47 protein-coding genes, 1 pseudogene and 1 riboswitch are annotated in these 54,066 nt (G+C 37.9%); of the genes and pseudogenes, 30 read left to right on the forward strand and 18 right to left on the reverse strand.

What is annotated here, in order from left to right; translation table 11 throughout:
- Window positions 1-4 precede the first annotated feature (4 nt).
- The 9 genes from FJR04_RS25325 to FJR04_RS25365 all read right to left on the reverse strand — a co-directional run bounded on the left by FJR04_RS25325 (window position 5) and on the right by FJR04_RS25365 (window position 5,622).
- Window positions 5-541 carry a DUF4126 domain-containing protein gene (locus FJR04_RS25325; protein WP_168500084.1) on the reverse strand — a complete coding sequence of 179 codons (537 nt, stop codon included), beginning with the start codon at window positions 539-541 and terminating at the stop codon, window positions 5-7.
- Between the two features lie 283 nt (window positions 542-824).
- Complete coding sequence (locus FJR04_RS25330) at window positions 825-1,169, reverse strand: type II toxin-antitoxin system PemK/MazF family toxin (protein WP_168500086.1); 345 nt, start codon at window positions 1,167-1,169, stop codon at window positions 825-827.
- On the reverse strand, window positions 1,166-1,441 hold the full coding sequence (locus tag FJR04_RS25335) for a ribbon-helix-helix domain-containing protein (protein WP_168500088.1): 276 nt from the start codon (window positions 1,439-1,441) through the stop codon (window positions 1,166-1,168). The genes FJR04_RS25330 and FJR04_RS25335 overlap by 4 nt, the downstream gene beginning before the upstream one ends.
- Before the next feature lie 128 nt (window positions 1,442-1,569).
- On the reverse strand, window positions 1,570-2,349 hold the full coding sequence (locus FJR04_RS25340) for a hypothetical protein (RefSeq protein ID WP_168500090.1): 780 nt from the start codon (window positions 2,347-2,349) through the stop codon (window positions 1,570-1,572).
- A 136-nt stretch (window positions 2,350-2,485) separates the two neighbouring features.
- Window positions 2,486-3,307 carry an energy-coupling factor ABC transporter ATP-binding protein gene (locus FJR04_RS25345; protein WP_168500092.1) on the reverse strand — a complete coding sequence of 274 codons (822 nt, stop codon included), beginning with the start codon at window positions 3,305-3,307 and terminating at the stop codon, window positions 2,486-2,488.
- Window positions 3,282-4,094 carry a cobalt ECF transporter T component CbiQ gene (cbiQ, locus tag FJR04_RS25350; protein WP_168500094.1) on the reverse strand — a complete coding sequence of 271 codons (813 nt, stop codon included), beginning with the start codon at window positions 4,092-4,094 and terminating at the stop codon, window positions 3,282-3,284. The genes FJR04_RS25345 and cbiQ overlap by 26 nt, the downstream gene beginning before the upstream one ends.
- Entirely contained in the window at window positions 4,091-4,393 is a 303-nt protein-coding gene (locus FJR04_RS25355) for an energy-coupling factor ABC transporter substrate-binding protein (RefSeq protein WP_168500096.1), read from the reverse strand. Before FJR04_RS25355 ends, cbiQ begins: the two co-directional genes overlap by 4 nt.
- Window positions 4,380-5,159, reverse strand: coding sequence for an energy-coupling factor ABC transporter permease (locus tag FJR04_RS25360; protein ID WP_168500098.1), 780 nt, complete (start codon window positions 5,157-5,159; stop codon window positions 4,380-4,382). The genes FJR04_RS25355 and FJR04_RS25360 overlap by 14 nt, the downstream gene beginning before the upstream one ends.
- Before the next feature lie 20 nt (window positions 5,160-5,179).
- A riboswitch (cobalamin riboswitch) is annotated at window positions 5,180-5,334 on the reverse strand.
- Between the two features lie 51 nt (window positions 5,335-5,385).
- Window positions 5,386-5,622, reverse strand: a complete 237-nt coding sequence (locus FJR04_RS25365; RefSeq protein WP_168500100.1) for a hypothetical protein — start codon at window positions 5,620-5,622, stop codon at window positions 5,386-5,388.
- Between the two features lie 382 nt (window positions 5,623-6,004).
- Between FJR04_RS25365 and FJR04_RS25370 the strand changes: the two genes are divergently transcribed.
- Window positions 6,005-9,016: a DUF1574 family protein gene (locus FJR04_RS25370; RefSeq protein WP_168500102.1), complete on the forward strand. Its 3,012-nt coding sequence runs from the start codon at window positions 6,005-6,007 to the stop codon at window positions 9,014-9,016.
- A 141-nt stretch (window positions 9,017-9,157) separates the two neighbouring features.
- Complete coding sequence (locus FJR04_RS25375) at window positions 9,158-10,657, forward strand: MBOAT family protein (protein ID WP_168500104.1); 1,500 nt, start codon at window positions 9,158-9,160, stop codon at window positions 10,655-10,657.
- 43 nt (window positions 10,658-10,700) lie between these two features.
- Here FJR04_RS25375 and FJR04_RS25380 read toward each other — a convergent pair whose 3' ends face one another.
- A complete protein-coding gene (locus FJR04_RS25380; RefSeq protein ID WP_168500105.1) occupies window positions 10,701-12,848 on the reverse strand; it encodes an amylo-alpha-1,6-glucosidase in 2,148 nt (715 codons plus the stop codon).
- Between the two features lie 131 nt (window positions 12,849-12,979).
- Complete coding sequence (locus FJR04_RS25385) at window positions 12,980-13,948, reverse strand: TIGR03885 family FMN-dependent LLM class oxidoreductase (RefSeq protein WP_168500107.1); 969 nt, start codon at window positions 13,946-13,948, stop codon at window positions 12,980-12,982.
- A gap of 420 nt (window positions 13,949-14,368) precedes the next feature.
- Between FJR04_RS25385 and FJR04_RS25390 the strand changes: the two are divergent.
- The 5 genes and pseudogenes from FJR04_RS25390 to FJR04_RS25410 all read left to right on the forward strand — a co-directional run bounded on the left by FJR04_RS25390 (window position 14,369) and on the right by FJR04_RS25410 (window position 23,767).
- Window positions 14,369-15,397, forward strand: a pseudogene (locus tag FJR04_RS25390) (AI-2E family transporter).
- 87 nt (window positions 15,398-15,484) lie between these two features.
- The gene (locus tag FJR04_RS25395) at window positions 15,485-18,211 is read left to right on the forward strand and encodes a cation-transporting P-type ATPase (protein WP_168500109.1); all 2,727 of its coding nucleotides are present in this window, start codon (window positions 15,485-15,487) and stop codon (window positions 18,209-18,211) included.
- 321 nt (window positions 18,212-18,532) lie between these two features.
- The gene (psbA, locus tag FJR04_RS25400) at window positions 18,533-19,615 is read left to right on the forward strand and encodes a photosystem II q(b) protein (protein ID WP_168500111.1); all 1,083 of its coding nucleotides are present in this window, start codon (window positions 18,533-18,535) and stop codon (window positions 19,613-19,615) included.
- A 344-nt stretch (window positions 19,616-19,959) separates the two neighbouring features.
- Window positions 19,960-22,161, forward strand: coding sequence for an HAD-IIB family hydrolase (locus FJR04_RS25405; protein ID WP_168500113.1), 2,202 nt, complete (start codon window positions 19,960-19,962; stop codon window positions 22,159-22,161).
- A 214-nt stretch (window positions 22,162-22,375) separates the two neighbouring features.
- A complete protein-coding gene (locus FJR04_RS25410) occupies window positions 22,376-23,767 on the forward strand; it encodes a malic enzyme-like NAD(P)-binding protein (protein ID WP_168500115.1) in 1,392 nt (463 codons plus the stop codon).
- Between the two features lie 217 nt (window positions 23,768-23,984).
- Here the strand turns inward: FJR04_RS25410 and FJR04_RS25415 are convergent, their stop codons facing one another.
- The gene (locus FJR04_RS25415) at window positions 23,985-25,016 is read right to left on the reverse strand and encodes a VOC family protein (protein WP_168500117.1); all 1,032 of its coding nucleotides are present in this window, start codon (window positions 25,014-25,016) and stop codon (window positions 23,985-23,987) included.
- Between the two features lie 23 nt (window positions 25,017-25,039).
- Here FJR04_RS25415 and xseB point away from each other — a divergent pair, with 23 nt between their 5' ends.
- The gene (xseB, locus tag FJR04_RS25420) at window positions 25,040-25,279 is read left to right on the forward strand and encodes an exodeoxyribonuclease VII small subunit (protein ID WP_168500119.1); all 240 of its coding nucleotides are present in this window, start codon (window positions 25,040-25,042) and stop codon (window positions 25,277-25,279) included.
- 184 nt (window positions 25,280-25,463) lie between these two features.
- Window positions 25,464-27,248, forward strand: a complete 1,785-nt coding sequence (locus tag FJR04_RS26425) for an MASE1 domain-containing protein (RefSeq protein ID WP_168500121.1) — start codon at window positions 25,464-25,466, stop codon at window positions 27,246-27,248.
- Between the two features lie 11 nt (window positions 27,249-27,259).
- Here FJR04_RS26425 and FJR04_RS25430 read toward each other — a convergent pair whose 3' ends face one another.
- Window positions 27,260-28,063: a sucrose-phosphate phosphatase gene (locus FJR04_RS25430; RefSeq protein ID WP_168500123.1), complete on the reverse strand. Its 804-nt coding sequence runs from the start codon at window positions 28,061-28,063 to the stop codon at window positions 27,260-27,262.
- Between the two features lie 59 nt (window positions 28,064-28,122).
- Here FJR04_RS25430 and FJR04_RS25435 point away from each other — a divergent pair, with 59 nt between their 5' ends.
- The 14 genes from FJR04_RS25435 (at window position 28,123) to hppD (ending at window position 41,388) form a co-directional block, all read left to right on the forward strand.
- Window positions 28,123-28,230, forward strand: coding sequence for an HAD family hydrolase (locus FJR04_RS25435; RefSeq protein ID WP_371418142.1), 108 nt, complete (start codon window positions 28,123-28,125; stop codon window positions 28,228-28,230).
- 1 nt (window position 28,231) lies between these two features.
- Complete coding sequence (gene ruvA / locus FJR04_RS25440; RefSeq protein ID WP_168500125.1) at window positions 28,232-28,873, forward strand: Holliday junction branch migration protein RuvA; 642 nt, start codon at window positions 28,232-28,234, stop codon at window positions 28,871-28,873.
- Between the two features lie 6 nt (window positions 28,874-28,879).
- Window positions 28,880-30,055, forward strand: coding sequence for an 8-amino-7-oxononanoate synthase (gene bioF / locus FJR04_RS25445; protein ID WP_168500127.1), 1,176 nt, complete (start codon window positions 28,880-28,882; stop codon window positions 30,053-30,055).
- Between the two features lie 25 nt (window positions 30,056-30,080).
- Window positions 30,081-30,356: a hypothetical protein gene (locus tag FJR04_RS25450; RefSeq protein ID WP_168500129.1), complete on the forward strand. Its 276-nt coding sequence runs from the start codon at window positions 30,081-30,083 to the stop codon at window positions 30,354-30,356.
- Window positions 30,357-30,484: 128 nt separating this feature from the next.
- The gene (gene xseA, locus FJR04_RS25455; protein ID WP_168500131.1) at window positions 30,485-31,699 is read left to right on the forward strand and encodes an exodeoxyribonuclease VII large subunit; all 1,215 of its coding nucleotides are present in this window, start codon (window positions 30,485-30,487) and stop codon (window positions 31,697-31,699) included.
- 74 nt (window positions 31,700-31,773) lie between these two features.
- A complete protein-coding gene (locus tag FJR04_RS25460; protein ID WP_168500133.1) occupies window positions 31,774-33,108 on the forward strand; it encodes an NYN domain-containing protein in 1,335 nt (444 codons plus the stop codon).
- Window positions 33,109-33,240: 132 nt separating this feature from the next.
- Window positions 33,241-33,435: a hypothetical protein gene (locus FJR04_RS25465; RefSeq protein ID WP_168500135.1), complete on the forward strand. Its 195-nt coding sequence runs from the start codon at window positions 33,241-33,243 to the stop codon at window positions 33,433-33,435.
- Between the two features lie 48 nt (window positions 33,436-33,483).
- Complete coding sequence (locus FJR04_RS25470) at window positions 33,484-34,092, forward strand: hypothetical protein (RefSeq protein ID WP_168500030.1); 609 nt, start codon at window positions 33,484-33,486, stop codon at window positions 34,090-34,092.
- A gap of 13 nt (window positions 34,093-34,105) precedes the next feature.
- Window positions 34,106-34,510 carry a hypothetical protein gene (locus tag FJR04_RS25475; RefSeq protein WP_168500137.1) on the forward strand — a complete coding sequence of 135 codons (405 nt, stop codon included), beginning with the start codon at window positions 34,106-34,108 and terminating at the stop codon, window positions 34,508-34,510.
- A 195-nt stretch (window positions 34,511-34,705) separates the two neighbouring features.
- Window positions 34,706-36,730: a hypothetical protein gene (locus FJR04_RS25480; RefSeq protein ID WP_168500139.1), complete on the forward strand. Its 2,025-nt coding sequence runs from the start codon at window positions 34,706-34,708 to the stop codon at window positions 36,728-36,730.
- Between the two features lie 323 nt (window positions 36,731-37,053).
- The gene (locus FJR04_RS25485; RefSeq protein ID WP_168500141.1) at window positions 37,054-37,575 is read left to right on the forward strand and encodes a HEAT repeat domain-containing protein; all 522 of its coding nucleotides are present in this window, start codon (window positions 37,054-37,056) and stop codon (window positions 37,573-37,575) included.
- Between the two features lie 111 nt (window positions 37,576-37,686).
- The gene (locus tag FJR04_RS25490; protein ID WP_168500143.1) at window positions 37,687-39,087 is read left to right on the forward strand and encodes a YbjN domain-containing protein; all 1,401 of its coding nucleotides are present in this window, start codon (window positions 37,687-37,689) and stop codon (window positions 39,085-39,087) included.
- Window positions 39,088-39,442: 355 nt separating this feature from the next.
- A complete protein-coding gene (locus FJR04_RS25495) occupies window positions 39,443-40,150 on the forward strand; it encodes an SDR family oxidoreductase (RefSeq protein ID WP_168500217.1) in 708 nt (235 codons plus the stop codon).
- A 188-nt stretch (window positions 40,151-40,338) separates the two neighbouring features.
- Complete coding sequence (hppD, locus tag FJR04_RS25500) at window positions 40,339-41,388, forward strand: 4-hydroxyphenylpyruvate dioxygenase (protein ID WP_174763589.1); 1,050 nt, start codon at window positions 40,339-40,341, stop codon at window positions 41,386-41,388.
- A 42-nt stretch (window positions 41,389-41,430) separates the two neighbouring features.
- Here the strand turns inward: hppD and FJR04_RS25505 are convergent, their stop codons facing one another.
- The gene (locus FJR04_RS25505; protein WP_168500145.1) at window positions 41,431-41,910 is read right to left on the reverse strand and encodes an SH3 domain-containing protein; all 480 of its coding nucleotides are present in this window, start codon (window positions 41,908-41,910) and stop codon (window positions 41,431-41,433) included.
- 188 nt (window positions 41,911-42,098) lie between these two features.
- On the opposite strand from FJR04_RS25505, the gene FJR04_RS25510 reads away from it, so the two are divergent.
- Window positions 42,099-43,658, forward strand: coding sequence for a Na+/H+ antiporter (locus FJR04_RS25510; RefSeq protein WP_168500147.1), 1,560 nt, complete (start codon window positions 42,099-42,101; stop codon window positions 43,656-43,658).
- Window positions 43,659-43,774: 116 nt separating this feature from the next.
- Here FJR04_RS25510 and FJR04_RS25515 read toward each other — a convergent pair whose 3' ends face one another.
- From FJR04_RS25515 to FJR04_RS25525, 3 genes are all read right to left on the reverse strand, one after another.
- Window positions 43,775-45,307: a YifB family Mg chelatase-like AAA ATPase gene (locus FJR04_RS25515; RefSeq protein ID WP_168500149.1), complete on the reverse strand. Its 1,533-nt coding sequence runs from the start codon at window positions 45,305-45,307 to the stop codon at window positions 43,775-43,777.
- 91 nt (window positions 45,308-45,398) lie between these two features.
- On the reverse strand, window positions 45,399-47,621 hold the full coding sequence (locus FJR04_RS25520; RefSeq protein ID WP_168500151.1) for a CHASE2 domain-containing protein: 2,223 nt from the start codon (window positions 47,619-47,621) through the stop codon (window positions 45,399-45,401).
- 3 nt (window positions 47,622-47,624) lie between these two features.
- Window positions 47,625-48,374 (reverse strand): DUF928 domain-containing protein, encoded by a 750-nt coding sequence (locus tag FJR04_RS25525; protein WP_168500153.1) that lies wholly within the window; start codon window positions 48,372-48,374, stop codon window positions 47,625-47,627.
- A gap of 717 nt (window positions 48,375-49,091) precedes the next feature.
- Here FJR04_RS25525 and FJR04_RS25530 point away from each other — a divergent pair.
- The 5 genes from FJR04_RS25530 to FJR04_RS25550 all read left to right on the forward strand — a co-directional run bounded on the left by FJR04_RS25530 (window position 49,092) and on the right by FJR04_RS25550 (window position 52,851).
- Window positions 49,092-49,409 carry a hypothetical protein gene (locus tag FJR04_RS25530; RefSeq protein WP_168500155.1) on the forward strand — a complete coding sequence of 106 codons (318 nt, stop codon included), beginning with the start codon at window positions 49,092-49,094 and terminating at the stop codon, window positions 49,407-49,409.
- Between the two features lie 77 nt (window positions 49,410-49,486).
- Window positions 49,487-51,214 carry a succinate dehydrogenase/fumarate reductase flavoprotein subunit gene (locus FJR04_RS25535; protein WP_168500157.1) on the forward strand — a complete coding sequence of 576 codons (1,728 nt, stop codon included), beginning with the start codon at window positions 49,487-49,489 and terminating at the stop codon, window positions 51,212-51,214.
- Between the two features lie 183 nt (window positions 51,215-51,397).
- Complete coding sequence (locus FJR04_RS25540) at window positions 51,398-51,586, forward strand: hypothetical protein (RefSeq protein ID WP_168500221.1); 189 nt, start codon at window positions 51,398-51,400, stop codon at window positions 51,584-51,586.
- A gap of 639 nt (window positions 51,587-52,225) precedes the next feature.
- The gene (gene clpS, locus FJR04_RS25545) at window positions 52,226-52,549 is read left to right on the forward strand and encodes an ATP-dependent Clp protease adapter ClpS (protein ID WP_168500159.1); all 324 of its coding nucleotides are present in this window, start codon (window positions 52,226-52,228) and stop codon (window positions 52,547-52,549) included.
- A gap of 5 nt (window positions 52,550-52,554) precedes the next feature.
- On the forward strand, window positions 52,555-52,851 hold the full coding sequence (locus FJR04_RS25550) for a DUF2103 domain-containing protein (RefSeq protein WP_168500161.1): 297 nt from the start codon (window positions 52,555-52,557) through the stop codon (window positions 52,849-52,851).
- Between the two features lie 13 nt (window positions 52,852-52,864).
- Here FJR04_RS25550 and FJR04_RS25555 read toward each other — a convergent pair whose 3' ends face one another.
- Window positions 52,865-53,185, reverse strand: coding sequence for a hypothetical protein (locus tag FJR04_RS25555; protein ID WP_168500163.1), 321 nt, complete (start codon window positions 53,183-53,185; stop codon window positions 52,865-52,867).
- A 476-nt stretch (window positions 53,186-53,661) separates the two neighbouring features.
- Between FJR04_RS25555 and FJR04_RS25990 the strand changes: the two genes are divergently transcribed.
- Window positions 53,662-54,024: a four helix bundle protein gene (locus FJR04_RS25990; RefSeq protein ID WP_217359537.1), complete on the forward strand. Its 363-nt coding sequence runs from the start codon at window positions 53,662-53,664 to the stop codon at window positions 54,022-54,024.
- Window positions 54,025-54,066: the final 42 nt, after the last annotated feature.

The following is a 54,066-nucleotide window of genomic DNA, read 5'->3' on the forward strand; positions in this document are numbered from 1 at the left end:
CCTGTCACCTCTCTCTATACCAGTTATACCAATATTTCGCGCTGCGAATGGCAAACCAGAGCAGGATTAAAGCCATTAATCCTCCTTGACGAGGAGCATCAACAGCAAAAACTACAAACGTAATACACAATATATCTTGTATAAATACTGCCCATATTGGCAAACCACGTAAGCGATAAAACCAACCTACTAAAACTAGCTGAAATACAAAAGCTAATAAACCACCAATCAATGCAACTAACCAACTTGGTGTTTCAGTCGCTGAAGCAACGGCTAAACCCATTAAAGCCCCGACGAAGGGAGATAAACATAAATGAACTTGCTGTACTATTCTCTGTCCAATTAATTTTTTGGAAGCAAATAGTTCAAATAAAGACCAACTAGTTAGTAGTCCGACTAAAACATGGGGTGAAAAATTTGATAATATTGGTAGCTGTGACCAGAGCCGATCACCTTGTAGGAGACCAATAATTAGTAAAGGTACACCTATTCTCATCCCAGCAGCAGCACCAGCAGATAATATGGCGAGAATTTCAATCATGGGTATATCCCTGACTTTACTAAATTAGAAACGGTGCTTTATTCATACTGACTGTTCCTTCTAATGGTTTCTGATCAAGACTAAATGAAATTAACATAGTCATGTTAGATGCAGGTTTAATTACTATATATACACTGTTGTAGTCTATCCTTTGATCTTTTGGATATAGTAATAAACCGCATATTTACTCTTCACTTTGCGACATCGAAGGAGTCAGTAGTCAGGAATCGAGGAGTCAAGAGGGAGAAGGAAGGAAGAATAAGAAGAAAGAAGAAGAAGGAAATTAACCCGGTAAGTCTAGTGCAATTAACAAGGCTTGCTCCAGATGTGCCATAACAACCGTAGAAAGTACACCTCTTAAACGCAAAAAGCGGGTTTTTGACAATACCCGCACCTGATCTGCCATTGCGATTGAGTCTTTCCTAAGTCCGCCATCTGGTGCTAAAATTAAAACTTGAGTAGGGTAAACTCGCTTCCCATCTTGATAGGTAGTACAGGGGACAGCTAAAACTACCGGGCTAGATAGATTAATCACGTCACGACTGACAATAATTACCGGGCGAGTTCCTCCCTGTTCTGAACCTTCAGTCATCTCCAGACGCGCATCGTATATCTCACCCCTTCTCATCTTGGAGATTCCCCTAGCTGCAACGCCTCCCACTGTGCAGTGGCAAATTCCACCTCTAGTCTTAGAACTTCTGCTTGATAATCTGGATCATTGGCCATTTCTGATAGTGCAGCATCTATTTCGGCTCGCTTTTGGATAGCTAGTTCTCGCCGCAAAGCTTGGACAACAAAATCATTCCGATTTTTAGCCTTTCCTTCCACAACTGCTTGATCTGTAGCTTCTAGCAGTTCTCTAGGAATGGTGAACGTCGTGCGAATGGTTTCTGCTTTCATAGCGCGTTCATTATTTGATGATTGAAGTGATGTCTTATATCATATCGTTTTACGCATCAATTAGTAAATTTAAAATAAATGGGAAGTTTCCACCTCCCATTCCCCCAGGAAATTATTTTGTAATTTGATTAGACAAGATAACTAGTATTCGGCACAATAGGGAACATTGCATACTCATACCAAGCCGTCCAGAGAAAACTGCGAAGCCATCGCTGGCGTTTTTCTAAACTTAATTCGTATGCAAATGCACCAGAAGAGGCATCAATGGAAGATAGATGAGAGTTGCATCCACAGCCATGTTGATAGGTGAAACCGTATTTGGAGGCTATACTCTGCACCTTCATTTGGATAGCAAAAACCTTACCTGCGTGTAATATGGCATCCCAGGAACGCTTATGTTCTATATCACGCTGATCAAATCTTAATGCCCGTTCTTCAAATACATGATCTCGATAAATTGGTGCTAAATGGACATGATAGAAACTAGCTGGTAGTTCATAACCAAACTCTTGGAAAAGTTCTAATCCAATCTGGGCTACTTTTACTTCATTAGTGTATTCAGCACCCTTTGATTCAACTTTACGCAGAACTTCTTCAAAGTTGGGATAGTTGTGAACCATAAAGTCATGTCCATAAAATTCCAGGGTTTCCCTTGCTAGTTGCCCAAATAGCTCCGAAAATGAAGGAATTAGATGAAATAGATGTGGGCGATCGCTAAACAAATCAACATCACCAGATTGCAGTTTATATTGAAACAACTGCGCCATTTCAACATAGGTTTGTGTATCACTCAGTCTGACATTTGCCCTTCCTTTTGCAATATCTTGCCACACTGAAGGTAGTTGAGAAACAGTAACCGCATTTTCACCAACAATTACTGTAACGTTAGAGGCTTCTTGAAGTTGCATATCCAATTTCCACAGAGTGTTTAATTAACTAATCTACTGTAAGTAATCCTTTTTTTATCTTCCCAACATAATTAAAAAATGTTTGACAGGCTGTCTTTTGACATGGGACAGAGGATATCCATTACAGATTCTCTTCTCAGACATCTTTTAATATCCTTTGTCTGACTCTCTCGATAATTATTTTTTCTTCAGCAGATAGACCATTGAATAACATTTCATATATTATTGGTAAACCCAACTCTAAATCCTCTAAAAGAGTCCGCTGGCTAAATACATCTTCAGGTTTTCCTTCTAGCATCAATTGTCCTTTATCCATGACAAAAACCCAATCTGACCAGCGATACACTAAATCTAAATCGTGAGTTGCCATTAATAGAGTGTTACCATTTTCATGAATTTTTTTGAGAGTTGCCATCAAATTACGAGTATGTTTAATATCTAAATATGCGGTAGGTTCATCTAATACTAAAAGTTGTGGTTGCAGTACCATGACATCAGCTATGGAAACTCGCTTTTTCTGCCCTAAACTGAGATAATGTACTGGTGTTTCTGCTAAAGTAGTTAGCCCAAATTCCATTAAAGCTGCTTCTACTCGACTTTTAATTTCTAGTTCCGGCAAACCTAAATTACATAAACCGTAAGAGATATCTTCTTCAACCGTAGAAGCTACTAACTGTTGTTCTGGATCTTGAAAAACTAAACCAACTTGTTGCCGAATTTTACTGAGATAATCACGATTATAAACTAACGGTTGATTACACCAGCGGACAACACCAGAATTAGGTTTATATAGTCCATTCGCTAACAAGAAAAGTGTGGTTTTACCACAACCATTTTGACCAATTAAGGCACACTTCTTCCCAGAAGGTATTTTCATGGTTAGACCATTTAAAGCTGGTTGTTCTGAACCTAAATAAGTGTAATATACTTGATCAAATTCGAGTAAATATTCCTGCATCTCGGCAAATTTCTAATCCTATTAATACTACACATCCCAAAATTGCTTCAATAGTATATCGTTGAGATGGTTGATAACGTCGGGGATGCCAAACTCGAAATTCACCAGTGAAACCCCTAGCTTGCAATCCGAGAGAAAACTGATGATATTTTTGTAGAGTTCGCTGTAGTAATTGTCCTATTAATAGTGCTAAACTCTTCATACTACTATGCCAAGTGCGGTAGCCACCACGAGAATTTTGTGCTGTCCACAATTCATTGGCTGTTTTGAGGAGAATAAAAATAAACCGATACATTATTAATAATAAATCGGTTAAAAGCACGGGAAATCTGTAGCGACGCAGAATTTCTAATATCTCTGTGAAAGGGACAGTTAACATGAGAAAATATAAACAGGAAACAGAAGCTAATGCTCTTGTTAAAATTCCCCATGCTTGAATGCTACCACTGCGACTGATATAAATATAAAAATGTCCGAGATTTAGCCCAAACAAAGAATCTAATTGCACACTGGGAAAATTATTAATTGCCACTCCATTTACCATTAATGCTGGTAAACTTGTCAAACAAAAAACTAGGGTGAATGATAATAACCGAAAATAAACCCTAGCAGGTATTTTGGCATAAATAACTATCCAAACACCCATCCACAGTGATATTAAAATTTGCACTAGAGAATGGGTAGAAATGGAAATTGCCAGAGTCGTAAATGCGAAAATCAGTTTATGTTCTGGTGGTAATTTTCGGAGGCGATTAGTGTAAGCTAAAGTGTCTAGTGCTAGACTCATTCTTCACGTTTTTGTTGTTGAGAACGTCCTTTGTAGACACCAATAGCATAACCAACTAATCCAGCACCTAAAGCGGCTTGTGAAGCAAATAATAGGCTTTCTATTTCTCCACTAGCTGGTTCAAAAAGTGATTTAAACCATGGTTCATATCCAGGTTGAATTTCAGTAATTGCTGCTTCGGCTTGGCCATCTGCACCAGCAAATTCTCCATCACGCACAAGTATTAACGGGGCAATTGCTAAAGCGAAAACTGCTAATATTAAAAACCAGTTATTCAATCCTGTTTTAGATTGATTCATTACTTTGATGTCCTTGCTTGATTAATTGCAAAAGTTTTAATTCTTGAAGATTATAGGATTGTAGCCAATTCCACACTAAGACAGTTAGTAATCCTTCGCTAATTGCTAAAGGAATTTGAGTAATTGCAAAAATACCGGCGAACTTAGTAAATGAAGCGATAAATCCACCAACAGGTGCAGGAAAAGCTAGAGCAAGTTGGATAGAAGTGATGATGTAGGTGAGTAGATTTGCTAATGCTGTTGCTAAAAATATGGCGATTTTTTGTTTACCACTCAACTGCATGATGAGATTATATATCCAGTAAGCTGCATAAGGTCCAGCGATCGCCATTGCAAAAGCATTTGCTCCCAATGTCGTTAAACCACCGTGGGCTAATAACAAAGCTTGAAATAAGAGTACCAAGCTACCTAAAACTGTCATAGTCAAAGGTCCAAACAGCACTGCACCTAATCCTGTTCCTGTGGGGTGAGAACAACTACCTGTCACGGAAGGAATTTTCAATGCTGACAGGACAAAAGCGAATGCACCAGCTAAACCTAAGAGCAGTTTTAACTCTGGGTTAGCCTGGGTAATGCGTGTGAGACTACGTAATCCTAAAACAAAAAATGGTAAGGCCAAAATCCACCAAAACATCGCCCACTGCACTGGTAAAAAACCTTCCATAATGTGCATCGCATAGGCAGGTTGTGGTGAACCAACTACCAAATAAAAACTAATAAATCCCATCAGGGTTAGACTTACTAACGCCTGTTTTTTCCTGGACATAACCTGTACCTCGCAGATTTATGGTATGCGTTTCTATCGGCGGGTATTCTGACTCACCATAGTATGGCTCACAGTTGCGGGACAGTGCCGGGTTTACACCAAACTTTCCCCCTTACCTCCGACAGGACTAAGCGAGTGAGTGCTTCCCATCAGAACCGATAGCAGTCACTATATCACTATTGAACTGTCGGTCTCTAGAAAGTTTGCTTTGGAAACAAAGACGCTATTAAATCTTGTTTAATTCTTGATCATCTGGAAAATTGAGGATTGGTAAGCGATCGCCTCGAAATAATTCTTCAGTTGCTTCACCTAGATTGATCAAAGCCTCACTTGTAGCTTTCTGAGCGATAAGTAACATCAGTATAGATACTGTCCCCATTTGCAATAAACAAGTTGGGGGAATGGTAAAAGCAATCAAATTTAATCCGGTTTGAAAAGAGAACTGTTCGTTTACAGGTGACATTGTAATTATTAAGTAATTTAGTTGATGGGTAAAATAGACAAAAAAGTCCATCCTCAGTTCAGGAGACAGAATTTATAGAAGTGCCACAATCTGAAAACTATGGCTACGATATAGTACGTCAATGCTAACAGAAGAAAAATATAGCAGATCAAAGGTTAAAAGTATTCTTGGATCTCATATCACAGTATTGCCTGCTTCCTGGGCGCTGTCCCTGAGTCCTTACCCTCTAAATTCTTCTAAAATACTATCTTTGTCAATTTTGCAAGCTGCGAAAGTAACAAAATTGTTAAAAAAAAACGGCAAAATGTGATAATTCTATGATTCTAGTTTACAAGTACACGCCAAATCCCCAATCAACCCTTCCTGTTAAATTCTTCTGCCCATGAAAACAGTATTACTTGAGCGTCAAACATCCTTAGTGCAATGGGTTAGCCAAGCAACAGGTATAAATACTTTCGGGGTAAAAGTCCGGTTGTTAGGTAATGATCTGCATATTTTGTGTGAAAGCGTAGAATGTCCACAACGTTGGCAAACTTTGTCTGAATTGCTACAAGCACTCCAGCAAACAGATGTTGATACCCTCACCAACGACGAACAACCCTCAATATACCAAGTGTTAGTTTATGGTCGAAAAAAAGGGGAACACCGTCCCGAATGGTGTCATCGGGTGTACTTAAACCAGCTAGAACGGCATTTAGAACAGGTAGAACAGGCCTTATTAGCAGAGGCAGAAACACTAACAAATTCTAGTGGTTCATTGATTGTCTCTAATGAGAGTTTGGCACGCCAAGGAGATGTAGATGCGATCGCTCGCTATCTGAGTGAATACCTCAGTCATTTAGGGGTAGCAGTACAGGTAAAGATTCATCCTTGTCAATCTAAGGATAATTCCCAAGCGATCGCCAATCGTCTGTTAATATTTTGTCAGTCAAGCTATAGCCCTGATCCTTCATTATTAGCAGAAACAGTCGCCCAAAAGCTAAGACATCTGAAACTTTCTGGCTATCAAGATGCTGTCATTATTTCTCAAGTGCGGGGCGAAATTGAGCCAGATTGGCGGTTACGAATAGATTTGACACCGCCAGAGGTAATGTTAAAAGAATGGGCGCGTTGGGGAGATGTGCAAGCGATCGCGAGAATATTAACCGAGGAACTCTTAGGTTTTAAAGTAGCGGTGCAAACTTCTCTCAAAGAATCTACTCTTCACATATTTTGTACTCCAGCTTTTGATCCCTTGGAAACTTCTCCTGCACCAGATAAGGAAACCGCCCTAGAGGCCATTGTCCCTCTGCTCGAAACTATCGCCCCCCAAGCCATTCTTTCAGCAGCCATATATGGACAGAAAACAACGGATAAACAACCAGTTTGGATTGATTGGGTATCTTTACCCGCATCCCAGCACCCTGCTTTAGTTACATCTGCCTTGGATCTTGCCCATGCAGGAGATCAACCTGCAATTATCTTTTTATTAGAGCGTCTACTCAATCCTGACCTAGATTGGCGATTGAAAACAGGTGGTATCCGTGTACTGTTAGTTCGCAAAGAAGATTTATTACACATTATGTGTGATGCTCCCATTTGCCCCACACGCCATCAAGTCTCTAGTAAAGTTACTCAATTTATCCGCCAACTCAAAATTTCTGGTATTACTGGTGTTCGTGTTTATGGCCGTCGTGCAGGTGATAAAGAACCTGTTTGGCATTATGGCCTTGACTTGGGAGAACGTTCTCGATTAGTTCCCGAAGCAACACCAGAATTTGCTGCTACATCTGAATACGTAAGTTCCCTCATTACCAATGAAACTAATGAGCCGATTCTGCGTCCAGATTTAACAAAAGAAGAAGTAAAAACATTTGTCAAAGAAGTAACAAAAAATTGGTTAGCAAATACCAATCAACAAATCAGAAAATTGCTTTTAAACAGTCAATTATTTACAACATCTAATCCCGAAATAGATCAAAATCCTGATGATCAAGGAATTCGCAGTGGTATTATCTGGCTGGCTTTAGGATTACTTCTGGCCTTCCAAAGTGATTTGATGTTAGGTTATGTTTTATCATATACTGTCAAAAACTCTGCCAAAGTTACTAATAATCTAGTTCCCCCTATATCTTCACAATCACAAATATCAATAGCAGCACCAAATGAACAAACAACAGCATTTTCAACACAACCAATAACAACAGAAAACCCTAATAATCAGTCTGCATTTAATGATTCTGGATTCATAAATGGTAATAATTTACCAGCCGCACCATTAAAAGAGAAAGCCACCGCTACAGCAATTTTATTAGCAGCGCGATCGCCAATGCCCAGTTTTAATGCTAGGCAATTAGATGAACAATTAGCTTTATATAAACAGCGTCTAGCCCTGAAAAAGCGTCCACCAGATGTCCTCATTATTGGTTCTTCTCGCGCCCTCAGAGGAGTTGATCCTGTCGCCCTTTCTAAAGCTTTAGCAGCCCAAGGCTATCGGAATATTGATATATTCAACTTTGGCATCAATGGAGCAACAGCCCAAGTTGTTGATTGTCTGATTCGTCAAGTTTTAGAACCAGCAGAACTACCGAAAATGATTATATGGGCAGATGGTTCTCGCGCTTTTAATAATGGTCGAGAAGATATCACGTTCAACGCAATTGCAGCCTCACCAGGATACAAACAAATATTGCAAAAAGCTAGAACAACAGTAAAAACTGATGCCATACCCCAAAATAAAGAAGATGCTCCTGAAAAAATTATCAGTCAACCTGAAGTAGAAAATATTAATATCTATGAAGCAACTAACGACTGGTTAAATCAATCTGTAGCTAATTTATCTGCCAGTTATAAAAACCGTGAACAAATTAAAATTATTTTGCAAAAACAACTTCAACATCTTCCTTTTAATCATCAACATCCCCAAGTAAAACCAGTAACTAACCTGACCAAAAATTCTGAAGCAGATACCACCTCTTCTATTCAAGGTGTTGATTTCGATGGATTCTTACCTTTATCCATTCGCTTTAATCCCGCAACATATTATCAAAATCATCCCAGAGTTTCTGGAAGTTATGACAATGATTATAAATCTTTCCAATTAACAGGTAAACAAGATCAGGCATTTAATTCAATGTTAGAATTTACCAAAAACAATAATATCTCTTTAGTATTTGTGAATATGCCCCTTACCTCAGATTATTTAGATCCTGTCCGCACAAAGTATGAACAGCAATTTCAAGAATATCTATTAAATTTTACCGGACATTCTAATTTTATCTATCGTGATTTAAGTCAGCTATGGCCAACAGCAAATGATTATTTTTCTGATCCCAGTCACCTTAATCGTTATGGTGCTTATGAAATATCCAAAAAACTAGCAGTAGATCCCATTATTCCCTGGACTAAAAAATAATGGTTCTTCGGTACTTGTTATTCTAAGTTCCCAATTGGGTAAGAGGGAACAGAAAAAAGTTTTGAGCGATTTTACTTTTATGCAAACGTTTTGGTTATCTAACATCCACCTACTTACCAATTCATCATCAATCAATAAACAATGAAATTTATATCAATTTTTTATGGGCTTTTTTTGCTGAGTGTCTTAATAATTTACTGGAATGTCTATTTAGTAAATCTAAGATTATGGATACTACTCATAGCCAGTCTTGTTTTTTACGCATCTTTGCACATTCAATATATACCATTACTGTTGACACTAACTTTTATAAATTTCCGTATAGGTTTAGAAATTGGCAATAATACTTCACCAGGAAAACATTCTCAAGACTGGCGTTTATCTAATGAAGAATGGCAATTTGCTCAAGCTGACTGGAATCAACGCCGACTTAAATTATTAGGGATTGGTGTCGGCTTTAATATTTTTATTCTCTTGGGTTTTAAATACCTCAATCCTCTCCTAAATTTAGTTTTTAATCTGCCTACAAACTCACCAGAATCAACAATTAAATTAGTTGCTCCCTTAGGAATTTCCTTTTTTACCTTTGAATGTATTGCTTATTTAATAGATGTTTATCGTGGCGCTCCAGCTACATCTAAATTTATACAATTTGCCACTTATAAATTATTTTTTGCAAAACTTATTTCTGGACCAATTACTCGCTATCATCATTTAGCCGGTCAATTCAATACACTACGATTTCCCAGCATTGATAGACTCGCAGAAGGATTATGGTTAATTGCTAGAGGTGCTGTTAAAAAAGGAATTCTCGCTGATAATTTGGGGATATTTGTGGATTTATGTTTCGGTAACTTACAACGAGCAGGTAGTACAGATTTATGGTTAGCTACCTTTGCTTATGGCTTGCAATTATATTTAGATTTCAATGGTTATGTAGATATTGCTCGTGGTAGTGCGTTACTTTTTGGTTTAGTTCTACCTGAAAATTTTGACTTTCCCTACTTTAGTACCAGCATTGGGGATTTTTGGCGACGCTGGCATATAACATTGGGTGATTGGTTGCGGAATTATCTCTACTTTCCTTTGGGTGGTTCTCGTCGTGGTTTAATACGTACCTGCGGAAACTTATTGATAGTAATGTTAGTAGCTGGTATTTGGCACGGTTCAGCTTGGGGTTTTATAATCTGGGGATTATTGCATGGAATTGCATTAGGAGTTCATCGTCTCACAGATGTGATCAGCGATCGCTTTAAAATTCTCACCCTATTTTGGCAAAACCCTTTAGGAATAATATTTGCTTGGTTTTTAACACAAATCATGGTTTTCACATCTTGGATTTGGTTTCGTCTCCCCAACCTCCAAGACTCATCTTTAGTTATACAAAACCTTTGGGGACATACTGCTGATCAACAATTTGCCGAAAAAGTTTATGTAGAAGCTCTCAATATCACTCAATATCAACTTTCCTATTTATTAGCAGGAATAGCTCTTTTGATGAGTGTCTCCTATTTCTTTAACCGAGGGATGAAATTAGAGTTTAGCTGGCCTATTAAAATTGTCTTCATACCTTTATGCTTTTATGCAGTTTGGTTACTAGCTCCTGAAGGTAGCTTACCCTACATCTATTTTGATTTTTAACTAGAATATTTAGATCCCCGAAGGGACTAGCAACTTGGGTTATTTATGATTTTTCCTCAATCTCAAGTTGGCCAGATTGTACAGTAGCATCCCATTTTGTAGAATCACCATCTTTCCAAAAATGTAAGTCAACCAAAGCTGTACCCACTTCCAGACGACGCAACGTTAATTTTGATAGAGATGTTGGTAAATAGGGATTTATATAAAGCCGATGATTCGGTGCATCTGCTTCTAAACCAAGTGTAGCTTGTAAAAGTTGAAATACTGATGCTGCTGCCCATGCTTGGGGAACATTAGCCTCTAAATAGGGTATGGGAAAGTTGCCAACTTCTCGCTTGATACCTGCGTAAAGTTCTGGAAGACGATAATTGGCAAAACAGCTACCCGCATCAAAAATACCCTCTGCAACACGGGCTACTTCTTGAGCAAAACCGTAACGTTTTAATCCCATTGCAATAATACTATTATCATGAGGCCAAACCGAACCAAGATGATAAGAAAAAGGATTATAAGCTGGGTTTTGGGCAGATAAAGTTCTAATTCCCCAACCCGTCCACATATCTGGTTCAAACAAACGTTTAACTACTTTTTCTGCTCGTTCTGGACTAATAATACCACTCCAAAGACAATGACCAACATTGGAAGATACTGTTTTTACTGGCTGTTTATCAGCGTCAAGAGCAAAGGCATAAAAACCAATATCTTCACACCAAAAACGTTCTTCAAATAACTGACGAAGTTTTAAAGCTTTGCTGCGTAAATCAAGAGAAATATCATATTCTCCTAACACTGAAAATACTTCGGACATTCGCATCCAAGCATCATAAACATAACCTTGTAATTCACATAAAGCCTTGGGTGCTTTTACCTGACTTCCATCTGGGTAAACAATTGCATCACCAGAATCTTTCCAACCTTGATTTTCTATTCCATAAGGTGAAGAACTGCGAATTTGGTACTCTTGAAAACCATCACTATCAAAGTCGCCATATTGATCAATCCATTCCAAACAACGCCAAGCTACATCTCGTTGTTCATGTAATAAAGAAATATCTCCTAACCATTTCCAAGCTTCATTTAGTAATATCAAATATAAAGGTGTAGCATCCGCAGTACCATAATAAGGTTGATGGGGAATTTGACCTAAATACGCTAATTCACCAGTCCGAATTTCATGTAAAATTTTACCCGGTTGAGCATCAACAAAGTCATCCAATTTATTAGCTTGTAATTGACCAAGTTTTTTGAGAGTACCAATTGCAAAACCTGCATGAGTAATCATATTTTGCAAGCTGACAATTGTACTATCTCGACCAAATAAAGTTACGAATTTAGGAACACCAGCCGCAGGTATCCATACTTCATCTGCTAAATCATAATTATACAGTCTTAACGCCCCAATATCTTCCACCGATTGACGATAGAGCAAGTTTAAATTCTCGTTATTACAAACAATTTCGGAGACATTATCAATCCATTGATAATGTAGATGGTCAATTCCTGTATTAATAACGTTTCTATCTACTGCTTGTCTATAAGATAAGTCTGGTGTAGAAAGCACACGATGATTATTAACTAAGATGTAATTACAATTAGCTTGCCAAGTTTCTTTAGATTTTAAAGTTACTTCAAAAATTAGACGACCATTGGCGTAATGAGGTGTAGAGTTACTGTTACTAATTTGATAAATTAAGCAACGATGGAAATCACAATTATTATAGCTTGTACTTAATTCTGTCTTTCCTAAATCCCATATAGTTTCAATTTTGCCTCGCCGCACAAATTGCCGTGTTTCTACTTCAAAAATATCGGCAAAGTCTGAACGAAGTGCAATTTCTAAGTTAAAGCTGACTGGCTCAATACCATAATTAGTTAAATTAAGTTCTTCATGAATTCCTTTCTCAACAGTTCTACTAATAATTAAGGAAAGCGAACCTTCTTTAACTTTACCATTTCTGCTAGTAAATTCTGGGTTAGTGAGATAAATTCTAGCAGCGTAATAAGTAGTTGTGGTGGAACTTAACCGTATCCATTCACAACCATCAATATAACAGGCGTAATAACTTAAAAAGCGAGTATCATCAGCAAATATTCCTTGATGATCATTCCGAATCTGTCCATTTAAATCACTCACCATAAAGGTACGATTATGGCTAATAGTCAGAATTGGTGAACCAACACTAATTCGCATAGTTTATTCTCCAATAAGTAATAGTGAAAATAACTCCTGTAGGGGCGAAGCATTCGGGCGATAAATTATCGGTTTTTTCCCAAGTTTATTTTCCGAATGCTGATGCTTCCAGTCCCGTTAGGGATACGCCCTTACACCAAATGCTTCGCCCCTGGTAAAACTTTTTCACCAAATACTGCAATAAAATTCTCTTGTTCGCGGTTGACATTATGCAGATAAATTTCACTAAATCCCAGTTCTATATATTTTTGCAACCATTTTATATGTTGTTCTATATCGGCAGAAATTCGCACGAACTGGTACATATCCTCTGGTTTGACAAATTCTGCGGCTGCGTCAAATTGATGAGGATGACGTAAATCAGACAATACTGAACTTTTGAAAATATTTGTGCGCCATTGTTCGTAAGCTGTTTGTAAAGCTGTTGTTTCGTCTTTGGCGTAGGAAAGTTGTACTTTTAAGTACATGGGTTTGCCTTCACCACCACCACGCCGAAAGGCTTCTACTACTTCTTTGAGTTTTTCATCAGGGTGAGATATGGTAATTAATCCATCCGCCCAACTACCTACCCATTCAGCGGTTTGAGGAGTAATTGCTGCACCAATAATTAAAGGCGGAATTTGAGGACGGGTATAAAGCTTTGCTTTTTCTACAGTAATTAAACCGTAATGGGTGACAGTTTCTCCAGCCCATAATGCCCGTATTATATCAACACATTCTTTTAAGCGAATATTGCGATCGCATTTAGCTAACCATCCTTCTCCGGTAATTTGCTCATTTATGGCTTGTCCACTGCCTAATGCTACCCAAAAACGTTGAGGAAACATCTCTGCCAGTGTAGCCGCAGCCTGGGCGATGATAGCAGGGTGGTAACGCTGTCCGGGGGCGCAAACAACACCAAAAGGTAAATTGGTGGCTTGCATGGCTGCACCTAGCCAAGACCAAGCATAACCGCTTTCTCCCTGGCGATCGCTCCAAGGATGAAAATGATCTGAAGACAGTACAGCATTAAAACCAGCTTTTTCGGCTGTCTGCACATACTCTAGAAGCCGACTAGGTTTAAATTGCTCGTGGGAAGCATGATAACCAAATTTCACCATAAAAATTACTCTAATTTTTTCCCCATAATTAAACTAACAAAAGCTCGTAGTAAGGACTTTAGTCCTTAAAATTACCCACAAAAATCCATAACAACAATAGTTGAAAATAAAAAACTCAATTTGAATATACTTCCTTAAAAATATCTGATCCAGTTGGATAATACATCCATCTACAGTCATGCCATAATTATCAATGTTTTTACTAAATCTCATCCAAAAGACATATTTTTTGTATATAGCATTTCTTAGTCTAACGACGTACAAACTTATCTGTATCTGCGTTCATCTGCGTTTATCCTCTTCCATCTGCGGTTAATTCTTTCTTCTTATACCTCACTTAAATGGGAATTGCTATATTTACATTTAAACTCAATCAGCATAATTAATAATAATGCCTTTCATAGGGGAGATAAGACAGACGTGAAATTCGATCAATTATTTGGCTTAATAAGCTTAATTGCTTCTTTATATATTCTTTGGCAAATTCGACGCTTGATGTTACTGTTTTTTACAGCAGTAGTCCTAGCTACAGCTTTAAATCAGTTGGTTTTACAATTACAAAACTTGCAGATCAAGCGTTCTTGGTCAGTATTACTCAGTATTTTTGGATTGCTATTACTATTTATCGGCTTCTTCTTCTTGATTGTGCCTCCTTTTATTGCTCAGTTTCAAGAGCTTTTAAAACTTTTACCAGCAGGGATATCCAGAGTTCAAGATTAGCTCAACTATTTAGAAAATCGCTTTGGAGGAGAAACCGAATATTTACCTAATATCAATGACTTAATTCAAGAAATTCAACCTTTAGTTATGCAGGTGTTTGAGAGGTCAGTTACAATATTAAGGATCTCTATTAACGCTATTTTAGAATTTCTATTAGTTTTAGTTTTGACACTGATGTTATTGGCAGATCCTCAACCATATCGTCGAGCATTTATCCGATTATTTCCCTCATTTTATCGCCAACGCGTTGATGACATTCTTTCCCGTTGTGCAACTGGGTTGGGAAATTGGACAATAGGTGCTTTAATTGAAATGTTATTTATTGGTGCTTTGAGTGGGATTAGTTTATTAATTTTGCAAGTTCCTCTAGTATTGGCTCATGCTGTTTTAGCCGGATTACTTAACTTTATTCCCAATATTGGACCAACTTTAAGTGTAGTATTTCCTATGGCGATCGCTCTTATAGATGCACCTTGGAAAGCTGTAGCAGTTTTAATTGTTTATGTTGTAATTCAGAATATTGAAAGTTATTGGTTAACTCCCACTGTTATGGCTCAACAGGTAGCTTTATTACCTGCTATTACTCTCACTTCTCAAATATTTTTCGCCACTTTTTTTGGAGCATTAGGATTAGTTATGGCAATACCATTAACTGTAATTACTAAAACTTGCTTAGAGGAAGTTTTATTTAAAGATATTTTAGATAAATGGGAGCATCCATATTTTTAATCTTGGATTTTAATCTGTATGATCATAGCAGATCAAAATGCTGAATTACAATTTTCTCAGAAAGGTAATACTTAGGAGTAAAAAATTATGACAGCATCATCTACAAATCAATTAACAGAATATAAATGGCATAACTTACCTATACAGGAAGTCAGTCAATATTTAAACAGTAATATTGAAACAGGTTTAACTGCTGCTGAAGTAGCCAAACGCAAAGAAAGTTTTGGTGCTAATGAACTGAAAGCAAAACGCGGAAAAAGTGCTTTATTACGATTTTTGTTGCAATTTCATCAACCGCTACTTTATATTTTATTAATTGCTGGTGCGGTGAAAGCATTTTTGGGACAATGGGTAAATGCTGGAGTAATTTGGGGTGTAACTTTAATTAATGCTATCATTGGTTTTGTGCAAGAATCAAAAGCAGAAAGTGCGATCGCTGCTTTAGCCTCATCAGTTAAAACTAACACCACTATTATTCGTAACAGAAATAAACTCCAAGTTCCCTCTACTGAATTAATCCCCGGAGACATCGTATTATTAACATCAGGTGATAAAGTCCCAGCCGATTTACGACTTGTACAAATCCGCAATTTACAAATCAACGAATCAGGATTAACAGGGGAATCTGTTGCTGTAGAAAAAAATACCCAACCAGTACAAGCAGATGCAGTTCTAGCAGAACGCACTAATATGGCTTATGCTGGTAGTTTTGTAACGTTTGGAACTGGTAAAGGCATAGTAGTTGCTATTGGTACAGCCACAGAAACTGGGCGAATTTCTCAATTAATGGAACAGGGAAATATCCTCAAAACCCCCTTAACTCGGAAGTTTGACAAATTTAGTCGCACCCTACTTTATATTATTTTAGGAATTGCATCTTTAACATTTGCTGTCGGTTTAGGATACGGTAACACCTGGGTAGAAATGTTTGAACCTGCGGTAGCTTTTGCTGTGAGTGCCATTCCTGAAGGATTACCTGCTGTAGTTACTGTCACTTTAGCCATTGGTGTTTCCCGCATGGCCAGCCGTCACGCCATTGTTCGCAAGTTACCCGCAGTGGAAACTCTGGGAGGTGCTACAGTAATTTGTTCTGATAAAACTGGGACTTTGACTGAAAACCAGATGACAGTACAAGGTATCTATGCAGGTAATGAATATTATACAGTCACGGGTACAGGCTATGCACCAAGCGGAGAAATTTTGCTAGACGAAAATCCTGTAGATATTCATGATGTTCCTCCTCTAGCAGAGTGTTTACAAGCTGGTTTGTTGTGCAATGATTCCCATTTGGAAGATAAAGATGGACAATGGATAGTAGTTGGTGATCCTACCGAGGGCGCATTAATAACTGCTGCGAATAAAGTCGGGTTAACCCATAATAATTTACAAGCAACTATATCTAGGCTTGATGTCATCCCCTTTGAGTCAGAGTATCAGTACATGACAACTCTGCATGAAATTGAACAACAAGAACGAATTATTTACGTTAAAGGTTCAGTAGAGGCGATTCTCAAACGTTGTCAACAAATGTTAAATTCATCTGGGGAACTTTCTCCTGTGGATACAGAAACTGTAAATCAGCAAGTTGATACAATGGCGCATCAGGGTTTACGGGTGTTAGCTTTTGCGAAAAAACCAGTTTCTGAGAATCAAGATTCATTAGATCATGCAGATATCGAGAATGATTTGATTTTCTTAGGTTTACAGGGGATGATAGATCCACCCCGTGCTGAGGCTATAAGGGCGGTGCAAGCCTGTCAACAAGCTGGTATTCAGGTGAAAATGATTACAGGTGATCATGCTGTCACGGCGGCTGCAATTGCATCTAGAATGGGTTTTAATCATCATCGGGAAGTGAGGGCTTTTACAGGTGCAGAACTGGCGAGAATGGAAAAACCAGAATTGGCTACAGCTATAGAAGATGGGGTAGTATTTGCCCGTGTAGCACCAGAACAGAAATTGCGAATTGTGGAAGCACTGCAATCTAAAGGTGAAATAGTCGCCATGACAGGGGATGGTGTCAATGATGCACCAGCGTTGAAACAAGCGGATATTGGTATTGCTATGGGTGGGGCGGGTACGGAAGTTGCCAAAGAAGCCGCTGATATGATTTTGACAGATGATAACTTTGCATCTATAGAAGCTGCTGTTGAGGAAGGAAGAACAGTTTACCAAAATTTATTGAAAGCGATCGCTTTTATTCTTCCTGTGAATGGAGGTGAATCTATGACGATTTTAATTAGCGTTTTGTTAGCTAGAGATTTACCAATTCTCTCTTTGCAAGTTCTCTGGTTAAATATGGTGAATTCCATTGCTATGACAGTTCCTTTGGCTTTTGAACCCAAGTCTGATCGGGTAATGCAACAACCACCACGTAATCCCAATGAAAAATTACTTTCTCCTAATTTAGTTAAACGTATTGTCCTCATTTCTATCTTTAACTGGATTTTAATTTTCAGTGTCTTTGAATGGATGCGACAAACCACCGGGGGGGATCTTGCTGTTGCCCGCACAATGGCAATTCAATCTTTAGTAGTAGGCAGAATTTTTTACTTATTAAGTATTACTCAATTAGGCGTTGCTCTTGTTGGTAAGATTCAAGGAATTAGACGGGAAATAGGTGATCAAACTGCAATGTATATCGGCATTGCCAGCACTATTGTTTTACAGATCATCTTCAGCCAATGGAGTGTGATGAATAAATTATTTTATACAGCCCCCTTGGACTGGAATCAATGGTTAATATGTTTACTTGTTGGATTGCCGATGATTGCAGTAGCAGCCTTTGCCAATCGTTTAGACTCTAATTTTTGATGTTGCTACTCTTTAGACATAAATAAGTGAAAATTAAATGTGCGTTTCTTAGAACCTTTGTAGAGACGTTCGATGGAACGTCTCTACTTTTCTGGAGATGTCTTTTAGATAGCAAGCAGGGAGCAAGGAGGAAAATCTTCTCTTCTGCAACCTGACTCCTGACTTAAAATTCTGTAAACCTCAATACATTAGCAAAACATATAACTGATATAACAAATACTAATTATAATTATCTTTACAAAACTCAACTTATATTTTAATGTTGAATACAGATAGGCAAAACAACCTATCAACATCATACGAAAATAAAGCACTCATAAAATGACCACAACCATTCAACAGCGTTCAACCGCTAACGTCTGGGATCGCTTCTGCGAATGGATCACCAGCACCGAAAACCGGATTTACATCGGTTGGTTCGGAGTATTGATGATTCCTACCCTGTTAGCTGCTACCACCTGCTTCATCATTGCATTCGTTGCTGCGCCTCCCGTTGACATTGACGGTATCCGTGAGCCAGTTGCAGGTTCTTTGATTTACGGAAACAACATCATCTCTGGTGCAGTTGTTCCTTCTTCTAACGCTATCGGTTTGCACTTCTACCCAATCTGGGAAGCTGCTTCCTTAGACGAGTGGTTGTACAACGGTGGTCCTTACCAATTGGTAGTTTTCCACTTCTTAATCGGCGTAGCTTGCTACCTCGGTCGTGAATGGGAATTGTCTTACCGCTTAGGAATGCGTCCTTGGATTTGCGTAGCCTTCTCTGCACCTGTAGCAGCAGCTACCGCAGTATTCTTAATCTACCCAATCGGTCAAGGTTCATTCTCCGATGGTATGCCTTTGGGTATCTCCGGTACATTCAACTTCATGATTGTGTTCCAAGCTGAACACAACATCTTGATGCACCCCTTCCATATGTTGGGTGTAGCTGGTGTATTCGGTGGTTCTTTGTTCTCTGCAATGCACGGTTCACTCGTTACTTCTTCTCTAGTTAAAGAAACAACTGAAACCGAATCACAAAACTACGGTTACAAGTTCGGTCAAGAAGAAGAAACCTACAACATCGTTGCTGCTCACGGTTACTTCGGTCGCTTGATTTTCCAATACGCTTCTTTCAACAACAGCCGTCAATTACACTTCTTCTTGGCTGCATGGCCAGTAGTTGGTATTTGGTTCACCGCTTTGGGCGTAAGCACAATGGCGTTCAACTTGAACGGTTTCAACTTCAACCAATCCATTATTGATTCTCAAGGTCGCGTTATCGCTACTTGGGCTGACGTAATCAACCGCGCTAACTTGGGTATGGAAGTAATGCACGAGCGTAACGCTCACAACTTCCCCCTAGACTTGGCTGCTAGTGAAGTTGCTCCTGTTGCTTTGACTGCTCCTGCAATCAACGGCTAATCTGAAAAATTCAGATAATTAAAAGATACCCTCCAGAAATGGGGGGTATTTTTGTTTGTCAAGATTGATCTTGCCATCTGCTGTAACTGGTTTACTGCTTTTCTCATTCACATCGCAGACACATTATCAAATCAAGGAAATCTGACCTTAGATAAAGTCATATCAGCAGTTCAATCTGGTTTAATAGTTACTAAGCTGATGTAGCAAAAAATAGCAATATTCTTGTTAAATTTGGCGAATTGTGCCACTTCCCTGTATGATAGATGTTTCACTTGTAACTACAAAATCAATTTAGTAAAAGACTAGACATCACCAACTATACAGTCAATTATGGAGGAAGACAAATGTCCAACAGCCCAGGACTGTACATTATACTCGTCAGTGTTCATGGTTTAATTAGAGGTCATAATCTAGAGCTAGGAAGAGATGCCGATACCGGCGGACAAACAAAATATGTAGTCGAACTAGCCAACACATTAGCCAAAAGTCCCCAAGTAGAAAGAGTTGATTTAGTCACAAGACTGGTAAATGATCCCAAAGTTAGCCCTGATTATGCCCAACCGATAGAAATACTTTCAGACAAAGCCCAAATTATTCGTCTTGCTTGTGGTCCACGTCGTTATCTCCGCAAAGAAGTTCTCTGGCCACATTTAGATACCTTTGCAGATGAATTACTCCGACATATCCGCAAAGTGGGAAGAATACCAAATGTCATTCATACACATTACGCCGACGCGGGATATGTTGGTAGTCGGGTTGCTGGTTGGTTAGGAACGCCTCTTGTGCATACTGGTCATTCCTTGGGACGAGTCAAACAGCAACGATTATTAGAACAAGGAACGAAACAGGAAGCGATTGAAGAGAATTTTCATATTACTACCAGAATCGAAGCAGAAGAAATTACCCTGGGGGGTGCAGCCTTAGTTATAGCCAGTACAAATCAAGAAGTTGAGCAGCAGTACAGTGTATACGATCGCTATCAACCAGAAAGAATGGTGGTTATTCCTCCTGGTGTGGACTTGGATCGCTTTTACTCAGCCGCAGATGATTGGCAAAACCCACCCATTCAAAAAGAATTAGAGCGTTTTCTCAAAGATCCCCAAAAGCCGATGATCATGGCGATTTCTCGTCCAGCGATTCGGAAAAACGTCAGTAGTCTGATTAAAGCTTATGGCTCAGATCCTGAGTTACGGAAACTGGCTAACCTGGTAATTATATTGGGAAAACGAGATGACATCATGACGATGGAATCGGGTCCTCGTCAGGTATTTATCGAGATATTGCAATTAATAGATCGCTATGATCTTTATGGTTTTATGGCTTATCCCAAACACCATAATGCTGATGATGTTCCAGATTTATATCGGCTGACGGCTAAAACCAAAGGAGTCTTTATTAATCCAGCCCTAACAGAGCCATTTGGGTTAACTTTGATAGAAGCTAGTGCTTCTGGTGTACCTATTATTGCTACTGCTGACGGCGGTCCCAGGGATATCTTAGCAGCTTGCCAGAATGGTTTGCTAATTGATCCCCTGAATATTAAAGAAATACAAGCTGCTCTGCGTACAACTCTAACAGATCCTGAAAAATGGCAACGCTGGTCTAAAAATGGCTCGGTTAATGTCTGCAAATATTTTTCTTGGGATAGTCATGTTGAGAAATATCTAGAAAAAATCCGCTTATTTCCTCAACGACGAATTCAATCTTTACTCAGTCCTCTACCTGCATCTCCTGCTGCTGATCATCCAGAGTGGAATGTGCCAGATACCAATCGTCTACCAACGGCAGACCGTTTTCTAGTTTGTGAAATTGATAATACGCTATTGGGTGATAAAGAAGCTTTAGAAAAATTGATTCATCGCATTCGTAGCGAAGGACATACAACCGGAGTTGGTATTGCTACTGGACGCTCTTTAGAAAGTACCTTGAGTATGTTAGAAGAATGGCGCTTCCCCATGCCAGACTTGTTAATTACATCAGCAGGTAGTGAAATCTACTATGGTCCGCAGATTGTTACAGATACAAGTTGGCAAAAACATATTGGTTATCAATGGCAAGCTCAAGCAATTCGTCAAGCGATGAAGAATATCCCTGGTGTGGAATTGCAACCACCAGAATCTCAACGCAAGTTTAAGATCAGCTATTTTGTTGATGAAGCCAAAGCGCCAAGCTTCCGGGAAATTATCCGCCATTTGCGTCGTCAACAACTGCCAGTCAAGGGGATTTATAGCCACAATATGTATCTGGACTTAGTACCTATCCGGGCTTCTAAAGGAGATGCAATTCGCTATGTGGCTTTAAAATGGGGTTTACCTGTTAACCGCTTCTTGGTAGCAGGGGCATCAGGTAATGATGAAACTATGCTTGGTGGTAATACTTTAGGTGTTGTGGTAGGAAATTACAACCCAGAAATTGAAAAGCTGCGGGGTGTTCCACAGGTTTACTTTGCTCAAGGGAATTATGCTTGGGGTATTTTGGAGGCTTTAGATCATTATGACTTTTTTGGTAATTTGTCTCAAACACCGTTGGAAATGGTGAAAGGTTAATTAAGTAAGAAGGTGACAGGGAACAGGGAATAGGGAAAAGATAAGAGTTTGATGGCTGATTTTCTCACTTCACTAAATTAAATTTAGCTGCGTATTAGCTTCAGAAGGTGACAAATAGGGAATAGGGATATTTGTCATGTTAGGTTTTTTTGTAAAAATAAAAATTTCTGTAGCAATTCAATATAAAATCTAAAATTTAAAATCAATAATTACAATGACAAATCTTACTCCCAATTCAAGTTTTAGTGTTACCCTGCGGTTGCAGATTCCCAATCGAGTGGGGATGTTAGCATCTGTAACTCAAGCGATCGCTTCCAGTGGTGGTAATCTAGGACAAATTGATTTAATTGAACAAACTCGTCAAGAATCTATACGTGATATTACAGTTGATGCTGCTAGTACCGAACACGCGGAAACTATTGTTCAAGCAGTAAAAGTATTACCAGATATTCATGTCATTGATGTTTACGATCGCACCTTTAATTTACATCGGGGCGGGAAAATCAGTATTGTTAGTAGAATTCCGTTAAGAAGTGTTTCCGATTTAGCTATGGCTTATACTCCTGGAGTCGGCCGAATTTGTAAAGCGATCGCCGAAAATCCAGAGGAAGTGTACAATCTAACTATTAAACAAAACACTGTGGCAATCGTCACTGATGGTAGTGCTGTCCTGGGTTTGGGGAATTTGGGAGCAGCCGCAGCTTTACCCGTTATGGAAGGGAAAGCCATGCTGTTTAAGGAATTTGCTGGGCTTGATGCTTTTCCGATCTGTTTAGATACTCAAGATACAGATGAAATCGTCAAAGCAGTTAAAAATATTGCTCCTGTGTTTGGTGGTGTAAATCTAGAAGATATTGCTGCACCACGCTGTTTTGAAATTGAAAAAAGACTGCGCGCAGAATTAAATATTCCGATTTTTCATGATGACCAACATGGTACAGCAATTGTCACACTGGCAGCATTATTAAATGCTCTTAAACTTGTCCAGAAGTCAATTGCAGACATCCGGATTGTTATTAATGGTGCTGGTGCGGCTGGGGTAGCGATCGCTCGTTTACTCCGCAAAGCTGGTGCGGAAACCATCTGGATGTGTGACTCTAAAGGCATTATATCTACTACCCGTACCGACTTAACCCCAGAAAAAGTCGAATTTGCTGTGAAAGCCCAAGGCACTTTAGCAGGTGCAGTTCAAGGTGCAGATGTCTTTATTGGTGTCAGCGCACCGGGAGTTTTAACACCAGAAATGGTACAAGGAATGGCGAAAGATGCAATTGTTTTTGCCATGGCTAATCCCATTCCCGAAATTCAACCCGAATTAGCCCCTAAAAACGTTGCTGTCATGGCTACAGGTCGGAGTGACTACCCCAATCAAATCAATAACGTCCTGGCGTTTCCTGGGGTGTTTCGTGGGGCTTTAGATTGTCGGGCTAGTACAATTACCACAACGATGTGTTTAGAAGCTGCCAATGCGATCGCTTCTTTAGTTAAGCCTTCTGATTTGAATCGAGAGCATATTATCCCTTCTGTCTTTGATAAGCGTGTGGCTACTGCTGTTGCTGCTGCTGTCAAACAAGCTGCACGGGAAGAAGGTATTGCTCAAAGTTAATAAGTAGGTGGGCGTTAAAAATTGTCGTTGGGGCAAGGGAACAGGGAACAGGAAGAGAGTTTTGGGCGATTTTACTTTTCTTCACATACCTTTAAATTTTTCTGTTCACCTACTTAGATATCTTTTAGCATTTTTGTAGAGACGTTCCATGGAACGTCTTTATATTTTTTGTCTCATGCAGAGACACAGAGATAAATCAAAATAGTGCTTTGAATATTTAGTTACTTTCTACTAAAGTCCAAAAATAGCCATCTGGTGCAACAAAAGAAAAACTATTTTCGGCAAATTCATTACTAACGATTTCTGTAATTTGTTTTGCGGCACTTTCTCGCACTCGTTGAAAATAAGTCTCTATTTTCTGAACTTTGTATGTATAAAGGCACATTCCTAAACTTCCCGGTTGGGCATCTGCAAAGCGAGATTTTAAGGTAATATTTTCTGGAAAGCGAATAATATAAAGTCTACCACTTCGGACTGCCATAAAGTCAGTTTGCGAAGAAAGAGGATCATCAAAAGCCGTATGTATGAATTTCTCCTCTGGGTTAAGTTCAAAAATTTCTCTTCCTGCTAAAGATGATTCATAAGTAGTTTCTACATCATCACGCACACGCAATAAACCTAAAACTTCTTCATAGAATTTGAGAATTTCTTTACTATCATCTTGAACAACTATCCCGACATGAGTAAACTGACTAGTTTGCAAAGGTGCATGATCATTAATATGTCCATAATTAGGGACATTATAACCAAAGCGTTGAAATAAAACTTGCCGAGTTAATGGTTGAAGTAATAGCATTTCTCGTACTCCTACCAGCGGTTCTACAAAAGGACGACTTTTTTTGTCTTTGTTATAAATTACTTCCCAGTGAGGTTGTGTGTAAAGAATATTTTCACCAATTGCTTTTGCTGCTTCGGCATGATTTAAAATACCTAATATATCAGCAGTTAATGTAGTAGCCCAACGATTACCTTTCACTTTCATGGAACTGACACCTAAACCCGCAGATGTGGGATTTTGCCAAATCATTAACCGAATTAATCCATGATCTGTATTTTGATGGTGAAGACGAATTGCCTGTAAAGGTGAATTTACCCCATATAATTGATAAGCTGTGGTTGCAGTTAATTCTCCTATTTTCCCAATCTGATAGCCAAATTGCTGCCAATATTGAATTGCAGAAACAGCATCTGTAACACCAATGCAGACTTCATATATACCGCCAATTGTTGTATTATTGTTTGCATTCATAGTTTATTTAGGGAGGAAATTTTATGGTTAAACGGAATAATTCGGCTAACTCCAGTAAATCAAATGGGGGAAGTTATGAGGCTAAGATAGCAGAAATTGAAACTATTATCACGCGCATTGAAGGAGGTGAGTTAGAACTAGCAGATGTATTTGCAGAATTTGCGACTGCGGTTGAGTATCTAAAGGAATGTGATAGTTTTTTGCAGCAGCGACAGCAACAGGTGGATTTGTTAATTGAAACTTTGCAAGAAGATTACAAATAGATGGACGTAAGACAACCAAAATATGTGATGATTTGTAAAATTGCCTAAATGCGTTATTTTGGTTGATTTTTAGCTATTTTACCAAACAAAATATATTTTTATTTTATTCCACATACTTATTTAGTGGTTTTGGTTTTATGACTAAACTTATTAACATATTTACCTTCACTGAAGCTTTAAAAAAATGCCACCACAATTAAAATTTTTTAATACTTATCCCCAATTAGATTTATTTAGCTTTCATCGAGTTGCTTGGTGGAAGCAGATTGTAGTGGCAATCACTTACTATATTACAGCTTTACTATCCCACACATTCACAACCTATCCTAACACTGGATCAACTCCTATTTGGATTCCTGGAGGTATTGCTGTAGGGTTAATTGCTATTTGGGGTTATCCTCTATGGTTAGGAGTCTTTATAGGTGTATTCATCGCTGAATTCACCATTTTTCAAGCTTGGACAAGTGTTAAAACTTTAATTTTCACCATCTTGATAGTTGTTATTGTCACAGCAGGAAAGGTTCTTTCAGTCTATTGGATGGAATATTTAATCGCTAATAAATACTTTTTAAATACAGCTAAAGATACCATTCAATTTATGGTTTATGGCTGTTTCTTGAGTCATTTACCTGTGGCTATTTTGTGTCCATTATTATTGTGTATTTTTGGTCAAGCTCCTTGGCAACTTTATACAGATATTGCTCTAACTTGGTGGTTAAGTGATTCTTTTGGAATTCTTATTTTTACTCCCTTGATTGTTGCATGGCATAAAAATATTATCTCTTTTAATCATTTATTACACCGTTTCTGGGTAGAATCTATCATCATTTTATTGTTAACCCTAGTAATTAGTGGCTCTATTTATACTGGACACAATGTAGAATATTTATTAGTACCTTTATTGGTATGGTCTGCCTTTAGATTTAAAGAATTAGGTGCAACTTTATTGCTAGTGATTATTACCGTAATCGTGGTAATTGGTACAGTTAAAGGATATAGTTCTTTTGTGCAAGAATCTATTAAAAATTCATTATTATTATTACAGTCTTTTATTGCCTGTATTGGCATGACAACTTTAGTTTTAAATGCAATTCTTAATGAAAATGATCAAGTAAAAAATGAGTTACGTTTAGCTAATACTAGCCTAATTAATCAAAATGAATCTTATGCTCGTTTTATACCTCATCAATTTTTACAACTTTTAAATAAATCCAGCATAATTGATGTTAAATTAGGTGATCAAATACAACTAGAAATGTCGGTATTATTTTCTGATATCCGCGATTTCACCCAACTTTCAGAAACTATGATCCCAGAAGATAATTTCAAATTTATTAATTCCTATCTTTCGCTCATGGAACCAGCTATTACTGAAAATAATGGTTTTATTGATAAATATATTGGTGATGCAATTATGGCTTTATTTAGTGGAGAAGCTGATAATTCAGTTAAAGCTAGTATTGCTATGTTGAAACTTTTAGATGAATATAATAATACTAACAGAGGTAGTCCTAATCGTCCTAAATTACAAATTGGTATTGGCATCAATACAGGGTATTTAATGTTAGGAACTGTAGGCGGAAAAAATCGCATGGATGGTACTGTAATTAGCGATGCTGTTAATTTAGCTTCTCGCGTGGAAGGGTTAACGAAAAATTATGGTGTATCTCTATTAATTACCGAATATACTTATGCAAAATTAAAAAATCCTAGTAACTATAACATGAGAATTATTGATACAGTTAAAGTAAAAGGTAAATCTCAAGCAGTGACAGTTTATGAAGTGTTTGATGCAGATTTACCAGAAATAAAATATCAAAAATTAGCTACTTTGTCAATATTTGCGGAAGCTTTATTACTTTATAATCAAGGAAAATTAGTAGATGCGGAGCGTTTATTTAATGATTGTTTACAAAAAAATCCAGGCGATCATGTAGCCTATATTTATTATCAACGTTGCCGAAATTAAATGAGCAATATTTACTCTACCAAAAAACCAAAATACTGTAAGCCTTCTTCTATTCCAGCAGCAAATTTAGTTGTTGCTAAATAACGATTGTCGTTGGGGTTTTCGTTGTGCCAATCTAATAATTCTTGTTTGGCATTGGCAACAATAATACCTTTTTCTTCTCTGTTGGCAAACAAAGCAATATCATTACCAGAATCACCACAAGCAACGGTTTTTGCTGCATCTATTTCTAAATGTTCCCGCACAAAAGTCATTGCCATACCTTTATTGGCTTGACTGGGCAAAATATCTAAATTATTATAACTTTTATGATCACTATAACTATAAATAACTTGAATATCTAATCCAACATTTCTTAAAGAGTTCTCTAGTTCCGATAGAACTTGTGTAGCATTTTCTTCTTCTAAGAAGTAGCTAACTTTAAAAGGTCTTTGCTCACTTTCTGGCTGTGGTATTAATTTAATAAAATTATCAGCTATTTGTTTAACTAATTCTTTATCCCAATCCTGAGATAAATGCTCTGACCATTGCTCATTGAGAGTTAACTTATATTGAGCATCATAATTATAAATTTCTGTGCCTACCGCACAAATCAAAATATCTGGTTTGAGAAGTTCTTTGTCTTTATCTTCTTGTTCCTTTTCCAGTTGTTGATACAGAAACAGCGATCGCCCTGTAGAATAAACAATCTTTGTATTATATTCCTGACGATGCAAATTTAGTCTCTGATTCAGTTTTTCCATTGCCTGATCATCACCCACGAGGGTGTGGTCTAGATCAGTAATAAATAGAAATTGTTGCAAATTATACTCCATATTTTATCTGACAGGGCGATCGCCTGTTTTTTACCGTCAACTCTACCAGAAAAAAAAATATTTACTATAGTGGTGAAAATGACCTTGACATTTTACCCCATACCAGCGATAAAGGTCAAGCAATAGAGTTTTTGCGAAGGTTTACAGTATTTCCGTTTCTTAAATAAAATGATTAGCTATCTCAAAGGTATCGTTGCTGGTGTTCAAACCCTTGGCTCTAATCGCGTCATCTTGACGTTAGAAGTAAATGGCACGGGTTATGATTTGCAAATTCCCCAACGTCTGTCCAAGCAGTTAACATCAACAGGTGATGTAGTACAAATTTTTACCCATTACCAGATTCGGGACGAAATACCCATGCTTTACGGTTTTTCTTCCCCCTCCGAACGGGATTTATTCCGCCACTTGCTCAGTGTCAGTGGTATTGGTTCAGCATTAGCGATCGCTCTCTTGGATACAATGGAATTACCAGAGTTAGTCCAAGCTATTATTGCTGGTAATGTGCAAATATTAATTCAAGCCCCTGGTGTGGGTAAGAAAATCGCTGAACGCATCTGTTTAGAAATCAAAAGCAAACTAATCGAATGGCGCAAATCAGCAGGCTTCTTCGTCGCTACAGGCGGACCGGCACCAGGAATTTTAGAAGAAGTGCAAATGACTCTCTTTGCTTTGGGATATACTGCCCATGAAGTTAGTCACGCCTTGCACGTAGTTAGCGAAGATATTGGTTTACCCAAAAATGCCTATGTGGAAGATTGGATTAGACAAGCGATCGCTTATCTCAGCAGTAGTGAAGTAAAGTGTTCATAATTCATCATGAATAATAATCCTTATGCTTGGATAAACGAATCTCTGGCCACCATTCATCGGGCTGACTGGTATCGCTCCGTACAAACGATTCACAGCCGACCCGGTGCAACTGTGGTATTATCTGGGCAAGAGGTTATTAATTTTGCCAGTAATGATTACTTAGGACTAGCAGGAGATGAACGCTTACAAACAGCCGCCATTAATGCTATTCAAGGATTCGGCACTGGTAGCACAGGTTCGAGGTTACTCAGTGGGCATCGAGAATTACACAGAGAATTAGAACAGGGCATAGCATCTACTAAACAAACTGAAGACGCATTAGTATTTAGTTCCGGTTATTTGGCAAATTTAGGCACAATTGCCGCCATAGTCGGTAAAAGAGACTTAATTTTCTCCGATCAATATAACCATTCCAGCTTAAAAAAGGGGGCAACTCTCAGCGGTGCAACGGTGACCGAATATCCGCACGGTGGTACTGCAGCACTATTGCAAAATTTACAGCAACACAGAAAGAATTACCGACGCTGTTTGATCATTACCGATAGCGTCTTCAGTATGGATGGTGATTTATGTCCATTACCCCAACTGCTAGATTTAGCTGAAGAATTTAGCTGTATGCTATTACTCGATGAAGCTCATGCTACCGGAGTCATGGGAAAAACCGGCGCTGGCTGTGTAGAACATTTCGGGTGTACAGGTAGGGAATTAATTCAAATTGGGACATTAAGTAAAGCCTTGGGTAGTTTAGGCGGGTATGTCGCCGCCAGTAGCGCCCTAATTGACTTTTTACGCAATCGCGCCCCCAGTTGGATTTACACTACCGCCCTTTCCCCCGCAGACACCGCAGCAGCCCTAGCAGCCATCAAAATAGTCCAACAAGAACCCCAAAGGCGATCGCAACTCTGGCGAAATGTCAATTATTTAAAACAATTAATTCAAAATAATTTACCTAACTTAAAATTATTACCAACAGAATCACCGATATTATGTTTTCAATTGCCTAGTGCAGCTGCTGCATTAACAGCAGGAACACATTTACGAAAATCAGGAATTTTTGCCCCAGCCATTCGTCCCCCCACAGTCAGTACCAGTCGGATCAGAATATCACTAATGGCTACACATGAGTTAGGACATATTAAAAAATTAGTAGAAGTGATCAAAACAATGGAAGAATTAGAATAATTTATTTGTTAAAAACGTTAATAATATGCCTCCTCATATCCAAGCATTAATTTCCTTAATGGAAACTCTACCCTTAAATATCCAACAACAAGTAGTAGAACATCTCCAGGAATATATCCAACAATTTGCCAAAAATTTAGACGTTAATAACTTACAACCACCTGCGGACAATATTCAAGAGCATCACCAGAAAATAGTCAAACCCAATGATTATTTATCAGAACTTTCTCCAGAAGAATTGGAAGTATTAAATAATTGCACAGAATTTCCTGTATGGTCCCCCTTTGATTCATTACAGTGAAAAGAAATATTTGATGATAGAAGTATAAAATTATCCGCGTTTATCCGTGTTCATCATCTTCAATCTGCGGTAAATTCCTTAGAGACTTTCCCAAAATCTTCTCAGATACATTCATATCACCTGCTGTCATGACCTTTGAATTTCCTGATACCGCCCTTTCCGTAGCTGGTTTAACCGACTACTTGCGCTTGCTATTAGAACAAGATCAAATTCTCAGACAAGTGTGGGTGACTGGAGAAGTTTCCAGTACCAATCATCACCGAAGCGGGCTATTTTTTACATTAAAAGATACTGAGGGTACAGCCTCGATTAAGTGCGTAGCGTGGAATAGTCAAGTAGCAAAATTAGCACAAATGCCCGTTGCTGGTGAACAATTAATTATTTTAGGTAGTATTCGTATTTACCCCCAAAGAGGAGAGTATCAATTAACAGTATGGCAAGCTTTACCTGCGGGTGCAGGTTTACAGGCGTTACGTTACCAACAACTGAAGAATCGCCTAGAAGCTGAAGGACTATTTGATACAGAAAGAAAGCGATCGCTTCCCCCACATCCTCAAATTATCGCCGTTGTTACCTCCCCCACCGCAGCCGCTTGGGGTGATATTCAAAAAACCCTCAAACATAGATATCCCGGTTTACACATCTTATTTTCTCCCGCAACAGTCCAAGGTGAACAAGCACCAGCATCCATAGTTAAAGCCATCGAACGAGTCAAACAAGATGGTCGAGCCGAAGTATTAATTTTAGCCAGAGGAGGTGGTGCAGTTGAAGAATTAGCTTGTTTTAATGATGAAAGAGTCATTATGGCGATCGCTAATTGTCCTATTCCCGTCATTACTGGTATTGGGCATGAAAGAGATGAATCCTTAACAGATTTAGTCGCTGATTTGTGCGTACATACACCAACAGCCGCAGCCGAAACCGTTGTTCCCTCACTATCTAATTTACAAATTCAACACCAGCAGCGAATTACAGCCTTATCTACAGCAGTCAATTCATCATTAGCAAATAGAGAAAAGCAACTCCAAGGGTTAAAACATCGCTTGCGTCAATTGCGGTTAGATAGACAAGTAGAACAGGAACGGCAAAAGTTATCTTGGAAACATCGGCAATTACTACAAATAACCACAGGACAATTACAACAAGCCAGCCAACATTTAGAAATGTTACGGCAAAAATTAGCCAGTATTGACCCCAAAGCCGTCTTACAGCGTGGTTATGCAGTAGTGAGAACAGAGAATGGAGTCATTCCTCGATCTGTATCAGAATTAACTATAGGGGAAAATTTAGAGATTCAGTTGGCACAAGGTAAGGTAACAGTTAAAGTTATAGAAGTTACCTGAAGCCTAAGTGACGAGAACGTATATTTTCAGACTTTAGACTTCATCCCGGGATGCTCTACTGTAGAATGTAAGCCATGTCCTATCATGATTCTGTCTTATTACAAAAAATTTCTGCCCATATTTGTCAATCAATTATTGCTATTCAACAACAACAACCCGAATTATTGATTGCAAAATATCGAACTATTAACTGGCAAATACCTACAAATAAATCAGCCTTAAGTACAAAGTTTAAAGCCATACTCAGTCAAACTCAAACCTGGGATGAATTATTACAAAAACTGCAATCCTCACTCAAAGCAATTCTTGTTCCCGCTGCTTTTGACTCCCAATTATTATCAGATTTAATCTCCTCTATTCAACAACTAAATTCCGAAAATCCTGAATCAAATTCGCTACATTTTCCGCAGCGACAATCTATTGGTATAGCAGTTTTACTTTTAGATGCAGAAAACCTCCAACTCAACACTCATACAGAAAAGTTTTTAACCACAATTTGCAATTGTCCTCTGCAAGTTAAAATTGCTTTTGCTAATTGGTCAAATCGGGGAAAATTAGATGTAGAATTACATGAACGGGGTTATGATTTAATTCATGTTCCTGCTGGTAGAGATAATGCTGATGGTAAAATGATTGCTATTGGTTCTTCTATTCATGAACGCTATCCCAATGTTCAAGAAGTTTTTGTTTGTTCATCAGATAAAGTAATGACAAACTTATGTAATAAGTTACAGCAAAATGGCATATTAGTTTATCAAGTCAGTCAGCAAGGGGAAAATATTAAACTATTCAATAGTTCAACCAGTGAAATTATCAATCATTCCCTCAAACCCCTACCAGAAATACCATCTGTAGAGCAGTTTATTTCCCAAATCAAGGGGTTAATTAAATTGCAGCAAAAACAAACTGCAAGTTATTGGATTAAACTTTCTATCCTGTCTAAAATATTTAAAAGCAAATATCAATTAACTATTAGTCAGATAGTTGCTCATCATTTCCCTGGTAAAAAAGCTAGAGATGTATTTATTAACTATCCATCTGAGTTTGTAGTTCATCAAATTGATGAAAAATCTGAATTATATGTCACGGTGTTTGAACATCATCAAACCAAGTTAGACAATAGTCAGGAAAATTCACAAACTCAACTTATATTATCTACTATTAATTCCCCACCAGAGTTAGAGCAAGCAATCAAAAATATTCTGACTGATTTAATCACAGCAGATCATCAGAATTCAGTTGATATTAGTATTTTAGGCAGTAAATTTTATCAACAATATGGTAAACCAATAACTGAGCAAATAAAACAATTACAAATTGGTGGTAGTTTGGTTAAATTTTTACATTCTTGCAATTCTTTAAAAATTCAGCAAGTAGGTAAAAAATGGGAAGTAAGTATTAAAAATTAACTCATAATCAAGTAGGCAATGTCTTTTTGTTATACAATTAATAGAGTGATATTAAACTCCTCTTGTTATCCTTTTCCTGCATTCATATAAGTTACATTTTGTCAAAATAAATTAGATGCGTTTCCCTGTCTCATGATTTATGGTGAGCAAAATTTTTGGTTTTTGAGCGATCGCCGAAAGCATCGCATTGCCGTGATGCACATTGGTAAAATAGTCGAACTAGAACAAAAAAAGCAGATTTTTGCCCATTCTCAACATCTCTTACACCTTTACGAGCAAGAGTTAGTTAGGATAATTTTCATAACAGAATACCCAAATTATTGCTAAACCATGGCAAAATAATAACATTATCCTAAAAAAACTGTGGGTGTAATCATGCAGAGTCGAACTACAAAAACCAGCCAAAATAACACCTCTGCACCACAGTCAAACCCCTTCCAAACCAGGCCATTTGAAAGTGATACCCTCAAAAAATCACAACCACCAAGTACAGACATAGACCTAGAAACAGAAAACGAACCAGGGAAATCCTATGGACTGGACTTGAAAAATGTTCCCATATTCCCACCCGAACCACCAACCCAACCAAATATACAACCTAAATTAACCATAGGGCAACCCAACGATAAATATGAACAAGAAGCAGATAACGTTGCCACAGAAGTAGTTAATAAAATCCACACACCACCCTCTACATCAACAATAGATTACCCTATTCAAACACAAAGAAAAAGAAATCCCACCCATCAACCATTCGATAGAGAAGTAGTAGGAATAAGTGTAGATAGAAAAGTAAATACACCTACATTTCAAGAAGTTCTAAATCTCCCTGGGATAGGACAACAGAATATTCAAACCAAAAGAAATCCCACCCATCAAACATTCGATAGAGAAGTAGTAGGGATAAGGGTAGATAGAAGAGTAAATAAACCCACATTTCAAGAAAATCAAAATCTTCCTGGGATAGGACATTTAAATCCCTAGAGAAGAATTCAATATGACCACTTTTGATGATCTGCTATCTATAGTAACTGACCCCATGATTAGCCCTGATGGGTGGGGTGACTACTATCTCGAAGTCGCTATTGAACTGGCTCAGAAGTTGAGTCAATCTGGAGAAATACAAGAGTGTCTTCAGCATTTGCCATTACTTGACCAAGAAGCTCAGATCAGGCTGATTCAGGTAATAACCAATTTTCCATCATCTCAATTGTTCGAGCCTTTACTTGGCTTGTTAGTAGAGGCAGATGGAGAACTGGCAGAAGTCTTGATTGACGGACTACGAACGTGGTCACTTAACCAAGAACAGAAACAACAGTTGTTATTAATTTCTAAAAAGTTTCGAGGTCAGTCAAAACTTTTGGATATGGTTATAAATGAACTGAATATTACCATCCGCTAACCGAAATTGATTAAGTTAATTTAGCCTATGTTAAATAAAGGCTCGGAAAAACCATAGATTTCTGTAGATTCGTAGAATTATTCAAGTTGGATTATGAGGTATTCAAAAATGTGGCGTTGCTGAATTGAGGTATGAAATTCCTAAATTGAACCTTTAAAACTCTTACCTTGATCTGTTTTAGGCGTACCTTTAGATATGATTCAGATGATCATTCAAGGAGGTATTAGTCTTGCAGAAATTGGGACAATGGCTTGGAATGGCATTAAGGAGGCCATACCAGGAATATTAATTGGGATTTTAGTAGAGAAATTAGTATCAATGCTTGTACCGGCGGCGGGAATGATATTAACTGTGATTGAGGGATTACAAGCAGCATGGGGAACAGCATCACAAATATTGCAAGTTTTTGAAAGATTTATTGCTTTCTTGAAGGCAATTAAATCAGGTACAGCAGGTCCATCTTTTGGTAGTTTGTTAGCATCTGCGGCTGTAACTGTGATTGATTTTGTTTCTAATTGGTTGATTAAGAAATTAGTAAGTGCTGCTAAGAAAGTGGCAGGGAAAATTAAGGGTATTGCTCAAGGTTTGAAGGATAAGTTTAGTAAGAAAGGGAAGAACAATAAAGATAAAGATAAGAAGGGTAGTAAGGATAAAAAGGGTAACAAAGATAAGAAAGGTAAAGATGATAAGAAAGATAAAGATAAGGAAAAAGATCAAGAAATTAAAGAGCGTGTAGAAAAAGTTGAACGTGAGTTAAAACCAAAAGTTCAAACTTTGATTGCTAAAAAACCTTCTAAATTAAGACTAAAAGCTCAATTAGCTATTTGGCGTTTAGCCTATCGTCTGCAAAAATTAGATGTTGTGGGAGAAAAAGGAAAATTTGATATTATTGCGAAAGTAAATCCCACTATAGATTTAGCAGATGGATGGACTTTCGATACTAATCAGGTATTATCTGTTTTGGAAAAAATTGCTTCAGAATATGTTACTGACGCAGAAGCATTGAAAGAAGGAACTTCAACTACACAAAGAGAATCCACAGATCCTATTTCCCTAGAATCAAGGGAATCAGGAACTTCATCAGTTACTTTGCGCGATCGCCAAGCATATCGAGATAGAAGAATAAAAGCTGAAGAATCAATTCCAGTCGCATCTGAAGGAAAAACTTCAACGATACCAGGGGAATCAACCTTTCTAGACTTAAGAGAACCAGGAAATGCTTTGACTAGTTTACGTGATCGCCAAGCATACCAGATCGGAACAACACAGAGTGGAAGCCCATTAGGTTACAAGCATCAGCCTACACCTATCAACGAACAATGGCAGGAGATAGCTGGTTTAGAATCTGATAGAGGAAATATGTACCCTACACTCAAAAAGCGACTTGCTGATGTCAAAGTGGGTGAGATGTTCACTAAAATTTTACGTGGAGAAGCATTACCCGATCTCCCAACAGACCAGAGAGAGGCGATTGGCGAACTTTTTGGGCTTTGGTATGCAAAAGAACCAAGCCATCCTAAAGGTACGCAGGGACACCGCCGCGATTTGGTGTATTCTTTAATGATTACACAGATGATGACACCAGAGACAGGAAAAGAACATCTCGATATAAATAAGGGTATTGATTTACATCCAGCATCTTTTGGCGGAGCGCAGCAAGGAGCTAGACGAGTAACCAGTGAAATGGAAAAAAGTAAAGACCCACCTCGCCAAGGAACAAAAATACGCCAAAAACGGGATGAACGATATAAACGAGAAAAAGATACGATTAAGGCATGGTTCAAAAGAAATATGACAGACTTACCTGTATTGACAAGAGAACCAACTATTGCTGATGTAGAAAATTTTGTTGGTACTCGGTTTTTGTGGGTACGTGGGCCAGAAATAAGGCAGCTTTTGTTTGAGATTGTTAGAAGACTTCCAGCTTATGAACCTGAAGAATTAATTGAGATGGCTAGTACAGCTACTGAACATGACGAAGTGGTTGATGTACTCTTTCGGATTGCTGTGGGTTTTCCTAACTTCGATCCTCAAGTGTTTCGTGTGTTTGAAACCTACTTAAAACACCCTACTCCTCTGTTGCGTGAAGCTACTGTTCAGGCGATCGCTTATAGACTATGGCCTGAAAGTGTGAAACTGATCGAAAAAGTTGTACAGGAAGATACTGACGAAGATGTTCAACAATTTGCTCAAAGTATTCTTAACCAAATCAAGCACTAAAAAGTATAAATATGATAAACTAGTGATGCTAAAAATATCTATCTTCCACATTGGAAGTAATCTCAATATAACACAATCATCCACCAAATCCTTAATAATATGGGTTGCAAATTTGAGAACCCACAACAACTAGTTGATTCTTGGAATAATTGCTTGAATACACTCTGTCAGCTAAGTGATGAATGCTCAGATGCACTGATACAAATTGGGCAACAATTACTAAACTTTGTTGACGGAAATAATTCGGAAGTTGAATACAAGCTATGGATGGTTATTTATTCCAACGGCTAATTATAAAAAGTCCTTCAATTAAGGATGATATTATGGATTTTACCTGGGAAAACAATTGGTTACTATGGGGAAGACAAGAACAGGATATAGAAAATCAACTTCCTTTTGAACTAACTTGGATAACCTCAGATCAACAAACAGGGTTGCATTATATTGAAGACTATGTTGTTGGGTTTCCTTATTTAGTGATTAAGGGGAAAGATATGGAAAAAACTCTCTTAGAGTTGCAAGAGTATGAAATCCATTTTTATTCATTAGAAGAAATTATTGATTGTGTCAAAATAGCTACAACTATAGAAGAAATGAAAACTGCTATTCTTCATTTAGGTGTTGCGATTACTCAGCCTTATGATTCTGAGTTGTTTGACATATTATGTCAAACTCTAGAACATTCATCGCCAATTATACGGAACGTAGTAATTCAAGCGATCGCCTATATTGGTTGGACTGAATTTAAACCAATTTTAGAGAAAATTTATCAGAATGATTTAGATGATAAAGTGCGGAATAAGGCTTATATTTTGTTAGAATCTTTTGAAATAGTTGGTATCTAAAAATTTCATCTAAACTAGAAGCATAAATGACAAATCCAGATGAAGAAGTAAAAGAATTTGCCCACACTGTTTTCAGTTATTATGTTAATAAGCAAAATAACTACTAAAAACATGAATTTAAATACTCATCCTCTCCATCACCAAATTTTTCTACATTCCTCTTCCCACACAAATCTAAATCTGACAATAGTTAATATATCCTTAACCAAAGAAGAGAATAAATTAACTAATTGTCATATTACTTTCTGTATTAATTCAGAACTTTATTCTCGCATCATTAATGAATCATTATTTAACCTGAAACCAGAAGCATTAACTAATGAAACATTAATTGACTTTGATTCTACATTAGAAATTTACATAGAAGCTAGTGTTCATCCTCATTTACTTTCTCAACTAACTGAATCAGCAACCAATATTAACAACATAGCTAATTATCTAACTTCTGTAAATCAATCTCAACCAAATCATCCTTTATTTTTTACAGAAAATTGGTTTATTTTAGAAGTTAAACAAATTCAAGATCAAAAAGAAGTCGGTTATCGAACTTTCTGGAATTATATTAGTCCTAGTATTTTGGTAAAAGAGGATATTTCTCAATCTCAAATATCTACAGTTATCCTCAAATATTTTCAAGATTTGACTAATGATAACTTACCCAAACTTGCGGAAATAGAAACAGCAGAAACAATTACAGAAATTAGTAAATTATTAGAAGAATTAGCTAATATTCAATTTCAAAATATTGCCGAAGAAACTACCGCTGAATTAGTAGGAGTAATGGCTAAATCATTACAACAATGGTCAGATGAAAATCGTCATGGTAGCTATAAAAATGATCAATCTATATTTGCCAATGTAATCGCATTTTTTGAAAAAGATGATTGGCAATTTCGGAAAATTGATGATGAAGATTCTTTACTTTTGGCTTTTGAGGGCGATAATGGGAGATGGAATTGCTACGCCAAAGTTAGAGAAGAACAAAAACAATTTGTATTTTATTCCATTTGTCCTGTACAAATATCAGAAGATAAAAGATTAACCATTGCAGAATTTATTACCAGGGCAAATTATGGCATGATTAATGGTAACTTTGAAATGGATTTTAATGATGGAGAAATTCGTTATAAAACCAGCATAGATGTAGATGGAGATCAACTGAGTTATGCACTCATTAAAAATTTAGTTTATGCCAATGTCACCATGATGGATGAATATTTACCAGGAATTATTAATATTATTGAAAGTGATATTTATCCGGAGTTGGCTATTAATAAAATAGAACAAAATCAAGAGGTTAACCAATCATCAGATCAAATTGAACAGTTGCCATTGATTATAGCTGTTGATGCACAAAAAGAGGATCTTAAAACCCAAGAGAGAAATCCTTACATACTAGCAATATTAACACCAGAAGAAATTGCCCAATTTCATCACGCTTTACAAGTATTACCTCCTTATCAACATAAACAAGCTGATGCTATATTCGCCGAGAGAAGTTGTTATAAGTAATATTAGTAAATCAATGGTGATGGATGGGATTCTCCTGACTCCCACAAATACTGATGCAAAGATCAGATTTTGGGGCGATCGCTACCCTCCCCGAAAGCATCACATTGAAGTTATACACAGTGGTAAAATAGTCGAATTAGGACAAACAAAACAGAACGGAAGTAGGGGTAATACCCTTCGGGAAGCAAGCTACATGAATTACCCCTACGCAAGAATAAGATTTTGAGTTCAATCTTGCGTAAGTCCTAATTAGAAAAAAATTGTGCGCTAAAGCGATCGCTCAAAGATGTATGACACCCACGATACTGAGATAGACTATCATAAATATAGTTTGTAAAGAGATGTAAATACTGTGATGCTACAAGATAAAGTTATTGTCATTGTTGGTGCTACTGGTGGTATTGGTGCAACTTTAACTCGTCAACTAGCACCCACAGGTGCGAGGTTGGTACTCGCAGCTAGAGACGGTGAAAGTTTAGCAGCATTAGCAAATGAGCTACCAGGAGATGTATTGACAGTTCCCACAGATATTACTCAACCCCAACAGGTAGAAGTATTAATCCAAACGACAATAGCTCAGTTTGGACAAATTGATGTCTTGGTAAATGCAGCCGGATCAGGTATTCTCAAAGCCTACAACAACATCGAACCAGCAGATTTAGAAAAAATGGTGGATCTGAACTTAAAAGGCTGCTTTTATACGACTCAAGCCGCAGCTAAAGAGATGCAAAAACGTAAATCAGGTCATATTTGTAATGTTGTCGGTATTCTGGGTAAACATTCAATGCCCATGGCCGCTGCTTATTCTGCGTCTAAATTTGGTGTGGTTGGTTTTAGTAAATGTATTGCAGAAGAACTGAAACGCTTTGGTGTGAAAATCACACTTTTTTACTTTGGGGGGATAGATTCCCCGTTTTGGGATCAGGTAAATTTAAAAGTAGATCGCCAAAAAATGCTCAGTTGTGAAACTGCGGCCAATGCTATTTTTTATGCTTTATCTGCTGAACCTCAAGCCATACCAATGGAGATTAATATTCAACCTGAAAGTCATTTATTTTTTTAGGATGTAATTAGATAATACTGTAAGTTGCTAGTTAGAGAAGTCGTTCGCGGAGCGTGGCGTTAGCCATAGCACAGGATTTAAGGATGTCCAGTATGAAAACTGGAATTTTATCACCAATTACCAACCCTTCGGCTACGCTCAGGGCAAGTTACCAATCACCAATTACCTCACTAGATTGTCAATAAATTATGCTGCAAATTGATCACGTTCACTTCTATGTCGAAGATGCCCAAAGGTGGCGAGATTGGTTTGTAAATTGTCTTGGGTTTCAAGTAGTAAATGATGGTATTTTTCATCATCAAAAATCCTTGCATACTTGTACGGAAATAGTAAAAAGTGGATCTGTCTACTTTTTACTTTCTTCTGCGATTTTAGACATTAGCCCAGTGGCTGAATTTTTGCGTCAATATCCTCCTGGTGTAGCTGATGTAGCTTTTGCCGTTGAGGATGTGGAAGCATTAACAGCCAAGGCTATCAGCAATGGTGCTACAGTTCTCGAACCTGTTCAAGATGCTGTATTGTATAAGTATGCCAAAATTGCTGCTTGGGGTGGCTTTAATCATACATTAATTACCAGAAAAAAGGTAAAAAAAGCCGAGGGAGAAAAGATTATCCACGCTCCTATTATGGCGATTGATCATTTAGTTCTGAATGTAGAAGTTGGTGAATTGGAAAATGCTATTAATTGGTATCAAAAAATTTTTGATTTCCAAGCTCAACAAAGTTTTAACATTAAAACTGATCGTTCAGGTTTGCATAGTCAGGTGATGATTTCGCCCCATGGTAATATCCAATTACCAATTAATGAACCAGCTTCACCTAATTCACAAATTCAGGAATTTTTAGATGTGAATAGAGGTGCAGGGATTCAGCATATTGCTTTGCGGACACTGGATCTTGTTGATGCGATCGCTCATTTTCGGGCTGCTGGTTTATCTTTTCTTTCTGTTCCTGAAAATTACTATTCCCAGCTACAAAAAAGATATAAATTTTCCCTTTCCCCCCAAGAATTACAAGCGATCGCTCACCAAGAAATACTAGTAGACTGGCATGAAGATGCTCCCCAAGGACAACTATTATTACAAATCTTCAGCCAGCCAATTTTTCCACAACCAACTTTTTTCTTTGAGTTTATTGAACGCCGTTTTCTAGCTCAAGGTTTCGGTGAAGGTAACTTTCAGGCATTATTTCAAGCTATGGAAAGCGAACAAATTAAACGCGGTTTCGTCATTAATTAGTAAATTGCTAATGGAGGGAATACACAGACAAATTTTCCCAATTCACTCAGAACGCTTAATGTTACCTGCTTTAACCCATCCTTCTTGATTAGTATCAGGAATGCGAATCTTTTGCCATTTTTTATCTGCACTTTCCTCTAAAATTATCACTTCTTTATTCCCAGCAACCCCACCTGTACTTTGAGAATTTGCATCTGGTTCTGAGCGAATACTTAGCCCTTGCGGCCAAGTAACCGTTCCTTGGTAAGCACCTGGTGGTAATGAATCAGACGATTCTGTGGGTGTAGGGGTAGGTTTAGGCTTAGGGCTAGATTTGGGAGTAGCTTTTCCACCTGCTAGAGGTTTTACACTAGCTTTAGGTTTGGGAGTATTACTAGAGGGATTATCATTAGCAAACATCGGTTTGGGAGGGGCTACAGCGGTGCGATTGACAAAATAGAGAGCAACTGTCAAGCCAGTACCCAATAAAACTGCGATCGCCAAAACAAAACCGAGTATAAATTTAAGTAAGTTCGTAAACATAGATATAACCTCAACACCATTGGCATATAATTAGTAATCCATAGTAATTGGTAATTGGTAATTGAGAAATTGGCAAGAGGCAATATGTTAAATATCCTAATCTTGATTTTATATCATGTCCGTTAAATCACTCATAATATAAATAATGAGTGCATTAACTATATCTAGTTACTCAATTGAATACCATTATGGCATTAGAGTGGGCAATGGAAGAAATCGTAATCGAAGAACAACTCAAGCAATTTCTACTTGTACTTTCTGTATCTCTGGGTGTAGCGACACTACCTCAAGTTTTTAGTTGGTTTCGCCGCATTCCTTACACCCTACTCCTGGTAATCGTGGGATTAGGGTTAGCATTTGTCAATGTGCGATTGGTGAATCTCTCCCCAGAATTGATTTTGATGATTTTCTTGCCACCACTGCTGTTTGAAGCTGCTTGGAACTTGAAATGGTCAGATTTAAAGCAAGATTTAGTCCCGATTTGTTTGTATGCAGTGATTGGGGTAGTCATTTCTATTGCTGGAGTGGCACTAGGTCTGAATCAATTTGCTGGACTAGAACTAAGTATTGCTCTATTAGTAGGAGCTAGTCTATCAGCAACTGATCCAGTTTCTGTAACGGCTTTGTTTCGGGAACTAGGCGCAAGCAACCGTCTGACAACATTGATGGAAGGGGAAAGCTTATTTAATGATGGTATGGCGGTTGTGGCTTTTGGCTTATTAGTAGCCTTGCCATTAGGTACTACCACACTAGACGTACAATCGGCTTTATTAGAATTTTTTCAGGTAGTAGGCATTGGTATCGGCATAGGTGGACTAATTGGGTTTGGGATCTCCTATCTGACACAACGTTTTGACTTACCACTAGTAGAACAGTCTCTCACCCTAGTTTCTGCCTACAGCACTTACCTTATTACAGAACATTTAGGTGGTTCTGGAGTAATTGGAGTTGTCACCACAGCTTTAATTTTAGGCAACTTTGGCTCACGGATTGGCATGAATCCACGGACACGGATCATCGTTTCCGAATTTTGGGAATTTTTAGCTTTCTTTGTCAATTCAATTGTGTTTTTGTTAATTGGTGATCAAATCCGTTTTGATGTCTTAGGAAATAATCTCAAAACTATTGCCATCACTATCGCTGCCTTGATTTTGGCACGTGCAGTATCCATTTATGGCTTAAGTAGTCTTAGCAACTGGTTAGCTAAGTCCAACATTTCTTTACCTGAACAAACTGTGCTGTCGTGGGGAGGTTTGCGGGGATCTGTCTCTATTGCCCTGGTTTTGAGTGTACCAGCGACATTACCCCACAGAGAGGAAATGATTGCCACAGTATTTGGAGTGGTTTTATTTACACTCTTAGTACAAGGTTTAACTACTCAACCATTATTAGAAAGACTCCAACTTTTAGGTTCGCAACCGCTACGTCAAGAATATATGGAAGCAATTACCCGTCAAGTTGCTCTCCAAAGGGCGCTGGAATATTTAGAAACAGTGCAGAAGCGTCCCGGAATTCAGCCGGAGTTTTATGACTATCAAAAACAACTTCTTGCCGGAGAAATTGCCCGTTGGCAAGAAAAAATAGACAAATTACTTGATGAATACCCAAATTTACAAGAATTTACCACCCAAGAATTAAGAGGGGAACTATTGGCAATTGAAGCCGATACCTATGCTGAGTTTGTCCGCATCGGTAGGTTAAATAAAGAACTTTTACCTTTTTTGCAAATAACACCGATTGATAATTGATAATTGACAATTGACAATTGACAATTGACAATTATCAACTCTTAAATAACCCAGATTCGAGACTATTATTTCTTCCCAATCACCAATTACCTTCTCCTAACCCTCTTTAATTTCTGCTATTGCATTCTATCAATTGTCCGATATTGAATCGCTTCCGCTACGTGCTGGGGTTTGAGATTTTCATCTCCTGCTAAATCTGCAATAGTTCTTGCTACTTTGAGAATGCGATCGCTTGCTCTTGCAGATAACCCTAATTTCCTAATTGCAGCTTCTAATAAATTGCGACTAGCATCATCTAAATTACACCATTTCTGAAGATGACGACTTTGCATTTGGGCATTACATTGCAGATTTTCTTGTTCCTGAAACCGAATTGTAGCCTGTTCTCTGGCTTTTTGGACTCGTCCCGCTACAGATTTTGATGATTCTCCCGTTGGTTGTTGCAGAATTTCTTCTGGTTTCAACCGATTTACTGCCACTTGCAAATCAATTCTATCCATTAATGGACCAGACAACTTTGCCCAATATTGTTCTCGTTGTCGAGGGGAACAAGTGCATCCTTGAATTGTATCGCCATAATAACCGCAAGGACAGGGATTTGTGCTGGCTACTAATGTAAATTGTGCTGGAAAAGTTACCGATTGTTTAGTTCGAGAAATCGTTACATAACCATCTTCTAAAGGTTGACGCAGAAACTCTAAAACATCTCTTTTAAATTCTGTTAATTCATCGAGAAAAAGCACACCTCTGTGGGATAATGAAATTTCGCCAGGACGGGGAAAAGTGCCACCACCAACCAAAGATGGACCCGATGCGGAATGGTGAGGACTGCGAAAAGGGCGATCGCGCACTAAAGAACCACGATTTTTCAACAATCCAGCCACAGAATGAATCCGTGTTACTTCCAAAGATTCCGAAAAACTTAGAGGTGGTAAAATCCCCGATAAACGTCTTGCTAACATCGTTTTTCCGCTGCCTGGTGGTCCCACAAAAATCAAATTATGTCCCCCCGCAGCCGCAATTTCTAAAGCTCTTCGTGCATGAGCTTGTCCTTTGACATCTTGCAAATCTGCTAAATTTAAAAATGTTTCCTGAGCAGTTTCAATTGTTTGATTTAACTGGACAGGTTTATAATTTCTGGGATTATTTAATAAATCCACCACATCAGCAACATGATTACAACCATAAACCGCCAAACCTTCAACAACAGCCGCTTCTTGGGCATTATCAACAGGAACAACTAAACCAGAAATTCCCATTTTTTGTGCAGTTGCAGCAATAGGTAAAACACCAGCAACAGGACGTAAACTACCATCTAAAGATACTTCACCTAAAAATAAAAAATCTCCCAACAAATCAGCCTTAACTTGTTCAGAAGCTGCTAAAATTCCTACACTTATTGGTAAATCAAAAGCCGGTCCTTCCTTTCTTAAATCTGCGGGAGTTAGGTTAATAACAATTTTCCGCATGGGAAAAGCAAAACCCGCATTTTTTAAAGTTGCTTTCACCCGTTCTTTAGATTCTTGAATAGCCGAATCTGGTAAACCCAAAATCACAATTCCTGGTAAACCTCCAGAAACATCAACTTCCACCCCAACTTTAACCGCGTCAATCCCAACAATAGATGCACTCCAGACTCTAGCCAGCATTTTTTATATATGAATAAACTTTAGTAATATCAAAGCAGATTTGTAGGTGCATTAACATGAGTGAAATCACAGAGATAATTAGATCAATACCTCATGAATTCATGTTGATTTCCCGGATTTTATTCAATCGGGCGATCGCTTTTTGGGGAAGAGTTGTAAATCGAAGCAAAAAATAATTTTCGTCAACAGTAGATTTTTTAACTACTTTTGCATATATATCTGGCTCTTCATCACATAAAGCCGTATCTGTCAATAATTTGATTTTAATATTACTTAATCTTTCTAAGGAATGGTTAGAACTCAGTTGTGCGCCATGTTCAGAAAGTCCTACCAATGTACCAGCAAACAATTCTCCATCTACGTGCTTCCCTTGTAATATCATATATTCAATTAATAATTCCTCACTCAAACTGACCATACTTTCTTCTTCCGTCGGCAAAAATAGCTGATATTCCCCACCAATACCACCAACTTCATATAAATTAACAGGGTATTTTATCCCTTTAGCTTCTACTTCCAATTCACTATCAATTCGCAAATCAATATCAGCATCATGATAAGTATGCTCAGAAATAAAAATCTGCCCTCCCACTGTATATGACTCAATTCGCGCTGCTAAATTCACATGACCACCAATAACAGTATATTCTGCACGTTTTTGAGAACCAATATTACCTGCAACCACATCACCAGTATTAATACCAATACCCATTTCCAGGATTGGCAAATTCATAGCTTGATTTGTGTTATTTACTTGCTTCATTGCTAACTGCATCGCCACCGCACAGGCGATCGCTCGCTGGGAATCATCTTCACGACTAATTGGCGCACCAAACATCACCAAAATGCCATCACCCATAAAATCATTAATTGTCCCTTTATATTGATGAATAATATCAGTCATAGCCTCTAGATACAAATTGAGAATTTTAACCACTTCTTCGGGGGAAAATTCTTCAGAAATTGAGGAAAACCCTCTTAAATCAGATACTAAAACTGTGACTTTTCTCCTCTCTCCTCCCAATTTCAAAGCAGCCGGATTTTCTAATAAATTATTAACTACTTCATCTGTTAAATAACGTCCAAAAGTCTTTTGCATACTGGTTGCATTACTAGCCACATATTGGGTAATAACCATTGCTGATCCAGCTAATGCTAAAAGTGGTGGAATTACAGGAATCCACCAACCAAATATAAATAATAAAAAACAACCACTAACTAAAAAACCACCTGCCAAAATAATACCAATTACCAAGAGGCGATAACTATAGCGTAATTGCCAACTGACAATAGCACCAATAGTTGACCAACTAAATATCCAGATATATTCCCATGGGTCATTCCAAGTCTTAATTAATGGACGACCGTCTAGGGCTGCACTTAAAATTTGACTAGTTAAATTTGCGTGAATTGTTACACCCGGCATTCGTTGTGGAGTAGCGAATACTTTATTAGTATAAGGTGTGTAAAATAGGTCTTTTAAACTTCCCGCAGTAGACCCAATTAACACCACTTTTTCCCGCATAAAATCTGGGGGAATCCGATTTTCTAAAACTTGTGTTAAAGAAACAGTAGGAAACTTTTCTACACTTCCTCGATAATTTAAAAGAACTTGATAGCTTCCTTCTCGCGTTCTTATATAACTACCATCATTCGCTGTAAATCGAGGAAAAACAACCTTCCCTAATTGTAAATAATCTGGATTAGTTTTGGCAGCTTCTTCTGTAATTCCCTCTGGCTGTAAATATAACAATGCCAATTTTAGAGATAAGCTTTCTAACACATCACCATTGTCTAAAAACAGGTAAAGTAATCCTCTGCGGACTTTACCATCATCATCGAGAATTAAATCGTTTCCTCCTACTTGTTGCTTTTTCTCAAGAATATATGGTGGTTTAATGGGTGAATTATCCTCATTCTTAAAAACTTTTTGGATACCAATCAAGTTAGGAGTCGATGAAAATACTTTAGTTAAAGATTCATTTCCAGGATCAACCTTTAAATTTCGATAAATATCTAAACCAATAGCTCTAGGTTTTTGCTGCTTAATTTTCTCTAATAAATTGGCCAATACAGCATCAGAAATAGGCCATTGTCCTTGTTTTTCAATGTCTTTTTCATCAATTGCTACAATAACGACGCGACTATCAACTGGCTCTTTGGGACGGAGGAGAAAAAATTGATCTAAAGCTGTTAATTCAACTAATTGAAGTAAGCCTGTCAACCTGATCAGGGTGACAATAACTGTAGCATTAGAAATAGCAATTAATACTCCCCGCCATTGCCAGAGTTTGCTGATCAATAGTTCTTGCATATATTATCTATTATTCACCGAGCAGGAATTGATTAATTTTTTAGATATCATTTCATTCAATCCCGCTGATTCTAAAAATTGTCTCCACTTCATCCTAACTAATAAGTTATTTGGTTCAATGCAGCGTTGTTTAGCGATCGCATTTAGTCCTTCATTCCAAATTCCTGCTTCTCCATAAATAGCCGCTAGATTTCGGGAATTAGAGCTTTCCAGATTTTTTAATAAAGAAGAATCAGCTTCGATTCGTTCTATCCAGGAACTGATACGAGGATTGGCGCTAAAGTCTTCATTATTACAAATCATGCTGATAGACCATTGATAAGTTTGATTAATTTTCAGGGGAGGTGCATTTTCAGGTAACGTAAAGCTAATAATTCCCGATTCTTTAGGCATAGGCAATTTACCTTCATATAAATTTTCAGTTTCACCAGTAGCAAAAATATTAAATTCGAGGGTTGTAGCTGTGGAATCAGGTACATACAAGAAGAAAGTAGGACGCTCAGATACAGTTGTCCCAACTATATTTGCTGGAGTTAAAGGTATTAGTGATTCTGGCTTTTTCAGACATGATCTTCCTCTAGTAGCTCCTCCATCTGTAACTGGGTTCGGTTTATTATCTACTCGCGGTTTAAATTTCTGACTGATTTGTAAAGGTTTGAGTTTGGAGAATGACTGAGCTTGAACTAAACCTATTTGAGAAAATAAAGTTACAGAAAATGCTAAGGAAAATAGAGTTCTCTGAATCAATTTCATGGTCAAATATCCTTTTGATTAGTTATTCAATCTGGCAATTATGAACAAGTAATGAGTATGTGAAAATCCATCGCTGTCAAAGCCCTATTCCTCTTGAAATCACTATTCATCACCTCATCGGCATGATAGGATTAAAGGGAACATTTAGGGAATACACAGCATTAATAACAATTTACGCAGTAAAATCCAGTTTTGTTGATATTTTCCCATTAGGTACTCAAAGTTGTAAGTAGTCGTGTAAAATAAATTGTACATTTAGGAGAGGGAACAGATAAGCAATACAGGGATTTGTATTTGTTCCAAAAATATGCAATTAATTTTACTCAGGTACTTATCTTGTTAAGGGGTTACATAAATGCTTTTACTACTAAAAAATATGTAAAATAAAACACATACTAACACATTTACAGTGAATTGTGGGTGAGGTCATAGCTATGTATAACCAGAAGACGAGTCACTTGTTAACCGTGTTCCCATTTTAACTGGAAGACGGGAATAAATGCTTATTTAAACAGTAAATATACATAAGCATACTTAAATTTTTAATCCGGGACTAACTATGGTTTGCGAATAGCATCGCGTAGTGGAGAGAGGGAACGGTCGCCCAGACAGAATGTAAAGTAATATTACAAAGCTTGGAAAAATATTGAGAAATTGTTCTCCTGGCAAACATAGCTCTAAGGTAGAAGCTATAGAAAAGAATTGAGACCAATTAAAATGAACAAAGATAATATTCAAAACTATCGGTTTGCTTGCACTTTAACTTTCGGTGATATCTACGGCCAAATTATCGTTTGGTTAATCACGATTACTATTAGCTTGGCATCAGCTTTAGCCTTAATGGGGGCAAAGCGACCAGTATACGCTTTGGCTACAGTAGGTCTTGTTGTTCTATTATCTCTACCTTTTCTGCTTTTTGCGTTTGTGACGACTTTATTAAATAATATTGAACTCAATGCTGTAGAACCGGAGACCCAAAGCCAACCAGCAAAAAGCAATATGTCCCGACAAACTCCCATACAAGCAATTAATTAAAGGGAATTTTCCCAAATTACAATTTTCTTATTACCCTGTCCTGTAGACAGGGAATTTTTTTATCTCGGTGATTGATAATGCTAGAACATGATGTAATTATTGTTGGCGGCGGTTTAGCGGGATGTCGGGCGGCGGTGGAAATTGCCCGTACCGATCCTAGTTTAAAGGTAGCGGTAGTTGCCAAAACTCACCCGATACGCTCTCATTCGGTAGCTGCTCAAGGTGGTATGGCGGCTGCTTTAAAAAATGTTGATGATACAGATAGTTGGGAAGCCCACGCTTTTGATACTGTCAAGGGTTCGGATTATTTGGCTGATCAAGATGCTGTAGCAATTTTAACCCAAGAAGCACCGGATGTGGTGATTGATTTAGAACATCTAGGGGTTTTATTCTCTCGTTTACCAGATGGACGGATTGCTCAACGGGCTTTTGGTGGCCATTCTCACAATCGCACTTGTTACGCGGCTGATAAAACCGGTCATGCGATTTTACATGAGTTGGTCAATAATTTGCGCCGTTATGGTGTGCAAATTTACGAAGAATGGTATGTAATGCGCCTGATTTTAGAGGATGGTCAGGCTAAGGGTGTGGTAATGTTTCATCTCTTGGATGGGCATATTGAGGTGTTACGGGCGAAAGCTGTGATGTTTGCCACGGGGGGATATGGTCGCGTTTATAACACGACTTCTAATGATTATGCTTCCACTGGTGACGGTTTGGCGATGACGGCTTTGGCTGGTTTACCTTTGGAAGATATGGAATTTGTGCAATTTCATCCTACGGGGTTGTATCCTGTGGGCGTGCTGATTTCTGAGGCTGTGCGCGGAGAAGGGGCATATTTAATTAATTCCACAGGCGATCGCTTTATGGCCAATTACGCCCCCAGTCGTATGGAATTAGCCCCCCGTGATATTACCTCAAGAGCGATCGCTTATGAAATCCGGGCTGGTCGCGGTGTGAATATTGATGGTAGTCCAGGCGGTCCTTTTGTCTATCTGGATTTGCGCCACCTGGGTAAGGAAAAAATCATGAGTCGTGTTCCCTTCTGTTGGGAAGAAGCCCATCGTTTAGTCGGTGTAGATGCTGTCACTCAACCTATGCCTGTCCGTCCCACTATTCATTACTGTATGGGTGGTATTCCTGTTAACACTGATGGACAAGTTCGTAATAGTGAAGATGGTTTTGTCGAAGGCTTTTTTGCCGCTGGGGAAAGTGCTTGTGTCTCTGTCCACGGGGCTAATCGTCTCGGTAGTAATTCTCTATTGGAATGTGTAGTTTATGGCAAACGGACTGGGGCAGCGATCGCTAATTATGTCCAAAATCGCCAATTACCATCAATAGATGAAACACGGTATATCAAGGAAGCTCAACAACAAATTCAAGTTCTGATAGAACAACCAGGAAAATACCGCATTAATCAAATTCGTCAAGCTTTCCAAGATAATATGACTGAATATTGCGGCGTTTTCCGTACCGCCGAATTAATGGGTCAGGGATTGGATAAAATTGCCGAATTACAACAGCAATATTCACAAATATATTTAGATGACAAAGGTACTAGCTGGAATACAGAATTAGTCGAAGCCTTAGAACTGCAAAGTTTAATGGTAGTAGGACAAACCATTTTGGCTTCAGCCCTGAATCGCCAAGAAAGTCGCGGCGCACATTTCCGAGAGGACTTTTCTCAAAGGGATGATATCAACTTTTTGCAACACACAATGGCTTATTATTCACCCACAGGAATTGATATTCAATATCGTCCAGTGACAATTACTATGTTTGAACCCAAGGAACGCAAGTATTAGGCGACAACCCCATTAATCACAAATGTAGAGAATCAAGAAGAACAGCACATTTCACCTTCATTCGGTGGTATACATAAAAGTCACAAGCAATTGACGAGAATTTATACTTCTTGTGTTGAGGTTAAACCCAGCAATATTGAAGAATTCCCTCAATTCAAAGTAGAAGTTAAAGGGATATATGTCATGAAAGAATACATGAGTATTTTAGAAGGTTTAGTTGAGCAGTTGACGCTTGGGGCAATTTTAGAGATGCTAGAGCGTATATGCCATAAAAAAGCGGAAAATCTGAGAACTCACTGGAATGATGAGGAATCTGCAAAACGATGGGATAAAGCCGCTAGACAGATAGAAAATATCAATGTTGATATTTGAATGTTAGGGTGAATTACTTGCAGGGTATGAATTGGGGCTAATAAGTTGGTGGACTTGAGATCACCAAAATCTGGAAAGAAAAGTAAAATCTCCCAAAACTTGCTTCTTTTTCCTCGTCATAACGACAATTTTTAAGGACAAACTACCTAATCTTTGATGTTGTGCATAGCTTATTGCCCCAAAAAACCAGCAAGTAATAATGGTAATAATATCAGAGCCGACACAATTAGGACAAGAGTTGCCGGATCGATTTTGATATGATTCTTATTGGGATCACGCATTTAGAAATGCCTCGAAAAATAGGTATTTTTTTCAAACTGGAAATGGGTGGTTGATTTACGTCGTGCTGTATTAAGTAAAAAATCGTTTTTGTAAATGTCAGCAACGAAAGTTGAAATTGTGGCAAGGGGATTTTTAGACATTACACCACAAGAGAGCAAAAATCAATATAGGAGAAGTAAGTAGGTTTGTGTTAAAAATACTCGTTGGGCAGGGAGCAGGGAGCAGGGGAAGTAGGAGAGAAAAATATTCTTTTGCAACTGACAACTGACAACTGACAACTGACTCCCAGCCAACAATGGATTAAACTAGTTATTTGTAGTATTAGTTTGTAAAACGTCGTTTTTGACTTATTTATCTATGATGACCAAACTTGCAGATGTGTATAGTATGGCAGCAGCGCCAACAGTGACACCAGATCGGGTTAATCAAGTCACTCGGAAAACTTATCCTAATTACAAGGTGATTGTGTTGAATGATGATTTCAATACTTTCCAGCACGTAGCTGAGTGTTTAATGAAGTATATTCCGGGAATGTCGGGCGATCGCGCTTGGGATTTGACTAATCAGGTTCACTATGAAGGACAAGCTATAGTCTGGACAGGACCTCAAGAACAAGCAGAACTATATCACCAACAACTGCGTCGGGCTGGGTTAACAATGGCTCCTCTGGAAGCAGCTTAATTACTATGCCTAAACCCACCGATGGTAGACTTGTTTGGAATCACTCTACCCATATTCCCGGACTTATTCCTATTTTAGAACGCTTGTGTCAACATGACGGTATTGGCACTGTGACACCTGCGGTAATTGGTAGAGTCAGAGGTCATGCACCAAAAATGCTTTTGCGTGTCTCAGTACCCATTCGCGGTGGTTATAAAATCATTGCCCGTCAGGGTAAGACTGTACAAGAGGTATTTATCCTGACAACTTTACTCCAGGATGAACTAGAAAATGCGATCGCGATCGCGATGAGAATTAACTAACTGTGACTTTCTATTACTCTTCAATTCTATGAACTGCAAATTTATGTAACGGTAAACTAAGAATACAAGAAAATGTTAAGAAATATGACAAAGCTATAGTAATTCTCAAACTGACAACTACGATTTCCCAATCAAATAAAAATACTTTTTCGATAGCAAAAGCGATACAGTATACTAACCAGTAAGCAAAGCTCATTCTTAACAGATTTTCTTCTGTTTCTTGGAAATTGTCTATTTCTTGATTGTTGTCTTTCAATAACCAGATACCAACAATACAAGCGATCGAGGAAATAGCAACTACAAACTCATGGCAACACAAATTTACCGTAGGCATTTGTCCTTGTCTCCATTTTCAATGTTTGATATTTCTATGGAAACCTAGTCTAGAGGAATATGCCTTGGGGTTGTACACAATAGTTACAAATTGAAATAATGTAAATAATTAAAACAAAAATCGCCTTTTTTTGTTAAGTATTTTTACAAAAGAAGGGAACAGGGAACAGGGAACAGGGAACAGGGAACAGGGAACAGGGAACAGGGAATAGGGAATAGGAATAGGAACAGGAAATAGGGAATAGGGAATAGGGAATAGGGAATAGGGAATAGGAACAGGAAATAGGGAATAGGGAATAGGGAATAGGGAATAGGGAATAGGGAATAGGGAATAGGGAATAGGGAATAGGAACAGGAAATAGGAAATAGGGAATAGGGAATAGGGAATAGGAACAGGAAATAGGAAATAGGAAATAGGAAATAGGAAATAGGGAACAGGAACAGGAAATAGGAAATAGGAAATAGGGAATAGGAAAAATGTCAGATATTAATGACTTTAAAGATTTAACGATTTGGCAAAAAGGGATGGATATTTCTGAAAGGTGCTATTTCCTTACTAAACTTTTTCCCAAAGACGAGCTATATGCTATGGTTCAACAAATTAGAAGAAGTGCAGTATCAATTCCAGCTAATATAGCTGAAGGATATGGGCGACGATATACAGGGGAATATATAAGATTTTTAAACATAGCGCAAGGTTCAGTTAATGAATTAGAAACTCACCTAATTTTATCTAAGCGAGTAGGATTATGCTCAGAAAAAGATATAGAAATGATTCTTAATTTATTAAAAGAGGAAAGCAGAATGATTATTAGTCTTATTAAAAAACTAGAAAATTAAAAATTTTTTCCCTATTCCCTATTCCCTATTCCCTATTCCCTA

The organism is Anabaena sp. UHCC 0204, from assembly GCF_009711975.1.
Lineage (GTDB): Bacteria > Cyanobacteriota > Cyanobacteriia > Cyanobacteriales > Nostocaceae > Dolichospermum.

Bases quoted from the DNA above. Each gene is read 5' to 3' on its own strand.
- FJR04_RS25990 (WP_217359537.1), top strand. From the start codon at position 53,662: ATGTCAGATATTAATGACTTTAAAGATTTAACGATTTGGCAAAAAGGG.
- FJR04_RS25395 (WP_168500109.1), top strand. From the start codon at position 15,485: ATGACAGCATCATCTACAAATCAATTAACAGAATATAAATGGCATAAC.
- FJR04_RS25460 (WP_168500133.1), top strand. From the start codon at position 31,774: ATGTCCTATCATGATTCTGTCTTATTACAAAAAATTTCTGCCCATATT.
- FJR04_RS26425 (WP_168500121.1), top strand. From the start codon at position 25,464: ATGCCACCACAATTAAAATTTTTTAATACTTATCCCCAATTAGATTTA.
- ruvA (WP_168500125.1), top strand. From the start codon at position 28,232: ATGATTAGCTATCTCAAAGGTATCGTTGCTGGTGTTCAAACCCTTGGC.
- FJR04_RS25530 (WP_168500155.1), top strand. From the start codon at position 49,092: ATGAACAAAGATAATATTCAAAACTATCGGTTTGCTTGCACTTTAACT.
- FJR04_RS25370 (WP_168500102.1), top strand. From the start codon at position 6,005: ATGAAAACAGTATTACTTGAGCGTCAAACATCCTTAGTGCAATGGGTT.
- FJR04_RS25555 (WP_168500163.1), bottom strand. From the start codon at position 53,185: ATGCCTACGGTAAATTTGTGTTGCCATGAGTTTGTAGTTGCTATTTCC.
- FJR04_RS25385 (WP_168500107.1), bottom strand. From the start codon at position 13,948: ATGGTGAAATTTGGTTATCATGCTTCCCACGAGCAATTTAAACCTAGT.
- FJR04_RS25330 (WP_168500086.1), bottom strand. From the start codon at position 1,169: ATGAGAAGGGGTGAGATATACGATGCGCGTCTGGAGATGACTGAAGGT.
- FJR04_RS25495 (WP_168500217.1), top strand. From the start codon at position 39,443: ATGCTACAAGATAAAGTTATTGTCATTGTTGGTGCTACTGGTGGTATT.
- clpS (WP_168500159.1), top strand. From the start codon at position 52,226: ATGATGACCAAACTTGCAGATGTGTATAGTATGGCAGCAGCGCCAACA.
- FJR04_RS25540 (WP_168500221.1), top strand. From the start codon at position 51,398: ATGAAAGAATACATGAGTATTTTAGAAGGTTTAGTTGAGCAGTTGACG.
- FJR04_RS25520 (WP_168500151.1), bottom strand. From the start codon at position 47,621: ATGCAAGAACTATTGATCAGCAAACTCTGGCAATGGCGGGGAGTATTA.
- FJR04_RS25465 (WP_168500135.1), top strand. From the start codon at position 33,241: ATGATTTATGGTGAGCAAAATTTTTGGTTTTTGAGCGATCGCCGAAAG.
- FJR04_RS25335 (WP_168500088.1), bottom strand. From the start codon at position 1,441: ATGAAAGCAGAAACCATTCGCACGACGTTCACCATTCCTAGAGAACTG.
- FJR04_RS25490 (WP_168500143.1), top strand. From the start codon at position 37,687: ATGAATTTAAATACTCATCCTCTCCATCACCAAATTTTTCTACATTCC.
- FJR04_RS25355 (WP_168500096.1), bottom strand. From the start codon at position 4,393: ATGAATCAATCTAAAACAGGATTGAATAACTGGTTTTTAATATTAGCA.
- FJR04_RS25525 (WP_168500153.1), bottom strand. From the start codon at position 48,374: ATGAAATTGATTCAGAGAACTCTATTTTCCTTAGCATTTTCTGTAACT.
- FJR04_RS25340 (WP_168500090.1), bottom strand. From the start codon at position 2,349: ATGCAACTTCAAGAAGCCTCTAACGTTACAGTAATTGTTGGTGAAAAT.
- FJR04_RS25415 (WP_168500117.1), bottom strand. From the start codon at position 25,016: ATGAATGCAAACAATAATACAACAATTGGCGGTATATATGAAGTCTGC.
- FJR04_RS25380 (WP_168500105.1), bottom strand. From the start codon at position 12,848: ATGCGAATTAGTGTTGGTTCACCAATTCTGACTATTAGCCATAATCGT.
- FJR04_RS25480 (WP_168500139.1), top strand. From the start codon at position 34,706: ATGATTCAGATGATCATTCAAGGAGGTATTAGTCTTGCAGAAATTGGG.
- FJR04_RS25405 (WP_168500113.1), top strand. From the start codon at position 19,960: ATGTCCAACAGCCCAGGACTGTACATTATACTCGTCAGTGTTCATGGT.
- FJR04_RS25450 (WP_168500129.1), top strand. From the start codon at position 30,081: ATGCCTCCTCATATCCAAGCATTAATTTCCTTAATGGAAACTCTACCC.
- FJR04_RS25485 (WP_168500141.1), top strand. From the start codon at position 37,054: ATGGATTTTACCTGGGAAAACAATTGGTTACTATGGGGAAGACAAGAA.
- hppD (WP_174763589.1), top strand. From the start codon at position 40,339: ATGCTGCAAATTGATCACGTTCACTTCTATGTCGAAGATGCCCAAAGG.
- FJR04_RS25550 (WP_168500161.1), top strand. From the start codon at position 52,555: ATGCCTAAACCCACCGATGGTAGACTTGTTTGGAATCACTCTACCCAT.
- FJR04_RS25430 (WP_168500123.1), bottom strand. From the start codon at position 28,063: ATGGAGTATAATTTGCAACAATTTCTATTTATTACTGATCTAGACCAC.
- FJR04_RS25365 (WP_168500100.1), bottom strand. From the start codon at position 5,622: ATGTCACCTGTAAACGAACAGTTCTCTTTTCAAACCGGATTAAATTTG.
- FJR04_RS25510 (WP_168500147.1), top strand. From the start codon at position 42,099: ATGGCATTAGAGTGGGCAATGGAAGAAATCGTAATCGAAGAACAACTC.
- FJR04_RS25325 (WP_168500084.1), bottom strand. From the start codon at position 541: ATGATTGAAATTCTCGCCATATTATCTGCTGGTGCTGCTGCTGGGATG.
- xseB (WP_168500119.1), top strand. From the start codon at position 25,040: ATGGTTAAACGGAATAATTCGGCTAACTCCAGTAAATCAAATGGGGGA.
- FJR04_RS25410 (WP_168500115.1), top strand. From the start codon at position 22,376: ATGACAAATCTTACTCCCAATTCAAGTTTTAGTGTTACCCTGCGGTTG.
- bioF (WP_168500127.1), top strand. From the start codon at position 28,880: ATGAATAATAATCCTTATGCTTGGATAAACGAATCTCTGGCCACCATT.
- FJR04_RS25535 (WP_168500157.1), top strand. From the start codon at position 49,487: ATGCTAGAACATGATGTAATTATTGTTGGCGGCGGTTTAGCGGGATGT.
- FJR04_RS25515 (WP_168500149.1), bottom strand. From the start codon at position 45,307: ATGCTGGCTAGAGTCTGGAGTGCATCTATTGTTGGGATTGACGCGGTT.
- FJR04_RS25360 (WP_168500098.1), bottom strand. From the start codon at position 5,159: ATGTCCAGGAAAAAACAGGCGTTAGTAAGTCTAACCCTGATGGGATTT.
- FJR04_RS25470 (WP_168500030.1), top strand. From the start codon at position 33,484: ATGCAGAGTCGAACTACAAAAACCAGCCAAAATAACACCTCTGCACCA.
- xseA (WP_168500131.1), top strand. From the start codon at position 30,485: ATGACCTTTGAATTTCCTGATACCGCCCTTTCCGTAGCTGGTTTAACC.
- FJR04_RS25505 (WP_168500145.1), bottom strand. From the start codon at position 41,910: ATGTTTACGAACTTACTTAAATTTATACTCGGTTTTGTTTTGGCGATC.
- FJR04_RS25345 (WP_168500092.1), bottom strand. From the start codon at position 3,307: ATGCAGGAATATTTACTCGAATTTGATCAAGTATATTACACTTATTTA.
- FJR04_RS25375 (WP_168500104.1), top strand. From the start codon at position 9,158: ATGAAATTTATATCAATTTTTTATGGGCTTTTTTTGCTGAGTGTCTTA.
- psbA (WP_168500111.1), top strand. From the start codon at position 18,533: ATGACCACAACCATTCAACAGCGTTCAACCGCTAACGTCTGGGATCGC.
- FJR04_RS25475 (WP_168500137.1), top strand. From the start codon at position 34,106: ATGACCACTTTTGATGATCTGCTATCTATAGTAACTGACCCCATGATT.
- cbiQ (WP_168500094.1), bottom strand. From the start codon at position 4,094: ATGAGTCTAGCACTAGACACTTTAGCTTACACTAATCGCCTCCGAAAA.